Raw genomic sequence first — 57671 nt, forward strand, 5'->3', positions numbered from 1 at the left:
ATTGTTTTTTTATAGATAGAGTTGCATAATGGCTTCAAAGACGATAAATTTCAGCGATTGTTTTACCACTACTTTTATGGGTAAAGGCATAGATTATATTAATCAATTGTAATTTTTTATAACCAAAATGGGGGTTGATGATGTGACAACAATGAAATTAAGTGACGGTACAAGTCTTTATTTTGAAGATGTAGGTAATGGTGAAGCGGTCATTTTTATTCATGGTGTATGGATGAGTGGGCGATTCTTTGAGAAGCAGATAGAATACTTCAAGAGTGATTATCGTGTGTTAATCCCAGATTTAAGAGGACATGGGCAATCAGAGAAAGTCCATCATGGTCATACCATTGCACAATATGCCGAAGATATTAGACAATTTATTACCTATTTACAACTAGAGAATGTTACCCTTGTTGGCTGGTCGATGGGGGCATTTGTCATATGGGAGTACTTAAAGCAATTTGGTGATAAACATATTAAATCGACAGTAATTGTAGACGAACTTGCCTCCGATTTTAAATGGCCTGATTTCCCAATAGGTGCCTTTGATATGGAGACTTTAACTAGTTTTATGAGAGAAGTGCAAAGAGACCAAAAAAACTTTTTAAAAGGATTTATTCCACTCATGTTTAAAAAAGAATTAAGTCCGAGCGAGTTAGATTGGATGCTTGAAGAAACGACAAGATTACCTGCTTCCGTAGCAAGTGCCATTCTGTTTGATCAATCAGTCGTTGATTATCGCAGCACCTTACCCGATTACGACATTCCCACACTTCTTTGCTTTGGTAAGGAGGAAAAGTTGATACCAGTAGCGGCAGGCAAGCATCTTTTAAATGCTTTACCAAATGCAAAGTTGCATATATTTGATAATAGTTGCCATTGCCCTTTTCTAGAGGAAACCGATGCCTTTAACAAAGTCGTAGATAACTATATAAAAAGTTTATAAAGATGATAACTAGCTTTCCCTCACAGGAAGGCTAGTTTATTCTTATAAAATTTTATAGGTGAATGTCTTTGTTTTATATTTGAAAGGGTTTTCATGCTTTAGTGGCGAATATTGTTATGAACATTTTATAAGAGAAAAGGAGTCAGAGGATGGAACATATTCAATTAGATATCACTGATTATATTGCTACAATAAAATTAAATCGTCCTGATGCGTTAAACGCATTTAATTACGAAACGTTAATTGCATTACAACAGCAAGTAGAAAATGTTCGAGCAAATCCAGAGGTGAGAGTGGTTATTTTAACTGGGACAGGCAATCGTGCATTTAGTGTGGGTGCAGATCTTAAAGAAAGAAGAAATCTTACCGATGAGGAAGTACGGCGAAACCTTTATAAAATGGGTGATGTTTTTAATATGATTGCAGAGTTACCTCAGCCGACGATTGCAGCTATTAATGGCTTTGCGTTTGGTGGCGGCTTAGAGCTTGCGCTATGTTGTGATTTTAGGTTTGCGGCGGATGCAGCTAAAGTAGGCTTAACAGAAACCGGTCTAGCGATAATTCCTGGAGCAGGAGGAACGCAAAGGCTTCCTCGATTAATTGGTGAAACAAAAGCAATGGAATTAATACTCACAGCGAAGAGGTTAACAGCGATAGAAGCAGAGCAATACGGTATCGTAAATGAGGTGTGTAATGAAGATACATTGTTAGATACAGTCATACAATTTGCACGTAAAATGCTTAATAACGGTCCAATTGCACTTAAACAAGCAAAGTTTGCTGTAAAACAAGGAATGAATACCGACTTACATACAGGATTACATATAGAAAGAAAAGCTTATGAAGTGTTACTACCTACAAAAGATAGAGTGGAAGCATTACAGGCCTTTGCAGAGAAAAGAAAGCCGAATTTCCAAGGAAACTAATTGTTTTAAAAACCCTTTAACAACAATTTATTCGTTAGTTGTTAAAGGGTTTTCTTGTGGAGATAATAGCGGTTGAAAAAACGAAATCTATTTACTTCAGTATCAGACATAGAAGCAGGAAAACCTAGCATACACCCTATAAAACAATATTTTCATTTGAGCAATAAGGTGATAGTAATAGATCCTTGCTTTGGATGGTGAGGTTATTTTCTCTTTTATCATATCCTTTGAGGTTACCATTTTATAATCAGTCCATTGGTTAAGGGTGAAAGGATGATGAGTAGGTTTGCGTTTAAATTCAATGTAAATGTCTTCATTAGTGGAAACAATCATTGGCTTATGGACTTTCCTTTTCCTCTTAACAATGGTCTAACCCTTGTTGTATCTACTCTGCATTCGGGTTCCATTTAACTATAATAATGGGGATTTCTTAGACAAACAATTTCATTTAAGATATGCGTTTTGATTATCCTATGTATCAGAAAATGCATAAAAGTCAAGTCTTGTAAAAGAACGTGTGTTCCCTTATGTTTGTATCAAAAGTTTTTATAAATGGATTATATATTCGTTTGAAAGTAGGTAGATATACAATGAAGCTTGACACACCAAAAATCCCTGAAGATTTAAAGGAAAAGAGATTTACAGATATTTTTTACGAAGAAGATCCGGAATTTGAAATGTGTATGGTTACCGATTCAGAATTTGCCAACGAAGTACTTGATCGAGTCCGACTATATAAAACAGTGATTAGGAATTGTAATTTCTCAAATACGGATTTCAGGCGAATGGATCTTACTGATGTACGCTTTGAGAATTGTAATTTATCCAATGCTAATTTGGGTAATGCCTCTATGAATCGAGTCGAGTTTATTAATTGTAAGTTACTTGGGAGCAGATTAACAGAGTCTTATATCGGTAATACAAGATTTAGGGAATCAACTCTTAATATGGTTACGTTCGGTGACTCAAAACTTGAAAAAGTGATTTTTGATAATGCTGCGTTAAAAAGCGCTGACATTTTTGCCTGTAAACTGAAAAAAGTAGAATTTCTTTCATGCAATCTTAATGGCGCGATCTTTGGAGAGACACCATTAAAAGGAATTGATATAAGCTCATCCAATTTTGATTCTCTAACTGTTTCAATAGACAACTTAAAAGGGTGTATAGTATCAACGTCTCAAGCGATACAATTTGCTTCGTTATTAGGTCTAAAAATCCGACAGTATTGAGCCCTTTTAACTTCGTCCTTTGATTTTAAGTCATTTAAAATCACTTATGAAGGCTTTAGTTTTTAGTTTAATACCCATTCTAGACTAACTTACATATATCTGATTGGAAGTCTGTTTTAATATTTACAATAGGTCTTTTTTTATGGTTAGTCCCTTATGAATTGATCTCATTTCTATATGACATTCGTATAGAAAATTCAAAAGCAAAGAGGTTCTTTTATGTAATAGTCACCTTAATTAACGTTTCCAGATTGTTGGCCAGACACCAAATAAAGTTTGACAATTTAAAACAATGACTGATCATTTATAAAAGTTTATTGACTTTATATCCTATTAGCATAATCTAATAGGATTTCTTAACTAATACCCCTTTTTTATAATTCAAAAAACAATTGAACATTTGTTTTGTAAATAATATAATGTTAATAACTTAATAAAGAAAGGGATATGAGGATGGATTCTTTCGATTACAAAATAATTGAGGCTCTAATGACAAACGGTAGGGTTACATGGGCTGAATTATCTTCTCAAATTGGATTATCTGCTCCAGCAATTGCAGATCGTGTTAATCGTTTATTTAGCAATCAGGTAATTAAAGAGCTTGGGGCTATGGTAAATAGTGAAAGTGTAGGGACAGAGTGTACTGCATTTGTAACAGTTTCATTAGAAAGACCAAAATACAGGGAAGGTTTTCTACAACTTGTCACAAATTTAGATGAAGTGCAAGAATGTCATCATATTGCAGGGGAAGACGATTATTTATTGAAAATTCGTTGTCGAAATACAAAGGATTTAGACAGAGTAATAAGTTATGAAATTAAAAGTCTTGTTGGCGTACTTAGAACAAAAACCGCAATTGTAATGGATACAACAAAAGAAACTTTTCGTATCCCACTGCAAAAAGATAAATTTAATAAAACAGGTGAAGATTAAATGTTCGGGGAAATGTTAATTAAGGGACTTATTATAGGAGTGAGTATTGCTGCTCCAGTTGGACCGATTGGAATTTTATGTATTCGTCGAACAATTGAGCATGGTAGATTCGTTGGTTTTGTCTCTGGTTTAGGAGCCGCAACAGCTGATGCATTATATGGTTTAATTGCTGGCTTTGGTTTGGCTATTATTACCAATTTCTTAATTGAGCAGCAGTTTTGGCTTCAGCTTATTGGTAGTACTTTCTTATGTTACTTGGGAGTGAAAATATTCTTTTCAAGACCTTCTAATAAATCAGCTAAAGCAAAAGGCAACAAACCTTTTACAGCTTACGCATCTACCTTTTTTTTAACTATAACTAACCCAGTAACTATTTTATCATTCATTGCCATTTTTTCCGGCCTCGGAATTACAAATAATTACACAACTACACTTAGTTTAATTTTAGTGTTAGGAGTATTTTTGGGTTCAGCATTATGGTGGCTATTGCTAAGTAACATTGCAGGAATAGTAACGAACCGTATGAAAAGTTTTTCTTTAAGTTTCGTTAATCGCATTTCGGGATTAATATTATTATTGTTTGGTTTATATGGCTTTATGGTTTGGGTGGGTTAACCTTCCATAAGGAGCTTATGAAAACAGTTTTTAAAAAGGAAAAAAGCTACCATTTTACAATCTTTATTCAAAACGTTAGCTTTTTGTATCTTGTACGAAATTATAAAGCTACAAAAGTCCAAAAAGGTGTACCATCTAACACTCTTTATATTTATAGAAAAGACATACATTTAGTAGTAGCAAAATGTTTTATTTTTGTGTTTTAATTTTTACAATATAATATTCATTTAATTTGTATAATATTAATAATTAATAACAATAGGCTTCTGTGAAATAGAGCACCTAAATATATATATCTATATTTTTAATTTTCTTTACACAAATAGCTATTAGTAATCCAATAATGGACCCAATAATACAAATTAAGGTATTAATATATTGGGGGAAGTCACCAAATATATAATAAGTCCCTCTATCCTCAATACACATTTTGACGGCTGTATACATTAGAAAACCAGCACCTAAATAAACTATGAATCGGTATCTTTCTACTAGTGATAATAAAAAGTGGCTTCCAAACAGAATGATAGGTATTGATATTAATATTCCATAAAAAATAGGTATAATCCCCTCTGTTACACTCGTTAAAGCTATTACATTGTCTATTGACATTGCAAAATCAGAAATGATAATAACTTTTAGTACATCCCAAAAACTAGAGTTTTTTTTATAATGGTTATCATGTAATTCATTCTTTTGTATAATAAGATAAAGCGATTCTCATTAAAATAAAACCACCAATCATCTGTATAAAGGGGAGAATTAAAAGGTTTATTATTATTGTAGAAGATATAATCCGAAGTAGTAGGCCCCCACCATACCATACAATATTACTTTCTTTTGCTGATTAAAGAGAGATAAAACCATAAGAAATTAAGCTGTATGGCCAAAATCGAAGTGAAAAATACAGCTACTGGACATTTATTTGTAACTCTTTCGTAGTTTCTAGAAATTAAAATAGAATGAGTAGATTTAAGGAGGGAAAAAAACATGAAAAAATTATGCAATTTATTGGCAATTAGTTTATTATGAGTATGTAAGGTATTTGACCCTGTACCAAAAGAATCAGTGCTAGCAGATGGTCATAGTGTTAGTGGCTCATACGGCAGGAGAACTATACCTTATATGTGCCATCATCTTATGAAGGGAGTGATTAAGTTCCGTTAATGGTGATGTTGCATGACTGCACGCAAGCTGTTAGTCAATTTGCGACATGTCAAAAATGAATGCGCTTTCATAAGGGGGTTTTCTCGTTTTATCCTAATAAAAGTGCTTCTGCTAATAACAATAATTATTGGAATTGGTTTGAAGAGAGATGGCGGGCCTAGTATCTTTGCAGGAAAGATTTGCGCCAATATTTTGCGATATAACAAAGTCTATAGGGTTATCAGCTGGGGAAGGGATGCTATTTTAGAAGCAACTGATCCAGAAGTGTTTTGTTGGTACGGGTTTAGAGTATAAAGCAGCGAAGAATACCGGTAATTGGAATCACTTCGAACAAAACAGAGTGGAGAGCGATTTTTAACCAAATGAAACAGAAAAAATCAGTGCCTGTCGGTTAAACTTACAAGGTTGAAAAATATAAGACTACTGAAAATAGGGTCTTATGCTGAAGGTAACTATTCAAAAGTTTTTGTAGGGAGCTCGTTGCTGATGGGGTGGGGGGAGTAACAATAAAAGTGGTTGACAAGTGGATGTATAAAGGCACGTATCGAGGCATCCTTTCATTTGATACAACGAGTGTACAAGAAGGTTACCACATAGCGAAAACCCAGGTGTGCCTTAAGTATTGACTAGCGATGTTGGATTAGTACTATGAATTCATATACAACGGTTACGGCGTCTAATATAGGACAAGCTACTATCCAACAAGATTCCTAAGTAGAGTCTTTGATTCCAAGCCGTTATTAACTGTAGATGATTACTACAGAAAAAGTACAAATTCGCTTAAAAGCGAACACAACTGCAGGATTCAATGCTATTTATGTAGAATTGTATGGTGGGGAAAAGGATATCCATAAGCCGATCCATTTTAACTAATAATGGAAGTGGAATATCCTCAATTAATTGAAAATTTTAAATAATTAATTATGTTTAGTATTAGTTCCAATTTCATGGAATACATTCTATTTTTTAGTGTCAGATAACATAAATTTTTGGAAAATAATAAAAAGTTCTTGTCTCCTTAGTATTATATGTATATAATTTAATGAACCAAAGCACAAAAGCATAAAAGCGATAAAGTAAAGGGGATGAATGAATAGTGAAAAAGAAAAAAATGTGGAAATCATTATCGACAGCTGGATTATTAAGTGCATTGATATTGGCAGGGTGCGGAAACTCTGAAGAAACAACGAATGAAGCAAGTGGAGAAAGCGGTGAGAAAAGCTATCAAGTCGGTATTACGCAAATCGCTGAACATCCAAGTTTAGATGCAGCATCTGTTGGCTTTCAACAAGCATTGAAGGATGAGGGATTAGAAGTAGAATTTGATACACAAATTGCCCAAGGGGATCAAAATAATAATCAATCGATTGCGAACAACTTTGTAAGTGATCAGGTGGACTTAATCTTTGCCAACTCTACACCAAGTGCACTAGGTGCATTAAATGCAACAAAGGATATCCCAATTGTGTTTACTTCAGTAACAGATGCGGTTGGGGGTGGACTTGTTGATTCCATGGAAGCACCTGGCGGAAATATTACAGGCACATTAGATAATCACCCGGACGCTATACCGAACACAGTAGAATTCATAGACAAATATTTTGATATAGAAACAATTGGTGTTGTTTATAATTCTGGTGAAGCCAACTCTGTATCGCAAATTGAGACAGTGAAAGAAGTAATAGAAGGAACGGGATTGAAATTAGCTGAAGCAACTGTTTCAACATCAGCTGAAGTAAAACAAGCGACAGAATCATTAGTTGGTAAAGCAGATGTCCTTTATATCATTACAGATAATACAGTAGTTACAGCTCTAGAGTCAGTCGTTCAAGTGGCAACAGATAAGAAAATTCCACTTTTTGTTGGTGAATTAGATTCTGTCGCTCGTGGCGGATTTGCTGCATACGGGTTTGATTATAATGATATCGGTTATGAAGCAGGTGTGATGGCAGCAGAAATATTAAAAGGTGAGAAAGAAGCAGGCGAAATGGATGTACAATATCCACAAAACTTAAAGCTTGTTATAAATAAAAAAGCGGCTGAAGCAATGGGTGTTGAACTAAATCCTGAATGGGAAGAATCTGCGGAATTTATTGAATAATGACAGCTATCTTAATCAGCACGACAGATGAAAGGGAGAGAGCATAATGCCTTCAGCAATATTTGGCTCCATTGAAGCAGGTGCAATTTATGCATTAATGGCGTTAGGTGTATATTTATCTTTTAGAGTATTAGATTTTCCTGATTTAACTGTTGATGGTAGTTTTGTGACTGGTGGAGCAGTTGCTGCCGTTTTAATTGTAGGTGGAACGAATCCATTCTTAGCAACTATTTTAGCTTTCGTTGCCGGTTTCCTAGCTGGCAGCGTGACAGGGTTACTTCATACAAAAGGAAAGATCAATCCTTTATTATCAGGGATTATCATGATGATTGCTTTGTACTCTATTAATCTACGCATTATGGGTAAGTCGAATATCCCGCTATTATCAGAGGAAACCGTCATTACAAAACTAACTGATTTTTGGCAAGGATTAGGTTTAGATAGTGCTTTATCTTTCATTGGCTTTGTGCCAAAAACATGGGCAATCTTAATTCTTATGCTCATATTGGCTCTTTTTGTCAAAGTCATTATTGATTGGTTCTTGAAAACAGATATTGGTCTGGCCATTCGAGCAACAGGTAATAATGAAACAATGATTCGTAGCTTTTCAGCGAATACAGATACATTGAAAATATTAGGTCTAGGTTTATCGAACGGTTTGGTAGCTTTATCAGGTGGGTTAGTGGCACAATACAATGGTTTCAGTGATGTTGGCATGGGTATTGGGATGATTGTTATCGGACTAGCCTCTGTTATTATCGGTGAAGCGATTTTTGGCGCAAAAACAATTTTTCGAGCAACGTTAGCTGTTATCGGTGGGGCGATTCTGTATCGTATTATAGTTACATTAGCGCTACGCGTGGAGTTCTTAGAAACGGGAGATATGAAATTGATTACGGCATTGATTGTCGTCTTCGCGCTTGTACTACCGAAGATTCTTGAGAAGCAAAAAGAGAGACAACGAAAGAAAAAGCGAATGCTTCAAGCAGGAATGGAATAAGTAGAAGAGAGGGGTGACGACATGCTTGAATTAAATCAGATTCATAAAATCTTCAATGAAGGCACACCAGATGAGAAGATTGCGCTAACACAGATGAATCTCGATCTTCATCAAGGCGATTTTATGACGGTCATTGGTAGTAATGGGGCAGGAAAATCGACTTTAATGAACATTATATCAGGGAAGTTAATACCGGATATCGGTCGAGTAATTATTGATGGAAAAAATGTATCGAATGTAAAGGAAAATAAACGGGCACGTCTAATAGGGCGTGTATTCCAAGACCCCATGGCAGGGACTGCACCGGCGATGACAATCGAAGAGAACTTAGCTATTGCCTACACAAGAACGAGATCACGCAGCTTGCATATAGGCGTTTCGAAAAAAAGAAAAGCGTTTTTTCAAGAAAAACTAGAGATGCTTCATTTAGGTTTGGAAAACAGGCTGCAAGCAAAAGTGGGTTTGTTATCAGGTGGTGAGAGGCAGGCATTGTCTCTTTTAATGGCAACCTTCACAGAACCTAAAATCCTTTTATTGGATGAGCATACGGCCGCTTTAGATCCATCCCGGGCAGAATTAATTACGAATTTAACGAAAGAAATTGTTGCTAAATATCAATTAACGACATTAATGGTAACTCATAATATGCAGCAAGCGATTGACCTAGGCAATCGGTTAATTATGATGGATAAAGGACAGATTATTTTCTCTGCGGATGAGAAGCAAAAATCGCAGCTTACAGTTGAGAAATTATTACATGAGTTTCAACAAATTCGTGGTGAAAAAATGAACAGTGACCGTGCAATCCTTGCATAAATGAAGATTCTAGTGTGAGAAAGAGTCCGTTAGTGGACTCTTTTTTGTTGGTTTTTATGTTTCTTCAATAGAATGTTAATCAATCCGATACCACGGTGGCTTTTATTTAATGATTTAGCCTTGGTGAAGGAATGTTGCGGTTGATCAAATCTTGTAATGACACTTGATCTAAGATGAAGGCAATTTCTTCACGCAGAAGTGCCCATAATGGCTGAAGGACGCACCCTTGATCTTCTAATGGACAGTATTCATAAGCAGTGATACTGACACAACTCATTGGTGCAAGAGGGCCTTCTAGCTGACGAATGACTTCTCCTATATTAATCTCATGACTTTCTTTCTTTAACATATAGCCCCCATAGACACCTCGTTTACTTTTTACATAACCATGGCTTTTTAAAAGAAGCAGAATTTGTTCTAAATATTGAATAGGTACTAATGTTTTTGCTGAAATGTCTTTGATGGTTATAAGATCTCCTTCATTTTTCCCAAGAACAATTAATGAGCGCAGCGCATATTCCCCTTTACTCGATATTTTCAAAGTACAGCCTCCTGTCAAACATCTTATAAAAGGTTATTAGTGCTTCTATAGAAATATAACCTAGGCTTCTACTCATTTTCTTGCATTTTACTCACGAAAGTACAAGCCTGTCATATTGTATTTTAGAAAGTTGATAAAATCGATCAACTATTCATAGATTGCATACAAAGGAGCGATTGACACCGTGACATTTCAAGAAAAGATTCGCCAAGCTTTACAAGAAAAAGAAGTGCCTTTCGATAAGGCGATTCGTTCATTAAATATTCGTTCAAAAGAGTTGGAGCCTTATATTAAACAACCACAAGGGAGGTTAGAGTATGGAAGAAACGTCATTTATCGCAATCAGGAGGTTGAGGTCATTGTCGTGTATCTTCCGCCATTTGCTAAAACGCTTGTCCATGATCATGGTTTTTCAAAAGGAGAAGTGCATATTGTTCAGGGAAGCTTGCTGAATCTCATTTATAATAAAGATTTATCGGTTAATAAAATCGAGTCATATCAGGCAGAGGAGTTTTTTCATGTAGAGGGGGACACCATTCATCTCATGTTTAATCCTACGCCATTTGAGGTCATTAGTTTTCATGTTTATTCACCGCCATTAACGCATAACCAGACTTATCCTGCTGAAGGGAGAGGATAAGCTTGTTTATTGAAAGTTTGAAGGATGGCAGAAATGTTTGGTTGAATGGTAACAGAATTGATATTACCGAAGATGTAAATTTTAGAGGTACGTTGACGACGATTGAATCATTGTTTTCACAATTAACGAACCCAAAGTTACAGCAATTAATCGGATATTTTGATGATGATTTTCAGCAATGGGTGCATAAGGCTTTTTATTTACCGAGAGATGTCACTGAATTACAGCAAAGGCGCACGGCTTTTGAGGCATGGGCGAAAGATACGAACGGCATGATGAGTCGACTTTCCGATTATGCCCGTTCGCGAGTGACCGGCTGGTATGCAAATAGAGGCGTATATCGTGAATTAGATCCGCATTTCCCAGGAAAAATAGAGGCTTATTATCATACTGCCAAAAGAGAAAATCGTTTCATTGCCATTGTTCAAAGAGATCCGCAAATCAACCGAAGTGCTAATGAGCATTTAAATACGGATAAGTTAGGTTTATTGAGAATTACAAAGAAGACAAAAGAAGGCGTATATATTAGTGGGGCTAAGATGATTGGCACTTCCGCACCTTATGCCCATGATATTATTGTTTATCCCTTAGCACCTTTAGATGAAGCGAAGAAAGATTTAGCCCATATGCTGATTGTGCCCGCAAATGCTAAGGGTTTGCATATGGTTTGTCGTGAGTCTTTTGCAGAAGCGTCGCAAGTTGAACATTTCCTTAGTGCACAATACGATGAAATGGATGCTGTACTGATTTTTGATGATGTCTTTGTGCCGTGGGAGAGAGTTTTACTGCATGATAACCCTAGTGCTTTAGCACAAATAAAAGTTGATTCTATTTCTAATAGCTTAGCGTATCATCAAGCCATTGTTCGCCTGCAAACGAAGTTATCTTTTATGGCAGCAGTGGCAAATGCCATGGCCCATGTGATCGGAGCAGATGGCTATTTACATGTACAAGAAAAGCTAGGGGAACTTATTATCCAAATGCGCACAATTGAAGGGTTAATCATTGCTGCTGAACAAAATGGAAAGTTAGAGAAAGACATTTATATTCCTGATTTTAATTATATTCAAACGGCGAGAGTACTTGGTACAAAATATTACCCAAATGCAGTTGAAATCATACAATTAATAGGTGCTGGCGGATTGATACAATTACCTTCGTCCATGGCGGATCTATCGGGTGAAATCAGTCAGTTGACACAAAAATATTATAAAGGGAAGAATGCTACTGCAGAAGAACGGACGAAGCTATTTAAATTAGCTTGGGATTTAATAGGCTCACCTTTTGGTTCTCGTCATGAATTATACGAGCGCTTTTATTCTGGGGATCCGATGCTGCAAACAGCGGATATGTGGCGGAAATATGATAAGAGGGAGTGGGCGAGACAGCTAGCCCCATTTTGGAAAAACAGTTGATAGAAGAAGAGTGAACGATAAAAATAGCCACCTGATTAAAGGTGACTATGGCAAATCATCTCACAACCTAATTCTTTAACAATAATTTCATGAATTTTCTTTTACCTACTGAAACAATCATATTATGCTTAATCGCAATTGTTTCCATATCAGCGGTAATTTTTTCACCTTCTATTCTAATTGCGCCACCAACAATCATTCTTTTAGCCTCAGATTTTGAAGAAAGTAAGCCTGTATCCACTAACAATTGCACAAGAGTGATAGAAGTTGGGCCAGACCATGTCATTGTCGGCAGATCTTCTGGTAATGCTCCTTTTTGAAAAATCGTAATAAATTGTTGTTCTGCTTTTTCAGCTGCCTCTTCATCATGGTACATTTGGACAATTCGCTTTGCCAATTGCATTTTTACATCTCGCGGATGAAGGGTTTTCTTATCTAGCCCTTCTTCTATCTCAGTTATTTCTTCCGGTGTGAGAGTGGTAATAAGTGTAAAGTACTTCTTCATGAGTTCATCCGGAATAGACATCGCTTTCCCGTACATTTCGTTTGCTGGTTCATTAATGCCGATATAATTATTCTTGGACTTTGACATTTTCTCCACACCATCTAAACCTTCAAGTAGCGGCATCAGTAGCGCAATTTGCTTCGGTTTCCCAAATTTCTCTTGAAAATGTCTACCCATTAGGACATTAAAGTGTTGATCAGTACCTCCTAATTCAATATCGCATTCAAGCACAACAGAATCGTAGCCTTGCATAACTGGGTAGAAGAATTCATGTAAGGAAATCGGTTTCCCGTAAGCGATTCTTTCTTCAAAATCATCACGTTCCATTAAACGGGCAATGGTAATTTTCCCTGCTAATTGAATGACATCATCAAACTTGAGCTGAGAGAGCCATGTTGAATTATAATGTAATTCGACTTTTTCCATATCGAGTACTTTACCGAATTGCTCAAAGTAAGTTTGGGCGTTATGCTTCACTTCTTCATCGGTTAACGGTTTTCTGGCGATGGCCTTACCTGTCGGATCACCAATCTTACCAGTAAAATCCCCAATTAATAATTGAATCGTATGACCATTGTCTTGAAATTGCTTTAACTTTTTTAATACAACCGTATGACCTAAATGAACGTCAGGAGCTGAAGGGTCTAAGCCAAGTTTAATCTTTAACGGTTTATTTAATAAAATCGACTTTGCTAACTTCTCTTCTAATTCTTCGGTAGGTATAATTTCTTGTACACCTTGTTTGTATAACTTTAATTGTCTTTGTACTTCGTTTAATTGCTTGCTTGATAATTTTTCTTTCACGATTATTCACATCCTTAAAAAATAATAAAAAAACCACATCCCTCATAAAAAGGGACGTGGATTACACGCGTTACCACCCTAATTGAGAAGTAAAATACTTCTCCACCTCAACAGTTAACGAACGTAGCCGTCCATTGCAAGCAGCAATGAAAGTTCAAGAAGTTGTACTTCGCTTCATCCTATATACCGACTCTCAGCTATTCGTCAGCTCTCTGTGATAGGGAGGAGGTTGCTACTAAGACTTCTATCATCACATTTTCTTTATTAAAATTTATTGTCTTTAATAAGCTTGTAAAGAGTTGCTGCTAATTGCTTTTGATCGTCCGTTTTTAAACCTTTAACAATGGCGATTTCTCCCTCATGAAATTCGGGGTATAACTCTTCAATGACCTCTTTACCCTTAGGTGTAATCACAACAAAGGTGTTTCTTCGGTCTCTTGGGTCGGTTTCCCTTCTGCATAATGACTTATTTTCTAATGTGCGCATAATATTACTGATTGTTGCTTTTGATACACCTGCAGAAAGGGCAAGCTCTTTTGTTTCCATTTTTCCATATATCCATAAATCATATAGAATCGAAAAGGATGTCCAAGAAATTTTATGCTTGGCTAACACTTCTTGCTCTAGCTTATTTTTAATGCCTTGGCCAATGCGATAGAGGCTAGTGACTACGGCGATTGCATTCGGCTCTATCGTTGTTTTTTTACTTATCTTTTGAATGATTGTTGACTCTTCAGTGTGCAAATAGCCATCTTCGTCTAATTGATGAATAGGATCAACCCCTTTATTTTCAGAATCATTAGCTATGAAACGATTCTACAAAAAAAGAAACAGGATTGCAACCCTAAAAATTAAGGGTAATACAAAACTGTTTGATAAATAATCATATCTTCGCCAATATTGCGATATGTATGAGCCTTGTTGGCGGAGAAGCGGATGGAATTACCAGGTTGAATGGTGTATTGTTGGTCATTAATTTCAAGTTGCAGTGTACCAGTAATCACCGTTACATACTCTTCCACCCCTTCATTATGTTTTTCTGATAGATGTTCATAACCTGTCTCGATCTCGACAGTGAAAATTTCAAACTTTTTTCGTGGGTCAAATGGGAAGACCGGGTATACGCGATATTTCCCACTATACTCCATAATGGGACTGATATCATGGCGATTGACCACATGAATAGGAGACTGCTGTTCCTGAATTAAAGATGAGAAGGAAACTTGTAATCCTGTGGCAATTTTCCATAGTGTTGTGACTGTAGGGTTGGATTCTCCTCGTTCTATTTGCCCGAGCATGGCTTTACTTACATGAGTTAAGTTTGCAGTAGTATCTAGACTTAAACCTCTTGCTTTACGTAGATTTTTTAAGTTAACGCCGATATTTTTTTGAATATTATCCATAATTCCTCCAAAAACAATTGTTTAATATAACGTACGAATGTATAATATATTGTACAACTAACTAATCAGATTATTTATTCAATATTATACTATTTTTTGGGATGAAGGGTAGGGAGAAATATTGGCGGAGCTATTGTTACAATCAAGAGAAGTACCATTTCGAAAAGGGCTGCAGGCTGGTGTAAGTATTGCGATTGGTTATGCACCCGTTGCACTTACTTTTGGCTTATTAGCAAAGACGACAGGGTTAACTTTTATAGAGACTGTCCTTATGAGTATGGTGGTTTTTGCAGGTGCATCACAATATATGGCACTTAGCTTAATTAGTTTAGGAACGAGTATTTTCGAAATTATTTTTACAACTTTTATTGTTAATATTCGCCATTTTCTGATGAGTACAGCGCTTAATGAAAAAGCAGAAGATGACAGCTTAATAAAAAAGGCACTTTATTCATTCGGCATTACAGATGAATCTTTTTCGGTTATCGCCACAAAAGACGGCGTTCAAAAAACTGGCTTTATCTTAGGTGTGAATATCATTGGTTATATGAGCTGGGTTACCTTTACCGCTCTTGGCTTCGTCGTTGGTGCAAGCTTGCCACACGTGTTACAAGAAAGTATGGCAGTTGCGCTTTATGCGATGTTTATTGGTCTACTTGTTCCTTCGATGAAAGGGAGTCTTAAAGTTGTTTATCTTGCTGCTGTTGCTGCCGCTTTAAACACTATCTTTACCTTTACAGGTGCACTCTCAACAGGCTGGTCAATTGTTATAGCAACTTTAATGTCTTCCGTTCTTATTGAGGTTATAGAAGGAATAAAGAGGGGGAATAGACAAAATGAGCAATGAAGTACTTTGGTTAATTATTGGCATGGGTCTAGTTACATATCTTCCAAGGGTTGCGCCATTTTTACTTTTTAAAGGAAAAGAGCTGCCTGTCTTTGTGCAATCAGTTTTAAAAAATGTTCCTTATGCGACACTTGGTGCCCTTATTTTCCCTGGGATTTTGCTTATTGGAGAAAGCATCTGGTACGGCTTACTTGGTGCGGCAATTGCGTTTATCGTTGCTTATATTGGCGCGAATGTAGTCTTTGTTGTCCTTAGTGCGATTATTGTTTTGTCAGGTTATTCCTTATTCATCAGTTAGTTCTTTCTTTCCTCCTTTTTGCAGTTCTAAATATGGAAAAGTATACTAAACTAAGTATGAAGGGTTGTACTTTTTCCATTGAGATTAAAGGAGGGAACAAATTGACAAGAAAAATTGGTCTTTATGGCATTCTTGGCTACTTTTTATATGGTTTATTCTTTTATTGGTATTTATTCCATTTTGCAAATACAGATTTACCGTTCGAATATCAAGGGACAGTTGCTGATCCTGCCACTTTTTTAAATGGTAGAGAACTTGTATTAACTGAGGAATATTCAAAAATACGTAATCTTTTATTTTTCTTGTCTACACCATTTGAATGGATATTTTATTTATCAATTCTTTTATTGGGGTTATCTGGAGCCTTTAAAAAATGGGCCGAGCAATCTTCTAAATACAAATTTGTGCAAACGTCGATTTATGTTGCTTGGTTATCACTATTCGCTTTTATCGCTACGACACCACTCAGCTATATTAGTTATCATTTTTCGAAGCAGTACAATATTTCTACGCAAAGCTTTGCTAGCTGGATGAAAGATGAACTTATTGATTTTTGGGTGAACTTTGGCATGATGGTGCTAATCGTTTATGTATTATATCTGCTTATTAATAAAAGCAGGAAGCGGTGGTGGCTATATGCTTGGATGTTAACCGTTCCCTTTTCTTTGTTTTTAATGTTCCTTCAACCAGTGGTCATTGATCCGTTATATAATGATTTTTATCCTTTAAAAAATAAGGAATTAGAGAGTAAAATATTGACGCTTGCTCATGAAGCAAACATCCCGGCTGACCATGTGTTTGAAGTCGATATGGCGGAGAAAACTAATGCTTTGAACGCTTATGTGACTGGTATTGGATCAAATTCCCGGATTGTTCTCTGGGACACAACTTTAAATAGATTAGATGATGACGGTATTTTATTTATTATGGCACATGAAATGGCGCACTATGTTGAGAAGCATATTTATATTGGCATAGGTGGATATTTATTATTATCCTTAGTTGGATTGTATTTAACTTATCGCATAATGGAGTTGGCGGTAACGAAGTATGGAGATGCTTTGAAGATTCCAGCAGTAAATGATATCCGTTCCTTACCATTATTTCTGATGATTATTTCCATGCTTCTGTTCATTTCAAGTCCATTGTCCAATTTGGTTTCACGTTATCAAGAAACAAGAGCGGACCATTATGCGGTTGAATTAACAAAAGATCCAGAAGCGGGGATTGAAACTTTTCAAGAGCTTACCCGAGCTGGCCTTAGTCAAGTGAATCCACCATTGCTTGTGAAGGTATTTCGCTATGGGCATCCGACAATGCTGGATCGAATCATTGACTTAGAAGAATATCAAATAAAACATCGCGATGATGAATAGATAAAAATGGGGTACCCTATGCACACAACTTGTTGCAATTTGCGACGCGTTGTGTGCATATTTATTTGCTTTTAATCGCTTACCTTGACTCTTAGTATAATTTTTTTTAATAAAAAAATCCTCCATTGGTCGTGGAGGATGATAAGTTATGAGCCATATTCTTTTTGCAGTTGAATATATTCATTTGATAGTGTAATGAACATTTTTTTATTTTTGCAGTCTAATGCTTCATCTAATTTTGCTTTTATGGTTTGCAATTTCCTGGTTAGGATAGCGTCGCTAATGACCATGTCGACATATAAGTCTAAAACAAATGCTTCTTTCATTCTTTTGCGTTTCATGGCGCTTGCTTTCATTAATTCGGCGTATGATTTTTCTTTCATAAAAATCACCCCAATGGCTTTTTATTAGTATATGTAAAGAATTGTATTTATTCAACTTATTTTTTGAATTTTTAAAATATATGTAAACGTCATTTGTTTTATTTTCAAATAAATTGTCATTTTAATAGGAAAAAAGACTGGTTATCATCATCTCTTTCTGGTAAAATAGAGCTAATTTTATAAATATTTAGTTTATTTTCCGAAAAAAGAAGGGGTGTACCGTTTATGGCCGACAAGGAAACAATGATTGAAGAGTATGAAATTAATACAGAAACAATGATGATTATGCCAATTGAATATGGTAGTAAGATTTATTCGTATATTTATGAAATCGAAGGTGAAGCGGTTTCGCCTTTTAAACCGCTTGAAATTATTAAGAAAAGTTGTCGTTTCTTTGGTGCTAGCTACGAAGGGAGAAAAGAGGGGACAAGACAACTGACGGGTATTACACATAAAGCACCTATTACGATTGATCCCACTAACCTGATTTATTTTTTCCCCACAGCTTCTGCAACAAACCCCAATTGTATTTGGATATCTAATGAGCATGTACTCCATTATGGTCCGCATGAGGGAGGACAAACAGAAGTGATTTTTAGAAATAGGCAAACGCATATTATCCCTGTTTCACATAACATATTTCAAAATCAGATTTTAAGAACCATTCTGTTAAAAGATACGTTATCGAGCAGAATTGAAGAAACGGAACGGAAATCGCTTTATTTTCTAAAAAGGAAAAAAGCAGAGAAGGTTTCAGAAAATATTCACTTCCTTCGCAGATTATGAATGGATATTATTTGCTAATTTGCGATGAAGTATAACGTTTGAATAAATAAAACTCCAGTAATTCATGGACTTTATTTCGTATACGAGGGTTAAAATAATTATGCTGCTCTTCATATCCTTTATAAAGAAACATGAACATTGTAAATGCTTCATCGCGCTTAATTTCTTGCACACTCAATTTTTCTTTATTCATATAGTGCTTCACGCTTTTTAATTCCTTCTGGATTACCCTCATAGTTTCATCAACTAAATTCACATAAGGTTGCTTTAACTTAAACGGACTGGCATCAATCACTTTTAAATCCCTATTAAGTATCGTAAGCACCATTGGCAAATAAATCGCTTGTTCCATAATATTCCGGTCTCGCTCAGGAATTCTTGTCATCGTAAACCTTCTCCTTTTTTAAATATAGAACGTTTGTTCTTATTATATTCTACTCTCATTAAAATATTCATGCAACAGTATCCATTAATTGTTATTTCGTTTTTAACTTGAAAGAGAGGTGCCAATTGCGCACAATAGAAGTGGATAAATAAAGGGGAATATGACTTACGTCACGAATAAAAGTGAGAAGAACCTATAGAGGAGTGAAGAGGATGAATGCAAAGAAACGAATCAAGCCGGAGGATCAATATCAACTAAAGTCGGTAACTGATCCACAATTAAGTAAGAATGGCTATGATTGTGTTTATATAGAAACGACCATGTGTGAAGAAGAAAATACATATCGCTCTCATTTGTTTTACATTAATACAAATCAACTTGAAGAACCGCAACAGTTAACATACGGAAAAGGGAGAAATTTGACACCAAGATGGTCACCAGATGGGTCACAAATCGCATTTGTTTCTAATCGTAATAATGAGGTAAATCAAATATTTATATTATCAATGAACGGAGGCGAAGCAAAACAACTAACAAATGAACCGAATGGGGCGACCAATCCTATATGGTCACCGGATGGTAAAAAAATTGCCTTTCAATCAACTGTCAAGCAAGCGAACCTTACAGAAAAAGACACGGATAAACCACAGCCGGTTGAAGTAGAAAGGATGAAATATAAGTCAGACAGCAAAGGGTTATGGTCTTTTGATTATCAACATATTGGAGTGATTGATATTGCTTCAGGAGAGCGTGAATGGCTTACAACAGGGGAGCAGGATTATTATCTTCAATGCTGGTCTCCAGACAATCGATCAATTGCATTATTAGCCGATTTGGCAACAGATAAAGATCATTCATTCAAAAATGATGTATACATATTAGATGTTGAAAGTAAGCAGATGGAGAATATGACAAAAGGTGTGGCTAGCTTCTCTCATGTTTCATGGTCACCTGATGGCAAATGGTTAGGGTTAATCGGGTCGAAGTTGACCTATAAGAATGCTTCTTTGTCCAGGATATGGACATTAGATGTATCCACGCGGGAATTGACTTGTTTAACAGAAGAATGGGATGTTCAAGTCGGTGATTATGTTGTTGCTGATTTCCATCAGTCGGCAAATACTTCACATATTTTATGGGCTGAGGATAGCTTGAGCTTTTATTTTCTAGCATCTGACCATGGCAATACAGTACTGTATTTTGGCACAGTTGAGGGAGCGATGTATCCGGCATTATTAGAAGAAAGGCATCATATCTATGGTGTTTCTACAGGGGGAACGATAGATAAGGCGGTAGTAGCGATTAGTACACCTACTAATCCGGGAGATTTATATTTGTTGAGCGTGACTAGTGGAGAAAAAACAAGGCTGACAAATATTAATCAAGCTTTCTTTGAGGAGACGGCTGTTGCTGATGCAGAGGTCCTTCAATATCATTCTATAGATGGATGGGAATTACAAGGTTGGTTAATAAAGCCGATCAATCATGAGACAAGCGAAAAATATCCTCTCATTGTAGAGATTCATGGGGGCCCACATGCGATGTATGCCAATACATATGTCCATGAGTTTCAAGTGTTGGCCGCAGAGGGATATGCGGTGTTATATACAAATCCACGAGGCAGTCATGGCTATGGACAAGCTTTTGTAGATGCTGTAAGAGGAGATTATGGCGGTAAAGATTATGAAGATATCATGACTGCTGTCGATTACGTTCTCGAATATGATGAGAAAATTGACCATGAGAGGTTAGGGGTAACAGGCGGTAGCTACGGTGGCTTTATGACAAATTGGATTGTCGGCCATACAAACCGTTTTAAGGCAGCTGTTACTCAGCGCTCCATATCTAACTGGATTAGCTTTTATGGTGTAAGTGATATCGGTTATTATTTCACTGACTGGCAAATAAAGGGGCAGTTAAATGATATCAACAAATTATGGAAGCATTCACCATTAGCATTTGTAGAACAAGTAGAAACCCCACTATTAATTTTACATAGTGAAAATGATTTAAGATGTCCGATTGAACAGGCAGAGCAATTTTACATTGCATTAAAGCATCATAACAAACAAGCGAAGTTTATTCGTTTTCCACAAGCTAATCATGAACTCTCTAGAAGTGGTCACCCAAATTTAAGAATGAAGAGACTTCATTATATAAAAAATTGGTTTAATCAATATATATAAAGATAATTACCCCGAAAGTGTGATCACTTTCGGGGTATTTGGTAATATTTCATAAGTGAAACTTTTTTCATGCTATATCAGTCATATATAAAGGGACAGAAATATCTTTAAAAAGATGTAAAGATAATAAAGAAATGATTTAGAAAAAAGGCTGCAACGTGTATAATTCTAGTATATCTTTTAAAAGAGTTACTGTTCTGTTTATTCCAAAAGTAACAGTATCGGTATAATCTGATATAATTTACAAATAGAAAGAAAAGATAATAGGATGAAAGGATACATTTAAAATGAGATCTGAAAAACATCAAGGAAAGAAGAAAAGGAAATTTGGCAAAATAATAAGAAATTTATTTATCATATTTTTGCTTGTTGTTGTTGCAGTAGTAGGATATTCTTACTACCAATTTAAACAAGGTCTACAAACTTCTAAAGCAGATAATGATTCAAGTGTACCGGAGCAAGTGTACGAATTTAATGGCGAAAAAGATCAATACGGTGGAACGAATATATTACTCTTAGGTAGTGACTCAAGAGGAGAAGAAAATGCACGTGCAGATACAATTATGGTTGCACATTATCAACCGGATTCAGGCACTTATAAAATGATCTCTTTTATGCGCGATATGTATGTCGATATTCCAGGACATGGTCAAAATCGTATTAATGCTGCACTTGCTTATGGCGGACCAGAATTATTAAGGCAAACGATTAAAGAGAACTTTAATATCGACTCACAATATTATGCGATTCTGGATTTTGAGGGGTTTGAAAAGGTGATTGATGTGGCTTTTCCAAACGGTGTTGAAATCAATGTAGAGAAAGAGATGTCTCAAAAAATCGGGGTAACATTAAAGCCGGGGTTACAGAAATTGGATGGCGAGCATCTTTTAGGATATGTTAGATTCAGAAATGATGCAGTTGGTGATTTCGGACGTGTTGAAAGACAACAAAACGCGATTAAAGCAGTAGTGAATCAATTTACCAGTTTAAATACGATAGCTAAACTACCTAAACTAGTAGGAGTTGTTACACCTTACGTCAACACAAATATGAAAACAAGTGACATCTTATATATGGGTAAAGATGTATTAATGAATGGTAGTCCACAAGTAGAATCATTAAGAATTCCAGCAGACGGCACTTACCAAAATGTTAGAATTAGCGGAATGGCTGTTTTACAAGTTGATCTAGAAGCAAACAAACAAGAGTTACAGCAATTTTTAACTAACTAAAAAAGAAATATCTATGTTTTTTCGAGCGAGAGAAGGAGAGTATGGATGGATTTAGAGAGTATCAGACAGTGGCTTACACTAGAAAATATATTAGCTCTAATTGAAGAATATCGTTCATTTGGTCCTCTTCCAGGGATTTTACTACCTTTAATAGAGGCATTTTTACCTTTTCTCCCGCTTTTTTTATTCGTGATGGCTAATGCGAATGCGTTCGGATTATGGGGCGGATTTTTATATTCTTGGATTGGCTCAGTTGCAGGTGCTTTACTCGTTTTTTTCATCATTAGAAAATATGGTCAAGCGCGATTCTTAAGTGTAATTAAAAACCATGATAAAGTAAAAAAATTAATGGCATGGGTAGAAAAGCATGGTTTTGCCCCTTTATTCTTATTACTATGCTTCCCGTTTACACCATCGGCGATTGTAAACATTGTGGCTGGTTTATCGAGAATAAGTATTGCGCAATATGCATTGGCAGTCATAGCAGGAAAAATGGTGATGATTTTTACAGTGAGTTTTGTTGGGCATGATATTGCATCACTGATTACAAAGCCGACGAGAACGGCCATTGTTATCCTCATCATTGCTATTCTTTGGTATGTAGGCAAAAGAATAGAAATCAAACTAAATACAAGTGTAGAAAAAACGAAAAAATAGATAGGTTAGGAAGACCCAGCATATTTGCTGGGCTTTTTTTTTGAATGAGAACAGAAAAATATTATAGCGCTAAAATGGATTTACGAGACAGCATCTATTAAGCATTAAGTAGAATTCCCTGTATTTACTTTAAACACAAAAAGAAGAAAAATGTGAGAGATGTGCTAAAATAGGAACAAAGATTCTATAGGTCGATTCACATTGAAAGTGAAGGTGAAAATACATGACAGTAAAGATGTTAATTGGTCGGTCTCAGACGGGAAAAACCGAGAAGATGATCGGTGAGATTAAGCAACTTATGCAAGACAATCCTGAAGGCTCACCAATTATTTATATTGTTCCAGAACAGATGACGTTTCAATCTGAATATAAATTAGCTAGTTCTAAAGGTTTGGGAGGAATGATTAGAACACAAGTTTTTTCTATCACGAGATTGGCATGGCGAGTACTGCAAGAGACCGGTGGAATTAGCCGTTATCATTTAAGCAGTATTGGTACAAACATGCTCATCCGCAAGATTATTGAGGAACAAAAGGATGAGCTGAAAATTTTTCAAAATGCAGCTGATAAAAATGGGTTTATACAACAGATGGAAAGAATGTTAACTGAGTTTAAACGCTATTGCGTGAACCCTACTGAAATAGAAATGCGAATAACGCAATTACAACACGATGACAATGAGAAGAAAGTGTTAGCAGAGAAACTGCATGATTTAGAATTGATTTATTCGAAGTTTGAAGCAGGTATAGTTGATAAATATCTAGATTCGGAAGACTATTTACAATTACTTGCTGAAAAAGCAAATGAATCGGCTTATTTGCAAGAGGCAACAGTTTATATTGACGGTTTTCATAGTTTTACACCACAGGAATACCGCGTGATTGAAGCACTTATCCGTCATTGTCCAAATATAACAATTGCCCTCACGCTAGATCAGCCGTTTGATCACGAAACACCAAATGCCCTCCATTTATTTAGGCAAACAGGTGAGACGTATCAAACAATTCGGGAGATAGCTAAGCAACAAAAACATCAAGTCGAATATGAGTTACTTTCTCAAGTTCCGCCAAACAGACATGAATCATTGAGACATTTAGAATTGAATTTTGAAGTGCGTCCAACTGTCCCATTTAGTGGAGAGGCACCGGTTGTGATTGCCCATGCAATGAATCGCAGAGCAGAAATTGAGGGGATTGCTCGGAAGATTCGTACCCTTGTTCGTGATGAAGGCTTAAGGTATAAGGATATAGCCATACTTATGAGAAACGGTCATGAATATCATGATTTAATTACAACCGTGTTTAATGATTATGAGATTCCTTTATTTATTGATAGAAAGAAGTCGATGTTACATCATCCTGTTGTTGAATTTATTCGCTCCAGTTTAGATGTGTTAATGAGTAATTGGCGATATGAACCTGTTTTCCGTACGATAAAAACTGAGATGCTTTTCCCACTTAACTACTCGTCGCCAATATTACGTGAGAAGATGGACCGTTTAGAAAATTACGTTTTATCTTATGGTATACAAGGTAGTAAATGGACAAAGAAAGAGCGTTGGACATATCGGAGAATTCGTGGTCTTGAGATGACAAACACAGGGCAAACAGATGCAGAAAGAGACATAGAAGAAGAAGTCAATCAATTAAGAGATATGGTAGCTGCACCACTATTGAGACTTTCAAGACGAATGAAAAAAGCGGAAACTGGCAGGGAATATGCAGAAGCCCTTTATTTATATTTAGAGGAAACAGATATCCCAGCCAAAATAGAAAAACTCCAAATAGAGACGGAAGAAAGAGGAGAGCTTGTCAGATCTAGAGAACATAACCAAGCATGGAATGCAGTGGTTGAGCTATTGGATGAATATGTAGAAATGCTTGGTAGTGAGCAGATGACGACAGAGCGCTTTGCGACAATCTTGGATGCAGGTATTGAAGCATTACAATTTAGTATTGTCCCACCTGCAATGGATCAAGTGATTGCTGCTGATATGGAAAGATCACGAGTGGCTGATATGAAAGCTGCCTTTATTATTGGGTTAAATGAAGGAGTTCTACCAGCGAAGTTTAAAGAAGAAGGGGTATTAGCAGATGATGATCGCGAGCAGTTATTGTCACTAGGAATGAAAGTAGCCCCTTTAACGAAAACGAGATTGTTAGATGAAGAGTTTTTGGCGTATAAGGCATTTGTTACACCGTCAGATTATTTATTTGTTAGCTATCCAATGGCAAACGAAGAAGGGAAGGCACTCATTCCCTCTCCATTTATAAAAAGAATACAAGATCAATTTGTACAAGTAAAAGAAGAGTATTTGATGTCAGATCCAGCAGAACTAAATGAAGAAGGACAAATAGACTATATTAGTCATATCAATACAGCATTAACGTTTTTAACATCACAATTACAATTACAGAAACGCAATTATGCCATTTATGACATGTGGTGGGATACGTATAATATTTATTTACAAAAACCGGGCTGGCAAGAGGTCACAAATAAGGTTTTAGCAAGTTTATATTATGAAAATAAGACAGAACCACTAGATGAAGAGATTAGTAAAGCATTATATGGTGAAACGATTCGTGCAAGTGTATCAAGAATGGAACTCTTTCATAGCTGTCCGTTCTCACATTATGCCCAATATGGTTTGCGTTTGAGAGAACGGCAAGTCTTTCGATTAGAGGCACCTGATATTGGTGAATTATTTCATGCCGCTCTGAAATATATAACCGAAACGGTTATGCATAAGAACTTGCAATGGTCAGATATGACAAGGGAACAATGCGAAATACTTGCAAAAGAAGCAGTTGAACTACTTGCACCTAAATTACAGCATGAAATCCTCCTTAGCTCGAATCGATACTTCTATATTAAGCGAAAACTGGAGCAAATCATTAGCCGTGCTTCCTTTATTATGGGAGAACACGCAAAAGCAAGTGGATTCACACCTGTCGGTTTAGAGATGAGCTTTGGACCTTCTGGCGATTGGCCTTCTTTATCTTTCCCATTGAAAAATGGAAGTCAGATGGAACTGGTTGGGCGCATTGACCGTGTTGATCAAGCGAAAGATGAAAAGGCAGGATCTTATTTACGCATTATTGATTATAAGTCAAGTGAGAAAGATGTGAATATTAACGAGGTATATTACGGATTATCGTTACAAATGTTAACCTATTTGGATATTGTCATTGCCCATTCAGAGGAACTCATCGGTATGAAAGCTGATCCAGCGGGTGTACTGTATTTTCATGTTCATAATCCAATGATTAACTCAGGTAAAATGCTTGGTCTAGACGAGATAGAAAAAGAAATCTTGAAAAAGTTCAAGATGAAGGGATTATTATTAGGAGAAGAAAATGTTGTCCGTTTAATGGACAAGTCTTTAACAACAGGCGATTCGCCTATTATTTCTGCTGGCTTTAATAAAGATGGTTCTCTATCAAAGCGATCCAAGGTTGCTGATAAAGCGGAATTTAATTATTTGCGACAATTCGTCAGAAATAAATATATTAAAACTGGTAACCAAATGACGGGTGGTCAAGTGGAGATTGCACCATATAAACTGAAAGAACGGACGCCTTGTACATTTTGTTCTTTTAAATCGATCTGTCAATTCGATGAGTCATTAGAAACGAATACATTTAGATTATTAGATGAAAAACCGAGAGATGAAGTGTTATCACGAATAAGAGAGGAGGCAGAACAGGATGTCTAAATCTATCATTCCAACAAAACCAGAGGGTCTTACTTGGACAGACGATCAATGGAAAGCAATCCATGCGACAAATCAAGATATTCTCGTAGCCGCAGCAGCAGGATCGGGGAAAACCGCTGTACTAGTTGAAAGAATCATTACAAAAATATTAAACACTGACAATCCGATGAATGTCGATGAACTCCTAGTTGTCACATTTACGAATGCTTCAGCAGCGGAAATGCGTCATAGAATTGGAGAAGCGCTAGAGAAGGCCATTCAAGCTGATCCACATTCCTATCATTTACGTAAACAATTAACTTTGCTCAATAAAGCATCCATCTCAACGTTGCATTCTTTCTGTTTAGAGGTAATAAAGAAATATTATTATTTAATCAATATAGACCCAGGATTTAGAATTGCAGATGAGACAGAAGCTCAATTATTAAGAGATGAAGTTTTAGATGATTTATTTGAAGATGCATATGGTAAAGAAGATAACGAAGCATTTTATCACTTAGTGGATACATTCACAAACGATCGCAGTGATGTGGCACTCCAAGATATGATTAGACAAATTTATGATTTTGCTCGAGCAAATCCGTCAATGGATGATTATTTGGACAAGATGATTGAAATGTACAATGTGACTCCTACTGCAAATATGGAAGATATTCCATTTGTCGGTTATCTCCTCTCGGATGTTCGCCTGCAATTACAAGGAGTGAGAAGTCTATTAGCCCACGGACTTGAGTTAACAAAGCAACCTGGGGGACCAGCGCCAAGAGCGGACAACTTTATCGCAGATATCCAACTAGTCGATATCTTAATTCAAGCGGCGGAGCATTCCTGGGAGACATTGTATGAGGCCATGCAGTCTTATAAATTTAAAACTTTAAAGGCTTGTAAAGGGGAAGAGTTTGAGCCAGAACTCATAGAAGAGTCGAAGAAAGTGCGAGATCAAGCGAAAGATGTCTTAAAGAAACTGAAAGAAGAGCTTTTCAGCCGGAAAGCCGAGTCTTTTTTAAGAGATATGTTAGAAATGAAGCCACATATTGCAGGATTAGCACAATTAGTAAGAGCATTTGCAGAGCGGTTTGCAGCAGTTAAAACAGAAAAAGGATTAGTAGACTTCGCTGATTTAGAGCATTATTGTTTGGATATTCTGGGCGTTGTTGATCAATCTGATCAATTCATGCCTACTGATGCTGCCCTTGCTTATAAAAAACAATTTAAAGAAGTGCTAGTCGATGAATACCAAGATACGAATATGGTACAAGAGGCAATTCTTCAACTAGTCACGAATGATAATGAGTTAGACGGAAACCTCTTTATGGTTGGAGATGTAAAACAATCGATTTATCGTTTCCGTTTAGCAGAACCGAACTTATTTTTAAACAAATATAATCGTTTCACGACTGACGGTGAAGCGACAGGCTTACGCATTGATTTGGCGAGAAATTTTCGCAGTAGAAAAGAAGTCCTACACGGAACGAATTTTATCTTTAAACAAATTATGGGAGAGAATGTAGGGGAGATTGTTTATGATGAAGCAGCTGAACTTGTTCCTGGAGCTGCTTATCCAGAAGAAGTGAAGCATCCGATTGAGTTAACGATGATTGATCTTGAAGATGAAGAAAATTCGGACCAACCTGATTCGTTCGAGGAAGAAGAGCTTGCGCAATCACAGTTAGAAGCAAGACTAATTGCGAAGAAAATTAAAGAATTAATGGCTAGCCATAAACAAGTGTACAATGCAAAGCTTAAGCAAGAGCAACCGATGAAGTATCGAGATGTTGTGATTTTATTGCGTTCAATGACATGGGCTCCACAAATGATAGAGGAATTAAAACAGCAAGGGATTCCTGTTTATGCTGATCTTTCACAAGGTTATTTTGATGCTACGGAAGTTTCCATTATGATGTCACTCTTAAAAGTGATAGATAATCCCTATCAAGATATTCCATTAGCCGCTGTATTGCGTTCACCAATTGTTGGTCTAACAGAGAATCAATTAGCGACCATTAGAGTTCCGCATCAAAATGGTGCTTTTTATGAAGCGGTTCAACAATTTTGTTCTGAAGTTCAAACAGGAGATAAAGTTGACATTGCTGACAAGCTAAAGGCGTTTCTATTACAGTTAGAAAATTGGCGGCAAAAAGCCAGACAAGGGTCTTTATCTGATTTGATTTGGCAATTATATCGAGAAACTCGATTTTACGATTTTGCAGGAGGCATGCCTGGTGGAAAGCAACGCCAAGCTAATTTGCGCGCCTTATATGATCGGGCAAGACAATATGAAGCTACATCATTTAGAGGATTGTTTAGATTTTTGCGCTTTATTGAAAGAATGAGAGACAGAGGAGACGATTTAGGGGCTGCTCGTGCCTTAGGAGAACAGGAAGACGTCGTACGTATCATGACCATTCATAAAAGTAAAGGTTTAGAGTTTCCATTTGTCTTTATGCCAGGGCTAGCGCGTAATTTTAATACCATGGATTTGAAGAAGTCTTTCTTGCTAGATAAGGATTTGGGTTTAGCGTATAAATATGTGAATGCAACGAAGCGGATTTCTCTAACTTCATTACCACAGCTTGCCTTCAAACGTAAGAAAAAAATGGAGATGCTTGCTGAGGAAATGCGCGTGCTATATGTTGCTTTAACAAGAGCGAAGGAAAAGCTTTTCTTGATTGCTTCGCCGAAAAATATGGCTAAGAAGATGAAGGATTGGCAAAGGGTTTCTAGGAAGTCAGACTGGCTACTTGATGATTTTACACGTGCTCAAAGTACAAGCTATCTAGATTGGATTGCACCTGCTATTATCCGACATCAAGATAGCGCTACTTTAGATACTAGTTTGAACCCGGTAGTAGCAGAAATTCATAAGCATCCATCTAGTTGGAAAGTTCAAATTGTCGCAAAAGAAGAAGCAAAGACGAATATTGATGAAAATCAAATGGAATCCGACCATCTTTTAGAAAAAGTACAACAGGGAGAAAGGATCGATAAAAAATCTCGTTATTATGAAACGATTAAGCATCGTCTAGAATGGTCATATGCTTATCAATCAGCAATGAAATCAAGATCGAAACAGTCAGTCTCTGAAATAAAAAGGCAAAAAGAAATCTTTTCTCAAGAGGAAAGTGGACAAGAATTAGTTAAAGGTTTTCAGAAGCCCATTTTAAATCGACCGTTATTCATGCAAGAAAAGTCCATCACACCTGCTGAAAGAGGAACGGCCTTGCATACAGTGATGCAACACTTAGATTTACATGATACAGCAAATGAACAGCATATAATGGAAAAAGTAGAACATTTAGTGAAAAAAGAGCTGTTAACAGCTGAACAAGCTACGGTTATTGACCCAGCTTTGATTGTTGCCTTCCTTGAAAGTGACCTAGCTGAACGTATGAGAAAAGCAACGACTTTGCAAAGAGAAGTGCCGTTTAACCTTGCTTTGCCAGCTAGTGAAGTTTACTCCCATTGGGACCAGGAAGAAGATACGGTATTAGTACAAGGGATTATTGACTGTTTGTTTGAGGATCATAAGGGCCTTGTGATTGTGGATTACAAATCAGATCGGATTACTGATCGTTATAGAGGCGGAATAGATGAAGCAGCGCCGATTTTAATTGACAGATACCGAGTTCAAATTGATCTATATACGAAAGCGGTCGAACAGATTACAAAAAGGAAAGTCGCAGAAAAGTACCTTTATTTCTTTGATGGCGGTTATTTCGTGCAAATATAAAAAGAGGGCTGATGCCCTCTTTTTATCATATTCTTATAAGTTGCCTACAGTTGGCTGATCCAATAAGTTTGCATCTAATACATTACTTGCGCTGAGCCCATTGTTTGTCATAATAAACCCACCAGTGTTCAATGTTCCAGAACCAGTAGTAGATTTAGAGTTACTTTTTGGTGAGATATAAAGTGAATCGCCGAATTGAACAATTCCACCTGAAACATTGATTATCTGGACAGGGCCAATAATTGCCGGCATAATAAACACCCTTTATTCTTCGTTTTTCACAAATTGCCTAAAATGTTTCACACGAGATTCCATACTAATATCTTTCGTATTACCAATATGAAGGACAGAGCTTGATGACACGCCTAAAATATCTATATTCTTCACTTTAATAATTGGTTTATGTTGAATATAGCAAGTTTGGATATTTTCTGTTATTTTCGGAATAAGAAGTTCCTCGCTATAGAGAGGATAAGCGCTGTAACTACCTTCACTATCATAAAAGATTTCAGCGTCTCGCTGCAGTGCCAATGCTCTGGAATATCCTTGGATATAAGATGTATCACCGATTTCAAAAATGGAGGAGAAGCCAAATGTGTCCACCTTAATCTGGTCTACAACAGATGTTCTTTTAAACATAGAATTACTCCGGTGTTAGTGGTACAAATGGACCAATAATTAGTGATTCAGGTGGTGTATCAAAGGTGGAGGCAAGCTGGATGGTTTCTGCATCACCGACAATAAAAATGGATGAACTAGACACACCAATAATGCGCACGTCTCCCACACATAATTCGCGGTTATACACTTGGAAATTCATTCTTTTTTCATCTCCTTCATATTCTCCGGTAAATGACTAAGAAAGGCATAGACACCATTTCGTATTTCCATTTTTAATGCTTCAATCACTTTTGCTTTCTCTTCTTCTTTGTCTAGATTGCGATTAGACTGCTGTTTCAAATAGTATTCTACACGACTAGAAAGCTGTTTTTTAATATCCTCTTTAATAAATTCTACATAGGAGCTATCATTTGGCATTGCTAATTTTGCTTCTGCTTCTTCAACAATTTGTGGGAGCTCCCCTTCTATAAATGTTAATAATGCTGTTTCTATTTCCATATTTCTTTTAAACAAATTTTTTGGAGAATAAGGTGTTTGTAATTCTTTTTGATCGACAGAGAAATCATCGATATCCTGCAAATCTGATGGATTTAAGCCGATGTTTAATGTCCCTTCCAATGTCTCCACTTTTAATTGGTCAAACTTGTATTCAATCCTGTCGATATGAATAGGCTGGCGATCATTTTGTGCCATTTCATCTTTCATTTTTTTCATTGAAGATTCAAGCTTTTGAATCCGTTGTTCTTGCATTTGTACATATGCTTGTAGTTGTTGAAAATACGTGTAAAGATCATGACTCATCATCAATCGCCGCCTTTCCAATCTTGTTATGGTTTCGATGGAGCAGTTAAGGGAACGAGAGGTGTCCCTACTGTCGTCCCTTGAGCAATTGGCGTTTCTTCATATTCAGGTGCAGGTTCAGTAAACTCTCCTGTATTATACAAATGGGAAGATGGCTTAATAATACCTGCACTGCCAATTTGAAATACAGAAGAGTTTGAGACGCCGCCGATTTTAATTAACTGAATTGAAATAGATTGTTGAATATAATAGTTATTCATCGCTCATCACCTTAAAGTTATGCATTAAAGTAATTACCTTGGTCGACGCTATCGTTATCATATGTGTTGGTTGTGCTATTGTAGTTTACAACATCCAACCCATCACCCGTATTAAACGAACCTGCGCCAGAAAATGTTTTGGCATTAGATAGAGGCATCACTTTATAAATATCACCAATGTTAAAAACGGAACTACTGCCTATAGAAATCACTTGAACAGCTCCAACAATTGCTGGCATATAAACACCCTTTACTTACACTAAAGTTTTAAAAACGGGCGAATGCCCTAATCATCTATTTATCATTATCCTATGTGCCTAGTGTAATAGTGTGAAGAAACTTTATGATGAGTGGTAAAAAATATAGATGTAAGACTGTTGAAATGCTAAAATAGTTATAATCAGAAAATTTTAATTATTTTTACGAGGAGTGATTTACTATGAAGGTACCATTAATATTAACTGAATTTCTAGATCGTGCAGTAAAGCTATATGGAGATAAAGAGGCCATTTATGGCGATACACTCACACTTACATATAATCAATTAAACAATAGGGTAAATCAATTATCACATGGGCTGAAAAGCATCGGTGTACAAAAGGGAGACCGCGTCGCTTATTTAGCGCCAAATACTGTCGAAATGCTTGAAGGGTTTTATGGGGTATATCAATTAAATGCAATAATGGTTCCTCTTAATATTCGTCTGCAGCCTAATGATTACGTTTTCATTTTAAACCATAGTGAATCAAAAGTACTTTTCGTTGATCAAGAACTGTATAGATTGATACAACCAATAAAGGATCAGTTAGTAACAGTAGAAACCATTATTGTTCATGATAAGAATGATGAAACAAATGAAATTGGTTATGACACTTGGTTAGCATCTTTTCCTGAAGAAAGCTTTCTTAGAGAAGAAATAGACGAAGAGGATGTATGCTCTTTGTTATATACGAGTGGAACAACAGGAGACCCAAAAGGTGTGATGCTTACTCACCGCAATAACTACTTACATGCGTTAAGTACGATGCATCATTTGCGTGTGAGTGATCAAGATACACTTATTCATGTGCTGCCAATGTTTCATGTTAACGGCTGGGGTTCTCCATTTTATTATACAGCGAATGGAGCAAAACAAATATGTTTACGTAAAACGACACCCGAAGTCATCTTTCAAGCAATTGAAAGATATAAAGTATCTATCGTACATATGGCTCCGACCGTATTGAATAGTTTAATGCAATACTATGATCAGCATCAGACAAAGTTCTCGCATGCTATTCGCGTAGTGATCGCAGGTTCTGCCCCACCACCAGCGTTTGTTTCTAAAGTGGAGGCTGAGATGGGCTGGAAGTTTATCCAAGTATATGGGATGACCGAATCTTCACCACTAAGCACGATATCTCAAATCAGATCTCATATCCAAATAAATGAAAAAGAAACGTATCGAATGAAGGCAAAAGCCGGTTATCAAATGATTGGTTCTCAAGTGAAAGTTGTGGATGAATATGGTGCAACAGTCGCAAATAATGGCAAAGACATTGGTGAAGTGGTTGTGCGTAGTCATGGGGTAATGAAAGGTTACTGGAAAAATGAAAAAGCAACAGCAGAAACGATTCGTGATGGCTGGCTACATACAGGGGATATGGGAACGGTTGATCCATACGGCAACATAGACATTGTTGATCGGAAGAAAGATATTATCATTTCAGGTGGTGAAAATATATCTTCGATTGAAATTGAAGGTGTATTATATGAACATCCTGCAATCCTCGAAGCAGCTGTTATTGCCGTACCACATGAGAAATGGGGAGAAACCCCACATGCCTTTATTGTTTTAAAGGAAGGCATGGAAGCAGTGAACGAAGAAGATATTATTGCTTTTACTCGTGAAAATATGGCACATTTTAAAGCGATTACGAGCGTAACATTTACAAAAGAACTACCAAAAACAGCTTCAGGGAAAATCCAAAAAATTCATTTGCGTAACGATTATTGGGCTACAAGTGGGAAAGATGGTAGATATGTCAATTGAAAATTTGCTTTAAGCGAGCGCGCATGTTTTTTGTTTTATTTTAATAAAGAGAAGTATGAGCATATCTTTTAAGGCAAAGATATGCTTCTTTTCATGTTAGGTAATGTACGTTAAGAAACTCTTTTTCTTTTGGTCTGCAAAAAAGTAGTAAGAGAAAATGATTAAATTCATAGTAGATAATATGCTATATTAAGGTAGTGTGTTGATGAATATTGGTATTAAAGGAAGAAATAGGTTGTGATTAACTCCTTTTTAGGTGGCTATACTTTTATGCTCTAACCAGTTTGTAGTAGAAATAGGTGACCAATTGACAAATACCAGCCCGGCAATTGGAATAGGTTAGGGAGAAGAAGAGGAGGTAATAGGACGACTTAGAAACAGTAAAAACAATTTCTTAGGAGGAATTTATGCAGTCGCTTAATGAAAACAGAAGGATCCATTCCATCGATGCGATGAGGGGATTCGCTTTATTCGGTATTTTAGTAGTCAATTTTTTATCTTTCCATTCACCATATACGCATATAGATCCATTTAGTTATTGGGATACAGCAGGGGATAGTACGGTCTTTCCTATTATTGATGTATTTTTTCAAGCAAGTTTTTATCCGTTATTTTCTTTATTATTTGGCTACGGTGTCATGATTTTAAAAGAAAGGGCAGAATTAAAAGGTGTCCATAGTCCATTATTACTCGCAAGAAGATTTCTATTTTTATTAATCATCGGATTATGTCACGCCTTATTCATTTGGCATGGAGATATTTTAGTTACCTATGCTATCGCAGGGTTTGCTCTTATTTTATTCATAGAACTGTCAGGGAAACTGTTAATCTTACTTGGTTTACTCATTTATATCATTCCTAATCTACTATTAGTTGGGATATTATTTCTTACGTTATTCATAGAACCAGATCTTTCGGCAATGATGACGACATCTGTTGGTGACATTGTTCAGGTATATCAATCAGGTACATGGCTAGAAATCGTGCGCCAGAATATAGATGACTGGTTAATGAATACTAATTTGGCCACATTGCCCATTTTAATGATTAGTATTTTACCATTGTTTTTAATTGGAGCAGGGCTACGAAAGCTTCAAGTTATTGAAAAACTTGAACAAAGACGGATGACAGCGATTGTTCTTATGATTGTATTTCTTATTACTGGGTACCTTATTAAGCTATTACCATATTTCATTAGTCCTAATTTAGCATTGCAATATGTACAAGATATCTTTGGTGGCCCACTCGTAGCGATTGGGTATAGCCTACTCATTCTTACGCTCGTTAATAGCAAAATAGGTATCATCACAAAACCTTTACAAATAGTCGGGCGCTTGTCTATGACGAATTATTTAATCCAGTCAATTGTGGCTACATTTTTATTTTATAGCTATGGATTTGGACTGTATGGCAATGTATCACTCCTGACGGGGACAATGATTGCGATTTTATTATACGTATGTCAAATTGTACTCAGCATGATATGGATGAAATATTTTGTATATGGCCCATTTGAATGGTGTTGGAGATGGTTCACTTATTGGCAAAAGCCGTCTACATTTAAAAGAATCTGAAAGTAAGAGTCATCTATTATTCACAATCATTTGCTAACATTTCAGTTAATTTACGCTATACTTATTTAAAAGGGGTGAAAGAGTGTGAAGTACATTACATATGAATACAATAATAAACAAGCTTACGGCGTACTTGTGAAAGATGAAAAAATGGTTTTACCTTTGCAGGAGGCTGCACAAAACAAAGGGGTATCGTTGCCAGAAGAATTAGTGGATGCCATCGGACATGAAAAATGGAGCGATACATTCATACGGCAATTAATAAGCGATGAAAATGAATCTGCCCAGTTGATTGCCTTAGAAGACGTTCAATTAAAAGCACCAATTCCAAGGCCGAAAAAGAATGTTTTCTGTGTAGGAAAAAACTATGCAGAACATGCAATTGAAATGGGAAGTGCAGCAGATATTCCTAAAGAAATGATTGTCTTTACGAAATCACCTACAACAGTAGCTGCTCCAGATGAGGAAATCCCTCATTATCAACAACTAACAGAAATGTTAGATTATGAAGGAGAAGTAGGCGTTATTATCGGCAAAAAAGGCAAAGGGATAGAAGAAGCCGAAGCGTTAGATTATGTGTTTGGTTATACAATTATTAATGATATAACAGCAAGAGATATTCAATCTAAACATAAGCAATACTTTTTAGGGAAAAGCCTAGATCAATCATGTCCGATAGGTCCGTGGATTGTAGGGAAAGAAGAGTTAACAAATCCTAATGATTTGAGTATTACCACTAAAGTCAATGGAGAAGTAAGACAAGATTCTCACACTTCAAAATTTATCTTTCCTATCGAGAAGATTATTCACATCCTTTCAAAAGGGATGACGTTAGAACCAGGAGATATTATTGCCACAGGTACACCTGCTGGCGTTGGTAATGGCTTTAAACCACCACGCTTTCTAAAGCCTGGTGATCATATTGAAATTACGGTTGAAGGTGTAGGGCAGCTATCTAATACAATAATGAGTATTAATTAATCATTATTGTAAAGAATGGTAGTAATCTTTAGGCTTTATCTATTTGATTATGGTATGATGTAAACGAATTATTTCTCTTAGTAAGAGAATAAGAAACTTAAGGGGGTTCTAATGTGACACATGCACATTTAACAACATGGATCGTTGCCTTTATTTTATTCTTTGTTGCCTTATCATTGCAGAAAAATGGCAAAGATAAAGTGGTACATATGATTCTAAGATTATTTTACTTATTAATCATTGCCACAGGCGTAGGCATGCTTTTCTCAATTAATATTGATATTATGTATGTATTAAAAGCACTTGTTGGCTTATGGATCATCGCTATGTGGGAAATGATCTTAATTCGTAGTAAAAAAGGCGAAAAGCCAACCATCTTATGGGTACAATTAATTGTCGCTTTTTTACTTGTTCTATATTTAGGCTTAAGTTTGCCATTAGGATTTACACCTTTTATGTAGGTGAAAAGAATCTGTGAAAGCTGCTGGTTTTAGCAGCTTTCTTTTTTTCGTGTCTTTAACTCGCCTTTTATGGTATTTTTAATCTAATCATACTATATTTGTTTTAATGTTTTAGGTATTTAGCACTTATTTGAGCGAAGGAGCCACTATTGGCACAGGTTCCATTATTTAGGGATTGACTAACGTTGTACAGATAAAAATCTCTACGAAATTGATTATAAAGTAAAAGCGATGGACGGTTATTGAATTAAATGAGAATGAGCCGATAAAAGAATTATAGAGTGTGAGAGGAAAGAGCTTTTCATTATTGTCAAAATAATAAACGTCAGGATCATGAAAAATTGAAATGAAATCTAAAGTATCAAACGTTAACGAATGTAAAAGTGGCTTTACTCTTGCAAAGAGGATACACGAAATGGCAGCTATACTATCAGGAATTGACAAAATGTACATATGTAGCTTGTAAAACCAGGTGCCATCGTTTATTTAAGTAACAAAGGAGGAACCGATGATGGTCGATTCGTTTATTCAACAATTAACTGTCAATGATAGTAATCGAACAAAACAACTAATGATAGAGTGGCAAAACTTAAAACAGTGCTATCATGCTTTGTTCCAAAATAACACAGAATCTATCTTTACTATTGATGTTGAGGGTCGATTTACAAGTGTCAATTCAGCTTTTGAGGAAAATTCAGGCTATCCAGCAAAGGAACTGATTGGTCTGCCATTTACTCGTTTATTTGATCATCGCCAGCTTCCGGTTATCACAGCTTTTTTTGACCGTGCAAAAATGGGGGAAACACAGAAATTACAAGCAGATATCATTGGGAAACTTGGTAAGAAAGACTTTTTTGATATTAAACTCATCCCAGTTATTCGAGATGAAAAGGTAAGTTGTATATATGGGATAGCTAAAAATGTTACAGAACTAAAGAAAATCGAAAATAAATTAACCGAATTATCGTACTATGATCATTTAACGGGACTCCCAAATAAACATAGATTTACTGAACAATTAATCTCGTCAATGAAAAGAGCGAAAAAAAATCAGCAATCGTTTGCTTTACTATCTTTTGATATCGATCGTTTTAAAATAATTAACGAAAGTGTTGGTTATTTAATAGGCGATCAGATCATTAAGCAACTGGCTAATCGGGTCAATCAGGCATTACCAACAGATAGCTTTTTAGGCAGCTTTGGTGGAGACAGCTTTTTATGCTTATTACCTGAGAATATACAGACAGAAGAAATAATAAGACTCACACAGACTTTGCTTGAGGTTATCGATCGTCCCTTTGTTATTCAGCAGCAAGAGATTCATGTTACAGCAAGTTTCGGCATTAGTTTATACCCAAATGATGGGATGGATTCTGAGCAGCTAATGAAAAATGCTGACATAGCCATGCATCTTTCAAAAAAGAAAGGTGGTAATCAGTTAACTTTTTTTTCTGAAGAAATGAATGATGAAGTGTTAAAACGATTCGAGATGGAAGGCTATTTAAGAAAAGCGATAAAAAATCAGCAGTTCACACTTCATTACCAGCCCCTCGTTTGCTTAGAAAGTGGGGAGCTTTTTGGTAGTGAAGCATTAATAAGATGGCACCATCCCAATATTGGAAATGTCTCTCCGGCACAATTTATCCCTCTAGCAGAGGAAACAGGACTCATTAACGATATTGGCCAATGGGTATTAAATGAAGCATGCAAGCAGAATAAATTATGGCATGATCAAGGTTTTACACATTTACAAATATCGGTTAATGTTGCTGCACGCCAATTTCAACAAAAGCATTTTGTTGAGGTTGTTAAAGATGCCCTGCTACAATCGGGCCTTCCACCAAGGTATTTAATTCTAGAATTAACAGAAAGTACGATGCTAAAAAATAAAAAACATAGTATTGCAGTTATGACAGAGTTGCAAAGAATGGGCATTCGAGTATCAATTGATGATTTCGGTACAGGCTATTCCTCATTAAGTTATTTGAGGGATTTTCCAATTGATACATTAAAGATTGATCGTTCTTTTATACATAATTTACGTATGAATACATCTGACGCTGCGATTGTGAAGGCAATCATTACCATGGGGAAGGGTTTGCAGATAAAAGTGCTAGCAGAGGGTGTAGAAACTGAAGAGCAAATGAAAGTGTTAAAAAAACTGGATTGCCACTTTGCTCAAGGATATTTTTTTCAAAAGCCATTAGGTAATCAAGAATTTGAAAAAGGGTTGCAGCAACACTTATCATAACAATGGAAAAAAGACTGTAGACGAGTTTGTAGAAAAGAGTGTCTACAGTCTTTTTGGATGCCTATATTTATCCAGAAGAAGATATTTTTTCAATGACCATTCTTTTTCCGCTATTTAAAGTAAATTCGAAACGATCCGTCTCTTTTTCATAATAAAAGAAATGATGCTGTACGCTACAAATATGCTCTTGATTATCAAAGATCATAAAATTAACACCGCTTTTTCTTGTTTCATCACCGAAAAATGTCAACTGATTATAGCAGTATATACAATCAAAAATGGAGAAATCAATACTGTTTAAACTAGTGATGAATTGTACAAAGGCATCGTCATTTACTTCTTCTAATAATGATTCTAATGAGAAAACGAGATGTTTTTTAATTCTTATCTGATCTTGATCCTTTAAATGAAGCAGATCACTACCGCAATGGATTTGACCATTGAGTGATAATACGCCTTTTCGCCACCTTTTCAGTCTAAATACCTCAATTTCTTGTTGCCGGTATTCTTCTAATGAAGATGCATCATCTGTTTCTTTATCAAAAAATACCCACTGATTATTAATAAATTCAACATTCCCCTCCATATAGGCTCTTGATTGTTGATCTATTAAATTGAGTCGTTGTTGTCTTTTCATCATAAACCTCCAGTAAAAGTCTTTCACTCTATTTTTTGGCAATCTCCTGTTGTTTTATAACCTTTATCTAGGACAATTAACCATTTATTTTAGTTCGCATAGAATAAATCCATGCATGATGTTCCGGGCAATTCCATTCGTTGACATCATTACTTATCCGCTTAAATATTGCTGCATCTATGATGCTCGTAGAAAGGGTGAAGAAGCCATGTGTGGAATCACGGGCTGGGTTGACTTCAATACAAATATGCAAAATGAACGTCCGACACTAGAAAAAATGACGAATACTTTATCTAAAAGGGGTCCTGATGATACGAATATATTTACTTCTGGGCCAGCCGGATTTGGTCATAAGCGATTAGTCGTTGTTGATCCCGTTGGCGGGAAGCAACCAATGACAATTGAAAAGAATCAAAATCGCTATACAATTTGTTACAATGGCGAACTTTATAATACAGAAGATTTAAGAAAAGATCTCCTTATAAAAGGATATTCGTTTAAGGGTCATTCTGATACAGAGGTTCTACTAACTTCTTACATTGAATGGGGAAAAAATTGCCTTCAATATTTAAATGGGATATTCGCCTTTGCGATTTGGGATGAAAACGGTCAAGAACTTTTTATTGGTAGAGATCGATTAGGGGTTAAGCCGCTTTTTTATAGAGAGACAGTAAAGGGGTTACTGTTCGGTTCAGAAATAAAAGCGATCTTAGCACATCCAGAAGTAAAAACAGAAGTAGATAGAGAGGGGTTAGCAGAGGTATTCGGACTTGGACCATCTAGATCGCCAGGGTCAGGTGTTTTTCGTGGAGTGAAAGAGTTACGACCAGCACATGCACTAACCCTTTCACAACAAGGGTTAAAGATTTGGCGATATTGGAATGTAGAAAGTAAAAAACATGAAGATTCTTTAGGAGAGACAGCTGAAAAAGTCCGCAATCTAGTGACAGACGCAGTCACTCGACAGCTTGTATCGGATGTTCCTTTATGTACGCTTTTATCTGGTGGATTGGATTCAAGTGCGATTACAGCTATTGCAGCCACTGCATATCAAAAAGAAGGCAAACCACCATTAAAAACTTATAGTATTGATTACGAAGGCAATGATCAATTCTTTAAGGCCAACGATTTTCAACCAAATGCTGATGGCTTTTATATTAAGAAAATGTCAGACACTTTCCATACCATTCATCAGAATTGCATTATCTCACAGGAGGAGCTTGCCGCTCATTTAGTTGAAGCGGTTCATGTAAGAGATTTACCGGGTATGGCAGATATCGATTCTTCTCTGCTTTGGTTTTGTCGTGAAATTAAAAAAGAGCATGTGGTTAGTTTGTCAGGTGAATGTGCGGATGAGATTTTTGGAGGCTATCCATGGTTTCATCGTTCGGATGATCTTAGTCGAACTGGCTTCCCTTGGATGCGATCAATCGATGAAAGACAGCGCCTCCTGAAAGAAGATTGGAGAAAGAAATTAAACTTAAAAGATTATAGTATGGATAAATTTAATCAAGCGATTGCTGAAACCCCACTTTTAGAAGGAGAAACATCAGAAGAAGCAAGAAGACGACAATTATTCTATATAAACATGCTCAGCTTTATGACAACATTATTAGATCGTAAAGATAGAATGAGTATGGGAGCTAGTTTAGAAGTACGGGTTCCATTCGCAGATCATCGCTTAGTCGAATATGTATGGAATATCCCATGGGATATGAAAATGCATGGCAATCGAGAAAAAGGAATTTTAAGGAAGGCGTTGGAAGGTGTATTGCCAAACGAGGTACTATACCGTAAAAAAAGTCCTTATCCGAAAACCCATAACCCTGCATATATTAGCATCGTGACAAAAATGTTGAATGAAGTGTTAGAAGATTCATCCTCTGTTCTTTTTGAATTATTCGATGAAAAGAATTTACGAGAAATCGTGGCTACTGAAGGCTCTGCTTTTCAAGTGCCATGGTTTGGGCAATTAATGACTGGACCGCAGCTTCTCGCTCATCTAGCACAAATTCATTATTGGTTTAAAGATTATAATATTAATATTATTGATTAAAAAAAGAGGTGTTCCTTTTAATGGGGCACCTCTTTTGTCTACGATATAAATAGGGGTTTCAACTGCCATTTATTAGTATTATACAAAAGAAATGTTACGATTTTAAATATTTTGTTCACTTCTGTTTGACGAAGTAACAACAAACCGCTAATCTATAAGGGTTAACGTTTATGTAAAATAGAGACAAACTATCATTAAGGAGGAGAAAGATGAAAAAGGTCATCACTCTCATCTTAATTCCGCTATTACTTGTGTCAATGGTGCCAAGTGTATTAGCAGAAGAAAAACGAAGCTTACAGGATGAACTTATTTATTATGTTATGATTGATCGCTTTAGCAATGTAGATAGTAAGAATGATTACCATGTGGATGTGAAGGACCTTGAGGCGTTTCATGGTGGTGATTTTGTTGGTATTATTGAAAGACTTGATCATATTGAAGATTTAGGTATGACAACGATTGCTTTGAGCCCGATATTTGCAAACACCGATAAAGGATATCACGGCTATTGGGTTGAAGACTTTTATGAAACAGAAGAACATTTCGGAACACTGGAAGAATTTAAACGATTAGTAGAAGAAGCACACAAAAGAGACATCAATGTTATCATTGATTTTCCACTTAATTATGTGTCAGCTACTCACCCATGGGTAGGCGACCCTACTAAATCAGATTGGTTGAAGGAATCTGATGAGATCTCAACACCAGATATGTTGACAAAAGATTGGTTAGCTGGTTTGCCACAAATTAATTATAAGAACGAAGAAGCAGCAAAATATATTATCGACGCGGCTAAATGGTGGATAACAGAAACAGGTGTAGATGGTTATCGTTTAGAAGGCATTCAGTTAATGGATCCAGTATTTCTTGAAAATTTTGTAGAAAGTGTAAAAGAAACAGATAACGAGTTTTTTATTTTAGGTGAAGTATGGTCAACAGACCGACAAGAAATCGCCAAATATGAAAAGACAGGAATAGATAGCTTAACAGATTATGCTTCAACAACTAATATAAGGGAAGCATTTGTAAAACCGGATTTGTCAATGACAGATACTATTAGTGACATTGATAGCAACATTGATACATATGAAGCACCAAATATGGTTACAAGACTAATTGATAGTCAAGATATGATTCGCTTTACAAATCAGCCAATCGCATTAAATGAACATCCAGGACCAAGGTGGAGAACAGCGTTAACGTATTTGTTTACAACCCCTGGGATTCCAATGTTATATTACGGTAGTGAAATTGCGTTAATTGGGAATGAAACACCTGATAACCGCAGACAAATGGATTTTCGTACGGATCCTGAGTTAATTGAGTTCATCGGACAGCTGACAACAGCAAGAGAAAAATTACCTTCTATTGCACAAGGAGATTTTACTCTTTTGCATGAAAGTGAAGGTTTTACAGTTTTCAAGAGACAATTTAAGGAAGAAACTTCAGTTGTAGCCATCAATAATACAAGTGGTACAAAAGATTTAGTATTAACAGGTGAAGAGTTAGAGAATGATAAAGAGTTACGTGGATTATTAGCTGGTGGGTTAGTAAGAAGCAATGATCAAAATGAATATCATCTCGTCCTAGATCGAGAAGAAGCTGAAATTTATGTTCTTACTGAAAAGCAAGGGTTTAACTTTGTTTATGGAGCAACATTGTTATCCGTTTTACTCGCCTTCTTTGCCTTTTTATTCTTTGCTCGAAGAAGAGGTAGAAATCGTACAGAAGAATAGTGAAAAGAGGATGCCGAATCTGTTGCGGCATCTTTTTTTTGTAGCAGTAATAGCTGAAATTTGATCGGTTATGTGTATTTCAATGAACTGTACTATTCTCATGGCTTACACTACTTTTAGTGGGGCAGAGGGGAAAGGGATTATTAAGAATCCCTTTTAGTCTTGTCCACTTTACCTTCGTATTCCCTAGCCATTGACAATTTTTCCACCGTTTATATGCAACATTTGTCCACTCATATAACTAGAATCGTCGCTAGCTAAGAAGACATAAGCTGGAGCGAGTTCAAAGGGCTGTCCAGCTCGTTTCATTGGGACGTCTTTACCAAAGGATGAAACTTCCTCAGCAGAGAAAGTGGAAGGAATCAACGGTGTCCAAATCGGACCAGGAGCAACACCATTCACTCTAATCTCTTTGGAAGCTAATTGCATTGAAAGTGACCGAGTAAAAGAGACAATGGCCCCTTTAGTTGAGGAATAATCAACTAATAATTCATTACCTGCATAAGCGGTGACAGAAGCGGTATTAATAATCGTGCTGCCAGCTCCTAGATGCGGAAGGGTGGCTTTTGTTAAATGAAACATAGCATAAATATTTGTTTGGAAAGTTTTTTCAAGTTGTTGACCACTAATGTCCTCGATGTTTTTTTGTGGATGCTGTTCACCAGCGTTATTAACAAGAATATCTATTTTCCCAAATTTATTTAGCGCTTGTTTTACGACTTCCTGGCAAAAAGTTTCTGAAGAAAGGTCTCCGCTAATTAAAAGACATGTTTTCCCAACTTGTTCGACTAATGTTTTTGTTTCTTTTGCATCTTCATGCTCGTTTAAATAAGGAACAATGACGTCTGCCCCTTCCTTAGCAAAGTAAATAGCTGTAGATTTACCTATACCGCTATCACCACCAGTAATAATGGCTACTTTACCTTCTAGTTTTCCAGCAGGTTGATAATCTTCATTCACATAGATCGGCTTAGGGATCATTTCCTCTTCCGTTCCTGGCTGGTGATTTTGGTGTTGGGCAATGAAGTTTTTTGGCAATTGTTTTTTGTCCATCATAATCCCTCCTTGCTGTTGCTTTTCCCTTTTTATTATGTTGAAAACCTTTCATTGTTATGAGGTTAAAATTTGCTACAAAAAAAAGAGACTAGGATATAAGTTTCCCTGCCTCTTTTCTGGTATGTAATTATCGATAATTTGAAAATTGAACATCGATTGTTAAATCCGCTTCTCTGACTAGTGAGATGATATGTTGAAGATCATCTCTATTTTTTCCTGTGACGCGGATTTGATCATCTTGCATTTGGCTCTTAACTTTCACACCACTATTTTTAATTAATGTATTGATTTTCTTAGCGTTATCTTTATCGATTCCTTGAACTAGGCTTGCTCTTTGTCTAACTGTGCCACCTGAAGCAGGCTCAATCTTGCCATAATCTAAATTCTTAATCGGAATCCCGCGTTTAATCATTTTACTAATTAGCACATCTTTCAGTTGCTCTAGTTTGTATTCATCATCAGAAATGAGCACAAGCTCTTCTTTTTCTAAAGTAATCTTACTTTTGCTTCCTTTAAAGTCATAGCGGGTCTGTATTTCTTTCATTGCAATTTGTATTGCGTTAGTGACTTCAGCAAAATCTACTTTTGATACAATATCAAATGAACTTTCTTTAGCCATAAAATAATTGTCCTCCTCATGAAAAGAGTTTCACTTTATGTTCTTATTATAGTAGAATATAGCAATGCAAACAACTTTAGGAGGATATAAATGGCTTTAATAGATGAGATCGGCAAAATTACAGAGTTATTAGTTTCGAGAGAAGCGGCATTTGGTTATTTCTTAACAGATGGTGAAGAGGACGTTCTCCTTCATAAGAATGAGGTGAAAGGAGAAATTACAGAAGGACAAACAATTTCTGTATTTATTTATGTTGATTCTGAAGGTAGAAAGACAGCAACAATGACTTTACCTGAGGTTACTGTTGGCGTTTATGGCTGGGCGAAGGTAGTAGATGTTAATCCAGAGCTCGGTGTATTTATTGATATTGGGATTAGTAAAGATATGTTACTGGGAAAAGAGGATTTACCTGTTCATGAGCGGGTATGGCCGACTGTGGATGATACTTTATACGTTACATTGAGGGTTAATCGAAACGGTAGAATTTATGTGAAACTTGCTACAGATCAAGTGATAGCTAGTATTTCACATAAGGCTGGAAGGGAAGAACTGAATAAAGATATCCACGGATTTATTTATCGTACGGCAAAAGTCGGAAGCTGGATATACACAGCAGATGGCCTAAAAGGCTTCATCCATGAAACAGAAAGACGTCAAGAACCAAGACTTGGGGAAAAAGTGAACGGTAGAATCATTGATGTCAAACAAGATGGTTCGATTAATGTCTCCCTCAATCCAAGAAAACAAGAAGCATTACTTGATGACAGTGAAATCATTCTCAATTATTTGCAATCACGTAATGGAGCTATGCCATACAGTGATAAAAGCGCACCAGAGGATATAAAAGATAGATTTCAACTAAGTAAAGCTTCGTTTAAACGAGCACTTGGTCGATTGATGAAAGATGGTAAGATCTATCAAAAAGAAGGTTGGACTTATATAAAAGAGAATGAGTCAAAATAAATGAAAGCAGGAAGGCGTTAGAGCCATCCTGCTTTTTTGTATGGGGTTTCACAATAATAATGAAATCGAGCAAGAGGTAAGCTGTACAGTTGATATTAATAGTAAGAACGAGCACTTGGTGCCGGTAGAAGTCTTGGCTAATAAAGAGGGAATATAAGAAGAGTAAAAGAGAGAAACAAAGCTATGAGCGTTAAAGAGAATTATGGTGGCTAAAAAGTAAAAAAGACATTTGCTAATAAGAGTGCAGATTCGCAGCTAAAAGAAATCAACCACTGTACACACAAAGCAGTTTAACCTTACAATATGTTTATTGATACAAAAACCTTGAAAAATGTCCAAAAGTCCCTTTTCGGGAATGTGAACTAAAGAAGTCCTAAAATACTTGAGATATCTTAGGACTTTATCTTTCTCATTTGTAAACTTTTGCTCAATCAAAGATGATCTGTTTTCTTTGAAAAGCTTTTTCGTCCTTCTTGCTTATTCTTGGTTTCTTCCATATTTTTTTCATGGCGTAATGCATTGTTATCTTTTGCTTTTTTGTCATTATCAGTTGTATGAGACATAAAATAAACTCCCTTCCATTCTTCATCTGTACACGCTTAGTGTTTGAAAGAATGGAAGGAAGTATGTATAAGTGCATTAACCTTTAAGTTTATTTAAAAAGAAAATGGCAATTGTCCCGGCACCGGCATGAGATCCGACTGCTGAACCAATTGGAGAAATATAAAAGTGTTCAACCCCAAATTCTTTTTGAATCATCTCTTTCACTTCTAGGGCAGTCGCTTCATCATCACCATGACTAATAGCAACCATTTGTCTATCAAGGGCCACGCCTCTTTCCCTCATGATATCAATGATTCGTTTAAAGAGCTTTTTACGACCGCGATGCTTTTCAATTGGTACCAGTTTTCCATCTTCAACATTTAATAATGGTTTAATATTGAGTAGCCCACCTAAAAATGCTGATGCTTTAGAAACTCTACCGCCCTTAGCTAAATACTCTAGATCATTTACCGTAAATAAATGCTCCATATGTTCGCAATTGAATTTTGCATTGCTAACAATTTCATCTTTGGACAGTTGTTCTTTTGCCTCTTTTGCCGCATTCAGTACAACTAATCCATGACCTAAAGAGGCACATTTACTATCTATGATGGTTAAGTTAAAGTCTGGGTAGGCTTCTTTTACTTGATCTAACACCATAACGGCAGTGGAATATGTACCTGAAAGTGCGGAAGAAAAGGCAATATAGATACCATCTTCCTTGTTTTTCGCCATATTCGTAAAGATCTCTTCAAATAAAAGGGGAGAAGCTTGGGAGGTCTTAGGTACCTTACCTTCGCGGATGGCATCATAAATATTCTTGGAATCGATTGTCAACAGGTCATCGTATTCCTCTCCATTTAAATGAACTTTCAATGGAATAAGTGTGACATCGTTTTCTTCAAAGAAACTTAACGGTAAGTCACATGCGCTGTCAGCGAGAATTTTAACTGACATTATTTCACCTGCTTTCAACTTATAGATGATACTAGTTTATAGAAACTTAGGAAAAAAAACAATGGAATGCATTGAAAAACCTAAACTTGGGTAAAGAAAAGATAGAGAGATGATAAAGGAGGTCAATATGAATTGGATTGAAACAAGAAAAATCATCATTATTGTTGTGGGGGCAATTTTAAATGCGCTAGCGATGAATTTTTTCCTTATACCCGCTAATGTATATGCAAGCGGCTTTACTGGGGTAGCTCAACTTCTTTCGAGTATATTAAATGGTGCGGTTTCTACTGGTATACTTTTATTTATTTTAAATGTACCAATTGCTATCTTTGCTTGGAAGCGCGTGGGTAAACTTTTTACCTTATATAGCCTTTTAAGTGTTGTGATTACAACTGTTTCTATGGAGATTATCCCTGTCATAAGTGTATCAAAAGATATTCTATTAAATGCTGTGTTTGGAGGAGTCATTGCAGCTGTTGGTGTCGGTATCACATTGAAGTGGGGTGCTTCCACAGGTGGTATGGATATTATCGCTATGTATCTCTCTAAGGCTAAGGATCGACCAGTAGGTACATACTTTTTTTCATTAAATGCTGTTATTATTATTACAGCTGGCTTTCTTTTCGGATGGGAAAAAGCACTTTATACATTAGTGACTTTATATGCATCCACTCGAGTTATCGATGCGATTCATACAAGGCATGAAAAGCTTACAGCGATGATTATTACTAATAAGCAAGATGAAATGAAGAAAGCCATTCATAAAAAACTGGTTAGAGGTATTACAATGATTCCGGCAAGAGGAGCATTTTCCAATGAACATCGGGAAATGCTAATGATTGTAGTATCAAGATATGAATTATTTGACTTACAAAGAACCATTCAGGAAGTAGATCCTCACGCATTCACTAATATTGTAAATACAACTGATGTCTATGGTGTTTTTAGAAGAGATTAATGAAAGGGGGCAGTTATGCTACATTTACTGCTTAGTGCCATACTTGCAACGAATTTTCTTCCACAGCAGTCTGAAATGGAAGCAAACAAGCATATGGATATTCAATTTGAGGTTCAAGCCGTTTCGGAAGAAAAATTGGTCCTTACTTTTACCGTTCATAATCAAACAAATGAATTGGTCAAAATGCAATTTAACACATCACAAAAGTATGATTATGAGGTATTGGATGAACACGGAAAAGTAGTATATAGATATTCAGATGGTAAGGCCTTTTTACAAATGATTCAAACAGAGAATCTTTCCCTAGGAGAAAAAAAGGAATGGAAGGCTACTTGGGATTATCAAACTGCAAATGAAGGTACCATTAACCCAGGCAGTTATAAGGTTCAGGCGACATTTTTAGGCCAGGTAATAGAGCCAGAAGGAATGGAAATAAACCAGACTTCACAAACCACTTTTACGTATGGTAAAGATCAGCTTTTTAACAATATTACAGTAGAAGGCAAGGATGGTGCGTATCATATTAAGGGGCATTATAAGGGGCAATTGCCGGTTATTTATTCTGTAGAAGATGGCCATTTTTTACTCGTTAAAGAAAAGCCTGTTCAAGTGAATAAAGATGGTGATTTTAATATTACTGTAAAAGTGAATGAAGAGGATTTACCGAAAAGTGGTTCGCTGATTGCTTATCTTTCTGAAAAAGGAAGTAAAGGAAAGCCGATTAAACTGCAAAGTTTTTAAGATTGAAAAAGAGCTAACGAGAGAAAGGTTAGCTCTTTTTCTTTAAAATTTTATATTCCACCGAGGGAAGAATCATTCACATTCTTTAACTTTTCAGCTTCTGCTTCCGAGTATGTTGAATGGTAGGGTATACGTGCATCATGCTGAGTGACACTATCGGCACCTTGCTTAATAAAGCGCTTCGATTTATTACGTTTGCCCATTTATAATCTCCCCTTACTGAAGAATATTGAAGTAGCTAATTGCTACGACATCCTTTATTTTGTACCATTTGTACCTTTTTTAAAAAGGGTAGATTTTGGATTAGAGTGTTTTTAAATTCAAATAGTCATTTAAGAAGATACCGATCCCATCTTCTTCATTTGTTAAGGTGACTTCATTAGCCGTTGTTTTAACTGCGTCAATACCATTACCCATAGCAACACCAATGCCCGCAAAATCAAGCATTTCTAGATCATTATCCTCATCCCCGAAAGCAATTACTCGCTCTTTAGGAATATTTAAATAATCACAAGCTTGTTGAATGCCAATTGCTTTGTTTAATCCAGCTTTTACGATTTCGATAATATGGAAAGGCTCACCCCAGCTACGTTGATGAATAACTTCAGCATGCACATCATCCAAATGGCGCTGAATTTGTGTTAAATGCTCTTGGTCTGTATGAATTAGCATACTTGTTGGTGAGGCAGGCAGGAAGTTTCTTAAATCTCCTGTAGTGACTTTAGGATTACCGAGACTAAACATATTCATCAGTTTTTCATCATGATAATGGTAATATACGTCATCCAGCACTTCAGCAATAATATTATTGAACTTGAAATCTTGACTAGCATCAATAATGTCTCTTGTTACTTTCATATCAAGAGGCGTATGGCGTATTCCCCATTTAGGGTTTGTTGGATGATGTATAAAGGCACCATTGAAATTAACGATTGGTGTGGTCATTTGCATTTCCTTATAATACATTTCACTTGAACGATAAGGCCTGCCTGTAGCAATCATGACCTCATGTCCGTCTTCACGTGCTTTAAATAGGACTTCTTTTGTTTTTTGTGAGATGGTTTTATTATCTTTTAATAAAGTGCCATCTAAATCAAGAACGATTAAATGTTTTTGTGTCATAATATCTCCTTCAGTTTTTTTATAGGGAAAAATCATTAAAATAATAAGCATTAAAGTATGGTAAGGCGCAAATAAATGTTAAACTTGAAGACAGTTAATATTTTCAAGTGGTATTTATTATCTAAGTTTACACTATATTACCAATGTATACGGTCATTTGTAAAAGAAATAACCTCTTTTATAAGATGTTTACATTTTCTTATAGTTTTTAACATAGGAGGAGACATAGTGGTTATTATTGAACATCAACAGTTAAAAGGTATTCCTGCTTTGCATATCGTGAAAGATGAGTTTAAATACGAATCATTACCTCTCATATTTTTCATACATGGCTTTACTAGTGCGAAAGAGCATAACCTACATTATGCTTACTTACTTGCTGAAAAAGGATTTCGTGTAATATTACCAGAAGTGAATGAACATGGTGAAAGAGGTCATGGATTACCAGAGTCTGAAATGCAATTGAAATTTTGGGACATGATTATTCAAACAATTAAAGAATTGCCGCAAATAAAAGAAGAGTTAGTAGCTAAAGGATTAGTTGATGAGGACCGTATTGGTATGGCAGGTACTTCGATGGGTGGAATTATTACACTCGGTGCCTTAACACAATATAAATGGTTGAAGGTAGCAGTCAGTTTAATGGGTATGCCATATTATGAGAAGTTTGCTGGGATGCAAATTGAAACAATGCGCAAGAAAGTAAAGGATTTCCCTTTATCTGATACTCAAGTTGAGGCTGTTTTAGATGATATTACAAAGTATGATTTAAGTAAACAAGAGGAAGTTTTATCAGGACGTCCATTGCTATTTTGGCATGGTAAAAAAGATACAACTGTACCATTTGCACCAACTTATGACTTTTTTCAAACAATACAACCTTTATATAAGACCCATCCAGACAGGTTACATTTTATTGTTGATGAAAATGCAGGGCATAAGGTAAGCAGAGAAGGTTTATTAGCAACAGTTGAATGGTTTCAACGATTCTTGTAAGAAAAAGTGATAGTTAAACAGCTATTCCTTTTTCATTGAAGACTTTTTTGTTATGATAGCTATAATATATGAAATGAGGAGTTGTGTTTGATGGACCAAGATTTAAAAGAAAGTATTATGGGCGCACTTGAACTTGTAGTTGACCCTGAATTAGGAGTAGATATTATTAATTTAGGACTCGTCTATGATGTTACTATGGATGATGAAGGAAATACGGAAGTTGAAATGACTTTAACTTCCATGGGTTGTCCTTTAGCTGGCACAATTGTTGACCAGGTCAAAACAGCACTTGCTGATATTCCAGAAGTAAAAAGCACAGAAGTAAATATAGTATGGAGTCCGCCTTGGACGAAAGATAAAATGTCTAGATATGCAAAGATTGCATTAGGCGTACGTGATTAATTCAAGTAGCAGAAAAAACAGCAAAGCATTGCTTGCTGTTTTTTTGTATGAATGAAGATGGAAATATATACCTAATCTATTCCTTAGTTAAAAGTGAGGCGCTTAAAATATAGGGAGAGAACGGTATTTAGTACGCTTATGGGCATATGCCGATAAAAGATTTCATGTTATATTGGAATAAAATCATTTTACATTTTATTTATAGAAAAAGTTATTGACGTAATCGATAAGACGGAGTTGATTTACATGAAACAAACTCATATTAAGGATTCACTTAATCGGCCATTACGAGATTTACGTATTTCCGTAATTGACCGATGCAATTTTAGGTGTCAATATTGTATGCCAGCAGAAATTTTTGGACCAGATTTTGTTTTTCTACCAAAAAATGAATTGTTATCTTACGAAGAAATTGAAAGGTTAGCACGGATTTTTGTTGGTTTAGGTGTAGAAAAAATCAGGTTAACGGGTGGAGAACCTTTACTACGGAGAGAATTGCCTTTATTAGTGGAGAAACTCTCTCAAATTGAAGGTTTAGAGGATATCGGGTTAACTACTAATGGTGTATTATTGCCTAAGTTTGCTCCTCAATTAAAAGCCGCCGGGTTAAAACGGGTGAATATTAGCTTAGATAGTCTGAAAGATGAATTGTTCGGTGAAATTAATGGACGCAATGTTGGGACAGGCCCGGTGATAAAGGGGATACACGCAGCAAAAGAAGCGGGACTCGGTGTCAAAATTAATATGGTCGTGAAAAAGGGCTTAAATGATGAAGAAGTCCTACCCATGGCGAAGTTCTGTAAAGAACATTCATTACAGTTAAGATATATTGAGTATATGGATGTTGGTGATACAAACGGTTGGAAAATGGATGATGTAGTAACGAAGAAAGAAATATTCCAGCAATTAAAGGCACATTATGATCTTGAGCCAGTGGATCCGGAATACTTTGGCGAAGTTGCTAAAAGGTATCGCTATACTGGTACTGATATAGATGTAGGATTCATTACCTCCGTATCTGAATCTTTTTGTTCTAGTTGTACCCGTTCAAGATTATCTGCTAATGGGCAGTTATATACATGTTTATTTAATGGTGAAGGGCATGATATAAAATCATTTATCCGTTCAAATGTCTCTGATGATGATATCGTCACGTATGTTACTGACATATGGAACCACCGGGATGATCGTTATTCTGATGTCAGAACAGATGAAACGAGAAAAAATCGCAAAAAACTTGAAATGTCTTATATTGGCGGATAAAGATTATTTAGGGGATGGAAACAGATGCTAGAGAAGAGGAAGCCGATTCAAGTTGCTGAAGCAATTGAAAAAGTAATGAAATATAAACAAAAGGGCGCCATTGAATATGTCTCAATTAAAGAAAGTCATGGTAGATATTTAGGAAAAGATTTAACTGCAACGAGTGACGTACCACATTTTAATCGTTCCCCATATGATGGCTTTGCAGTGAGGTCTATAGATACGAAGGATGCTTCTTTACAAAATGAGGTCGTTTTTGAAGTAGTTGATCATATTGGAGCGGGCTATGTATCATCAAAAGAAATCGGACCAATGCAAGCTGTTCGTATTATGACGGGGGCAAAGATCCCTGATACCTGTGATTGTGTCGTTATGCTTGAGGTAGCGAGAGCGTTTGAGGATGGGGACCAATCGTATATGTCTATTAAGCGTAGCTTTAACGCTGGTGACAATGTTTCTTTTCAAGGGGAAGATGCAAAAAAAGGTGAGGTACTCGTTGAAAAGGGGACAAAAATCAATCCTGGTATCCAAGCCATTCTAGCGACATTTGGGTATGCTGAAGTACCTGTAGCTAAAAGTCCGGTTATTGGGTTATTTGCAACCGGAACGGAATTATTAGAAGTGGAAGAGGAACTAGAGGATGGAAAAATAAGAAATAGTAATAGTACGATGCTCATAGCGCAAATTGAGCGCGTGGGTGCTGAAGTGAAATATTTTGGTAAACTACCAGATGAATTTGATACATGTTATGAAGCGATTGCGACTGCGATTGATGATGTAGACATTCTCATCACAACTGGTGGTGTATCTGTAGGAGACTATGATTATCTCCCTGCGATATACGAGAAGCTTCAGGCAGAAGTTCTGTTTAATAAAGTCGCCATGAGACCAGGCAGTGTTACGACAGTAGCGCAGTTAAATGGAAAATTATTATTTGGCCTCTCTGGGAATCCTTCTGCTTGTTATGTTGGCTTCGAATTATTTACAAGACCAATCATTCGCTATATGTTAGGTTGTCGGTCTCCACATTTAAGAAAAGAAACGGCGGTCTTACAACAGGATTTTCCAAAAGCAAATCCTTTTACAAGATTCGTTAGAGCGGACGTGTATGTCACAAATGGCTCATTGATGGTGCGACCTAGCGGTGTTGATAAATCAAATATTGTCATGAGTTTGGCAAGAGCGAATGCATTTATGGCATTGCCAGGTGGGACGAGAGGCTATGGTATTGGAGATATCGTTGATGTTTTCATGCTTGAAGATTTTGTAGGTAGCAATTGGCCATGGTAACCCCTAAGATTTTGCAAGTGGTTGGTTATCAAAATAGTGGTAAGACGACATTTGTAACTCAACTTGTGCAAGCTTTAACAGAAAAAGACTTTAATGTTGCAACGATTAAACATCATGGTCACGGAGAACCTGATGTAGTAACAAATAAAGATAGTAGTAGGCATATCGTATCAGGAGCATCTACCACCATTGTCGAAGGTGAAGGTATGTTATTGATGCAAGCAAAAAAGCATATTTGGACACTTGAAGAGCAGATACAAATACTAACATTTATGAAACCCGATGTTATTATTATTGAAGGACATAAAAAAGCAAACTACCCTAAAGTTCTATTACTTAGGGATGAAAACGATCAATGCCTTATAGAGCAACTGTCAAACATCAAATATACAGTTGCAAAAGAGGAAAACAACGAATGGGTCATAAAGGAAATAGTGAATAAACTTATTCGTTAATGAAGAACATCCATTAGTTCATTTAGATACTCCCCTAAAGGTAGGCTTGGTCTACTTCTAGGGGAGTATTTTATTTTGCACATTCAAGTGCATCAAAATGGTGATAAACGAACGGAAATTCAATTTCTAAAAAAATTAGCAAATAAAATTTTTAAAATAAATTTATCATTTTTGGTTTAATTGACTTTTATTAGGGTAGGGGTTTAAATAGAAGTCTGAAAAATACATAAAATCTAAATTTTTATTTTATTTGTTAAAAAAACTTACAAAAACCTATTGCATTTCTTTTCAGAAATTTCTATAATAGTAGTTAAATATTTAATAAATATAAATTAAAATTTATAAATATACAAAATTAAAGGGTGACGAGATGAAAGCATCAATTATTGGTACAACAGGATATGGTGGGGCAGAACTGTTGAGAATATTAAAAAACCACCCCGAATTTGAAATCTCTTCTATACATTCCACTAGAGATAATTTAGCCATTTCTGATGAATATCCACATTTAATCGGAATCATGAACGATCAATTACAAAAGATAGAGCCTGAGAAAATTAGTGAGAGTGCAGATATTGTGTTTTTAGCAACCCCTTCTGGTGTATCAGGTGAATTAGCGGCACAATTTGTGAATAAAAATATTAAAATAGTAGATTTATCAGGAGATTTAAGGTTACCAGCATCAGAATATAAACAATGGTATAAGAAAGAACCTACTTCAGATGAGGTAATTAATCAGGCGGTATATGGATTGACTGAGTGGAATCGAGACATTGTGAAGGACTCTCACCTGATTTCAAATCCTGGTTGTTATCCGACTGCTACATTATTAGGTTTAGCCCCTGTAGTTGTTGAGCAATTAATAGAAAAAGATCAAATCATCATAGATGCTAAATCAGGCATCTCGGGCGCAGGTCGTTCTCTTTCAAGGACTTCAAGTTTCGCTGAAGCGAATGAGAACTTCACAGCATATAAAGTGAATCAACATCAACATACACCTGAAATTGAACAACAATTAAAGGTGTGGAATAAGGAAATGGAAGCGATCACCTTTACCACACAGTTACTACCGATTACGAGAGGCATAATGGCTACCTGTTATGTGAAACTGAAAGAAAATTATTCGACTAAACAGTTAGTGGAATTATACGAACATACATACCAGCAAAGTCCGTTTGTACGTGTTCGACCGGTCGGAAATTATCCATCGGTAAAAGAGGTAGCCGGTTCTAATTATTGTGATATTGGTTTACATATTGACGAGCGTACAGGGCGTATGACCATTATCTCTGTGATTGATAATTTAATGAAAGGGGCAGCTGGTCAGGCTGTGCAAAATGCAAATTTAATGTTTGGAATGGAAGAAACGACAGGGCTTGAAATGACCCCGTTATACCCATAAGGAGGAACAACAAACAATGGAAGTGACTAAAAACAGCCTTATTACATATATACAAGATGGGTCTATTACAACACCAAAGGGTTTTATGGCTGATGGTATTTATGCAGGGCTTAGTAAAGGGAAAAAGGATGTTGGCATGATTGTTAGTGAACAACCAGCGAGCAGTGCAGGTGTTTATACAACAAGTTCCTTTAAAGCTGCTCCTTTATTAGTAACACAAGAAAGTATTGCTACCATCGGGAAGCTTCAAGCGATTGTCGTAAATAGTGCTTGTGCAAATGCTTGTACAGGGAAGCAAGGACTAGAAGACGCTTATAAGATGAGGAAGCTGACTGCTGAGCAATTTAACTTGACTGAGCACTTAGTCGGTGTTGCATCTACTGGAGTCATTGGCGAATTTTTAGATATGGAAAAAATCGAAAAAGGGATAAAGTCCACAAAGCCACAAGCAACAAAAGAACATGCAAATCGTTTTGCAACAGCGATTTTAACAACTGATTTAATTGATAAGCAGACTTGCTATTCAGCTGATATAGCGGGTGGAACGGTTCATATGGCAGGAGCAGCCAAAGGGTCAGGTATGATCCACCCTAATATGGCAACAATGCTTGGTTTTGTGACAACGGATGCACAGGTAAGCCCAAGTGATCTACAAATGGCACTTAAAGAAATCACAAACGAGACTTTTAACCAGATTACAGTCGATGGGGATACATCTACAAATGATATGGTACTTGTTATGGCAAACGGGATGAGCGAAACGGAATTACTGAGTCCAGCTCATACAGATTGGCCCATTTTTATCGCATTGTTAAAACAAACATGTGAAGAATTGGCTAAATCAATTGCTAGAGA

General features: G+C 36.2%; 57 protein-coding genes and 1 other annotated feature (1 of these 58 only partly in view). Of the genes, 37 read left to right on the plus strand and 20 right to left on the minus strand.

What is annotated here, in order from left to right:
• The first annotated feature begins 142 nt into the window (after positions 1–142).
• The 5 genes from H9655_RS13295 (at position 143) to H9655_RS13315 (ending at position 4649) form a co-directional block, all read left to right on the plus strand.
• Positions 143–946, plus strand: a complete 804-nt coding sequence (locus tag H9655_RS13295; protein ID WP_191814774.1) for an alpha/beta fold hydrolase — start codon at positions 143–145, stop codon at positions 944–946.
• A gap of 149 nt (positions 947–1095) precedes the next feature.
• The gene (locus H9655_RS13300) at positions 1096–1872 is read left to right on the plus strand and encodes an enoyl-CoA hydratase-related protein (RefSeq protein WP_191814776.1); all 777 of its coding nucleotides are present in this window, start codon (positions 1096–1098) and stop codon (positions 1870–1872) included.
• A gap of 590 nt (positions 1873–2462) precedes the next feature.
• A complete protein-coding gene (locus H9655_RS13305; RefSeq protein WP_191815034.1) occupies positions 2463–3101 on the plus strand; it encodes a pentapeptide repeat-containing protein in 639 nt (212 codons plus the stop codon).
• Between the two features lie 453 nt (positions 3102–3554).
• The gene (locus H9655_RS13310) at positions 3555–4034 is read left to right on the plus strand and encodes an Lrp/AsnC family transcriptional regulator (RefSeq protein ID WP_191814778.1); all 480 of its coding nucleotides are present in this window, start codon (positions 3555–3557) and stop codon (positions 4032–4034) included.
• On the plus strand, positions 4035–4649 hold the full coding sequence (locus tag H9655_RS13315; RefSeq protein ID WP_191814780.1) for a LysE family translocator: 615 nt from the start codon (positions 4035–4037) through the stop codon (positions 4647–4649).
• A gap of 282 nt (positions 4650–4931) precedes the next feature.
• Here the strand turns inward: H9655_RS13315 and H9655_RS22915 are convergent, their stop codons facing one another.
• Positions 4932–5354: a TerC family protein gene (locus tag H9655_RS22915; RefSeq protein WP_191815036.1), complete on the minus strand. Its 423-nt coding sequence runs from the start codon at positions 5352–5354 to the stop codon at positions 4932–4934.
• A gap of 1212 nt (positions 5355–6566) precedes the next feature.
• Between H9655_RS22915 and H9655_RS22745 the strand changes: the two genes are divergently transcribed.
• The 4 genes from H9655_RS22745 to H9655_RS13335 all read left to right on the plus strand — a co-directional run bounded on the left by H9655_RS22745 (position 6567) and on the right by H9655_RS13335 (position 9733).
• Positions 6567–6689 carry a hypothetical protein gene (locus tag H9655_RS22745; RefSeq protein ID WP_263600755.1) on the plus strand — a complete coding sequence of 41 codons (123 nt, stop codon included), beginning with the start codon at positions 6567–6569 and terminating at the stop codon, positions 6687–6689.
• 238 nt (positions 6690–6927) lie between these two features.
• Positions 6928–7917, plus strand: coding sequence for an ABC transporter substrate-binding protein (locus H9655_RS13325; protein WP_191815038.1), 990 nt, complete (start codon positions 6928–6930; stop codon positions 7915–7917).
• 46 nt (positions 7918–7963) lie between these two features.
• A complete protein-coding gene (locus H9655_RS13330) occupies positions 7964–8917 on the plus strand; it encodes an ABC transporter permease (protein ID WP_191814782.1) in 954 nt (317 codons plus the stop codon).
• Positions 8918–8938: 21 nt separating this feature from the next.
• Positions 8939–9733 (plus strand): ABC transporter ATP-binding protein, encoded by a 795-nt coding sequence (locus tag H9655_RS13335; protein WP_191814784.1) that lies wholly within the window; start codon positions 8939–8941, stop codon positions 9731–9733.
• A 106-nt stretch (positions 9734–9839) separates the two neighbouring features.
• Here the strand turns inward: H9655_RS13335 and H9655_RS13340 are convergent, their stop codons facing one another.
• Positions 9840–10274: an RrF2 family transcriptional regulator gene (locus H9655_RS13340; protein ID WP_191814787.1), complete on the minus strand. Its 435-nt coding sequence runs from the start codon at positions 10272–10274 to the stop codon at positions 9840–9842.
• 184 nt (positions 10275–10458) lie between these two features.
• Here H9655_RS13340 and H9655_RS13345 point away from each other — a divergent pair, with 184 nt between their 5' ends.
• Both H9655_RS13345 and H9655_RS13350 read left to right on the plus strand, forming a co-directional pair.
• Positions 10459–10914, plus strand: a complete 456-nt coding sequence (locus tag H9655_RS13345) for a cysteine dioxygenase (RefSeq protein ID WP_191814789.1) — start codon at positions 10459–10461, stop codon at positions 10912–10914.
• 2 nt (positions 10915–10916) lie between these two features.
• Positions 10917–12329 carry a 4-hydroxyphenylacetate 3-hydroxylase family protein gene (locus tag H9655_RS13350; protein WP_225230633.1) on the plus strand — a complete coding sequence of 471 codons (1413 nt, stop codon included), beginning with the start codon at positions 10917–10919 and terminating at the stop codon, positions 12327–12329.
• A gap of 67 nt (positions 12330–12396) precedes the next feature.
• On the opposite strand, the gene tyrS is transcribed toward H9655_RS13350, so the two are convergent.
• The 3 genes from tyrS to H9655_RS13365 form a co-directional block, all read right to left on the minus strand.
• Positions 12397–13638 (minus strand): tyrosine--tRNA ligase, encoded by a 1242-nt coding sequence (tyrS, locus tag H9655_RS13355; protein ID WP_404826098.1) that lies wholly within the window; start codon positions 13636–13638, stop codon positions 12397–12399.
• A 47-nt stretch (positions 13639–13685) separates the two neighbouring features.
• Positions 13686–13898: a binding site (T-box leader), on the minus strand.
• A gap of 4 nt (positions 13899–13902) precedes the next feature.
• Positions 13903–14382, minus strand: coding sequence for a MarR family winged helix-turn-helix transcriptional regulator (locus H9655_RS13360; RefSeq protein ID WP_225230634.1), 480 nt, complete (start codon positions 14380–14382; stop codon positions 13903–13905).
• Between the two features lie 107 nt (positions 14383–14489).
• Positions 14490–15041, minus strand: coding sequence for a helix-turn-helix domain-containing protein (locus H9655_RS13365; protein WP_191814791.1), 552 nt, complete (start codon positions 15039–15041; stop codon positions 14490–14492).
• 121 nt (positions 15042–15162) lie between these two features.
• Between H9655_RS13365 and H9655_RS13370 the strand changes: the two genes are divergently transcribed.
• The 3 genes from H9655_RS13370 to H9655_RS13380 all read left to right on the plus strand — a co-directional run bounded on the left by H9655_RS13370 (position 15163) and on the right by H9655_RS13380 (position 17562).
• On the plus strand, positions 15163–15888 hold the full coding sequence (locus H9655_RS13370; protein ID WP_191814794.1) for an AzlC family ABC transporter permease: 726 nt from the start codon (positions 15163–15165) through the stop codon (positions 15886–15888).
• Positions 15878–16186 (plus strand): AzlD domain-containing protein, encoded by a 309-nt coding sequence (locus H9655_RS13375; protein ID WP_191814796.1) that lies wholly within the window; start codon positions 15878–15880, stop codon positions 16184–16186. Before H9655_RS13370 ends, H9655_RS13375 begins: the two co-directional genes overlap by 11 nt.
• 101 nt (positions 16187–16287) lie before the next feature.
• Positions 16288–17562, plus strand: a complete 1275-nt coding sequence (locus H9655_RS13380; RefSeq protein ID WP_191814798.1) for a M48 family metallopeptidase — start codon at positions 16288–16290, stop codon at positions 17560–17562.
• 146 nt (positions 17563–17708) lie between these two features.
• Here H9655_RS13380 and H9655_RS13385 read toward each other — a convergent pair whose 3' ends face one another.
• Positions 17709–17945, minus strand: a complete 237-nt coding sequence (locus H9655_RS13385; RefSeq protein ID WP_191814800.1) for an IDEAL domain-containing protein — start codon at positions 17943–17945, stop codon at positions 17709–17711.
• Between the two features lie 225 nt (positions 17946–18170).
• Here H9655_RS13385 and H9655_RS13390 point away from each other — a divergent pair, with 225 nt between their 5' ends.
• Positions 18171–18731, plus strand: a complete 561-nt coding sequence (locus tag H9655_RS13390; RefSeq protein ID WP_191814802.1) for a competence protein ComK — start codon at positions 18171–18173, stop codon at positions 18729–18731.
• A gap of 7 nt (positions 18732–18738) precedes the next feature.
• On the opposite strand, the gene H9655_RS13395 is transcribed toward H9655_RS13390, so the two are convergent.
• Positions 18739–19116, minus strand: coding sequence for a hypothetical protein (locus tag H9655_RS13395; protein WP_191814803.1), 378 nt, complete (start codon positions 19114–19116; stop codon positions 18739–18741).
• A gap of 212 nt (positions 19117–19328) precedes the next feature.
• Between H9655_RS13395 and H9655_RS13400 the strand changes: the two genes are divergently transcribed.
• From H9655_RS13400 to addA, 5 genes are all read left to right on the plus strand, one after another.
• Positions 19329–21302: a S9 family peptidase gene (locus H9655_RS13400; protein ID WP_191814805.1), complete on the plus strand. Its 1974-nt coding sequence runs from the start codon at positions 19329–19331 to the stop codon at positions 21300–21302.
• 287 nt (positions 21303–21589) lie between these two features.
• Positions 21590–22534 (plus strand): LCP family protein, encoded by a 945-nt coding sequence (locus tag H9655_RS13405; protein WP_191814807.1) that lies wholly within the window; start codon positions 21590–21592, stop codon positions 22532–22534.
• A gap of 45 nt (positions 22535–22579) precedes the next feature.
• On the plus strand, positions 22580–23191 hold the full coding sequence (locus tag H9655_RS13410) for a TVP38/TMEM64 family protein (RefSeq protein WP_191814809.1): 612 nt from the start codon (positions 22580–22582) through the stop codon (positions 23189–23191).
• A 223-nt stretch (positions 23192–23414) separates the two neighbouring features.
• Positions 23415–26909 (plus strand): helicase-exonuclease AddAB subunit AddB, encoded by a 3495-nt coding sequence (gene addB, locus H9655_RS13415; protein ID WP_191814811.1) that lies wholly within the window; start codon positions 23415–23417, stop codon positions 26907–26909.
• Positions 26902–30639, plus strand: coding sequence for a helicase-exonuclease AddAB subunit AddA (gene addA, locus H9655_RS13420; protein WP_191814813.1), 3738 nt, complete (start codon positions 26902–26904; stop codon positions 30637–30639). Before addB ends, addA begins: the two co-directional genes overlap by 8 nt.
• A gap of 33 nt (positions 30640–30672) precedes the next feature.
• On the opposite strand, the gene H9655_RS13425 is transcribed toward addA, so the two are convergent.
• From H9655_RS13425 to H9655_RS13450, 6 genes are read right to left on the minus strand one after another with little or no spacing between them, the layout of a single operon-like run.
• Entirely contained in the window at positions 30673–30891 is a 219-nt protein-coding gene (locus tag H9655_RS13425) for a spore germination protein (RefSeq protein WP_095369854.1), read from the minus strand.
• 12 nt (positions 30892–30903) lie between these two features.
• The gene (locus H9655_RS13430) at positions 30904–31278 is read right to left on the minus strand and encodes a spore germination protein GerPE (RefSeq protein ID WP_191814815.1); all 375 of its coding nucleotides are present in this window, start codon (positions 31276–31278) and stop codon (positions 30904–30906) included.
• 4 nt (positions 31279–31282) lie between these two features.
• A complete protein-coding gene (locus H9655_RS13435) occupies positions 31283–31459 on the minus strand; it encodes a spore gernimation protein GerPD (RefSeq protein ID WP_191814817.1) in 177 nt (58 codons plus the stop codon).
• Positions 31456–32061: a spore germination protein GerPC gene (gene gerPC, locus H9655_RS13440; RefSeq protein WP_191815046.1), complete on the minus strand. Its 606-nt coding sequence runs from the start codon at positions 32059–32061 to the stop codon at positions 31456–31458. Before gerPC ends, H9655_RS13435 begins: the two co-directional genes overlap by 4 nt.
• 26 nt (positions 32062–32087) lie before the next feature.
• Positions 32088–32321 carry a spore germination protein GerPB gene (locus tag H9655_RS13445; protein WP_191814820.1) on the minus strand — a complete coding sequence of 78 codons (234 nt, stop codon included), beginning with the start codon at positions 32319–32321 and terminating at the stop codon, positions 32088–32090.
• Between the two features lie 17 nt (positions 32322–32338).
• The gene (locus H9655_RS13450) at positions 32339–32560 is read right to left on the minus strand and encodes a spore germination protein (protein WP_095369849.1); all 222 of its coding nucleotides are present in this window, start codon (positions 32558–32560) and stop codon (positions 32339–32341) included.
• A gap of 200 nt (positions 32561–32760) precedes the next feature.
• Here H9655_RS13450 and H9655_RS13455 point away from each other — a divergent pair, with 200 nt between their 5' ends.
• The 5 genes from H9655_RS13455 (at position 32761) to H9655_RS13475 (ending at position 39620) form a co-directional block, all read left to right on the plus strand.
• Positions 32761–34353: a long-chain-fatty-acid--CoA ligase gene (locus tag H9655_RS13455; protein ID WP_191814822.1), complete on the plus strand. Its 1593-nt coding sequence runs from the start codon at positions 32761–32763 to the stop codon at positions 34351–34353.
• Positions 34354–34760: 407 nt separating this feature from the next.
• Positions 34761–35927 carry a DUF418 domain-containing protein gene (locus H9655_RS13460; protein ID WP_191814824.1) on the plus strand — a complete coding sequence of 389 codons (1167 nt, stop codon included), beginning with the start codon at positions 34761–34763 and terminating at the stop codon, positions 35925–35927.
• Between the two features lie 84 nt (positions 35928–36011).
• On the plus strand, positions 36012–36908 hold the full coding sequence (locus H9655_RS13465) for a fumarylacetoacetate hydrolase family protein (protein ID WP_318245486.1): 897 nt from the start codon (positions 36012–36014) through the stop codon (positions 36906–36908).
• A 113-nt stretch (positions 36909–37021) separates the two neighbouring features.
• Positions 37022–37369, plus strand: a complete 348-nt coding sequence (locus H9655_RS13470) for a YisL family protein (RefSeq protein ID WP_191814826.1) — start codon at positions 37022–37024, stop codon at positions 37367–37369.
• Between the two features lie 511 nt (positions 37370–37880).
• A complete protein-coding gene (locus H9655_RS13475; RefSeq protein ID WP_191814829.1) occupies positions 37881–39620 on the plus strand; it encodes a putative bifunctional diguanylate cyclase/phosphodiesterase in 1740 nt (579 codons plus the stop codon).
• Between the two features lie 67 nt (positions 39621–39687).
• On the opposite strand, the gene H9655_RS13480 is transcribed toward H9655_RS13475, so the two are convergent.
• Positions 39688–40257: a DUF2777 domain-containing protein gene (locus H9655_RS13480; protein ID WP_191814831.1), complete on the minus strand. Its 570-nt coding sequence runs from the start codon at positions 40255–40257 to the stop codon at positions 39688–39690.
• A gap of 208 nt (positions 40258–40465) precedes the next feature.
• On the opposite strand from H9655_RS13480, the gene asnB reads away from it, so the two are divergent.
• Positions 40466–42313, plus strand: coding sequence for an asparagine synthase (glutamine-hydrolyzing) (gene asnB, locus H9655_RS13485; RefSeq protein WP_191815050.1), 1848 nt, complete (start codon positions 40466–40468; stop codon positions 42311–42313).
• 209 nt (positions 42314–42522) lie between these two features.
• Complete coding sequence (locus H9655_RS13490; RefSeq protein ID WP_191814833.1) at positions 42523–44049, plus strand: alpha-amylase family glycosyl hydrolase; 1527 nt, start codon at positions 42523–42525, stop codon at positions 44047–44049.
• 186 nt (positions 44050–44235) lie between these two features.
• Here the strand turns inward: H9655_RS13490 and H9655_RS13495 are convergent, their stop codons facing one another.
• Together H9655_RS13495 and H9655_RS13500 are read right to left on the minus strand one after the other, a co-directional pair.
• Positions 44236–45102 carry an SDR family oxidoreductase gene (locus H9655_RS13495; RefSeq protein ID WP_404826099.1) on the minus strand — a complete coding sequence of 289 codons (867 nt, stop codon included), beginning with the start codon at positions 45100–45102 and terminating at the stop codon, positions 44236–44238.
• 130 nt (positions 45103–45232) lie between these two features.
• Positions 45233–45724, minus strand: coding sequence for a YajQ family cyclic di-GMP-binding protein (locus tag H9655_RS13500; protein WP_191814837.1), 492 nt, complete (start codon positions 45722–45724; stop codon positions 45233–45235).
• Positions 45725–45814: 90 nt separating this feature from the next.
• Between H9655_RS13500 and H9655_RS13505 the strand changes: the two genes are divergently transcribed.
• Positions 45815–46687 (plus strand): CvfB family protein, encoded by an 873-nt coding sequence (locus H9655_RS13505; protein ID WP_191814839.1) that lies wholly within the window; start codon positions 45815–45817, stop codon positions 46685–46687.
• Positions 46688–47118: 431 nt separating this feature from the next.
• Here the strand turns inward: H9655_RS13505 and H9655_RS13510 are convergent, their stop codons facing one another.
• Positions 47119–47250, minus strand: a complete 132-nt coding sequence (locus H9655_RS13510) for a DUF3941 domain-containing protein (protein WP_191814842.1) — start codon at positions 47248–47250, stop codon at positions 47119–47121.
• Positions 47251–47326: 76 nt separating this feature from the next.
• The gene (locus H9655_RS13515) at positions 47327–48187 is read right to left on the minus strand and encodes a DegV family protein (RefSeq protein WP_191814844.1); all 861 of its coding nucleotides are present in this window, start codon (positions 48185–48187) and stop codon (positions 47327–47329) included.
• Positions 48188–48314: 127 nt separating this feature from the next.
• Here H9655_RS13515 and H9655_RS13520 point away from each other — a divergent pair, with 127 nt between their 5' ends.
• Positions 48315–49145, plus strand: a complete 831-nt coding sequence (locus H9655_RS13520) for a YitT family protein (protein WP_191814846.1) — start codon at positions 48315–48317, stop codon at positions 49143–49145.
• Between the two features lie 15 nt (positions 49146–49160).
• Entirely contained in the window at positions 49161–49886 is a 726-nt protein-coding gene (locus tag H9655_RS13525; protein WP_191814848.1) for a BsuPI-related putative proteinase inhibitor, read from the plus strand.
• A gap of 50 nt (positions 49887–49936) precedes the next feature.
• On the opposite strand, the gene H9655_RS13530 is transcribed toward H9655_RS13525, so the two are convergent.
• The gene (locus H9655_RS13530; protein ID WP_191814850.1) at positions 49937–50089 is read right to left on the minus strand and encodes a hypothetical protein; all 153 of its coding nucleotides are present in this window, start codon (positions 50087–50089) and stop codon (positions 49937–49939) included.
• 100 nt (positions 50090–50189) lie between these two features.
• Positions 50190–51008: a Cof-type HAD-IIB family hydrolase gene (locus H9655_RS13535; RefSeq protein WP_191814852.1), complete on the minus strand. Its 819-nt coding sequence runs from the start codon at positions 51006–51008 to the stop codon at positions 50190–50192.
• Positions 51009–51236: 228 nt separating this feature from the next.
• On the opposite strand from H9655_RS13535, the gene H9655_RS13540 reads away from it, so the two are divergent.
• The 7 genes from H9655_RS13540 to argJ form a co-directional block, all read left to right on the plus strand.
• Positions 51237–52004 (plus strand): prolyl oligopeptidase family serine peptidase, encoded by a 768-nt coding sequence (locus H9655_RS13540; protein WP_191814854.1) that lies wholly within the window; start codon positions 51237–51239, stop codon positions 52002–52004.
• A 90-nt stretch (positions 52005–52094) separates the two neighbouring features.
• On the plus strand, positions 52095–52406 hold the full coding sequence (locus tag H9655_RS13545; protein WP_191814856.1) for a metal-sulfur cluster assembly factor: 312 nt from the start codon (positions 52095–52097) through the stop codon (positions 52404–52406).
• A 246-nt stretch (positions 52407–52652) separates the two neighbouring features.
• A complete protein-coding gene (gene moaA, locus H9655_RS13550; protein ID WP_191814858.1) occupies positions 52653–53669 on the plus strand; it encodes a GTP 3',8-cyclase MoaA in 1017 nt (338 codons plus the stop codon).
• Positions 53670–53693: 24 nt separating this feature from the next.
• Positions 53694–54959: a molybdopterin molybdotransferase MoeA gene (locus H9655_RS13555; protein WP_191814860.1), complete on the plus strand. Its 1266-nt coding sequence runs from the start codon at positions 53694–53696 to the stop codon at positions 54957–54959.
• Positions 54953–55414, plus strand: coding sequence for a molybdopterin-guanine dinucleotide biosynthesis protein B (gene mobB / locus H9655_RS13560; RefSeq protein ID WP_191814862.1), 462 nt, complete (start codon positions 54953–54955; stop codon positions 55412–55414). Before H9655_RS13555 ends, mobB begins: the two co-directional genes overlap by 7 nt.
• 370 nt (positions 55415–55784) lie before the next feature.
• Positions 55785–56816, plus strand: a complete 1032-nt coding sequence (gene argC, locus H9655_RS13565; RefSeq protein WP_191814864.1) for an N-acetyl-gamma-glutamyl-phosphate reductase — start codon at positions 55785–55787, stop codon at positions 56814–56816.
• Between the two features lie 16 nt (positions 56817–56832).
• A protein-coding gene (gene argJ, locus H9655_RS13570) for a bifunctional ornithine acetyltransferase/N-acetylglutamate synthase (RefSeq protein WP_225230635.1) crosses the window boundary here: on the plus strand, positions 56833–57671 show its 5' portion. Its footprint extends 391 nt past the window's final position; the window shows 839 of its 1230 coding nt (coding positions 1–839); the start codon lies at positions 56833–56835; its stop codon lies off the right edge, out of view.

Source organism: Cytobacillus stercorigallinarum, from assembly GCF_014836495.1.
GTDB lineage: Bacteria > Bacillota > Bacilli > Bacillales > Cytobacillaceae > Cytobacillus > Cytobacillus stercorigallinarum.

Bases quoted from the DNA above. Each gene is read 5' to 3' on its own strand.
- H9655_RS13300 (WP_191814776.1), top strand. From the start codon at position 1,096: ATGGAACATATTCAATTAGATATCACTGATTATATTGCTACAATAAAA.
- H9655_RS13305 (WP_191815034.1), top strand. From the start codon at position 2,463: ATGAAGCTTGACACACCAAAAATCCCTGAAGATTTAAAGGAAAAGAGA.
- H9655_RS13310 (WP_191814778.1), top strand. From the start codon at position 3,555: ATGGATTCTTTCGATTACAAAATAATTGAGGCTCTAATGACAAACGGT.
- H9655_RS13315 (WP_191814780.1), top strand. From the start codon at position 4,035: ATGTTCGGGGAAATGTTAATTAAGGGACTTATTATAGGAGTGAGTATT.
- H9655_RS22745 (WP_263600755.1), top strand. From the start codon at position 6,567: ATGATTACTACAGAAAAAGTACAAATTCGCTTAAAAGCGAACACAACT.
- H9655_RS13325 (WP_191815038.1), top strand. From the start codon at position 6,928: ATGTGGAAATCATTATCGACAGCTGGATTATTAAGTGCATTGATATTG.
- H9655_RS13330 (WP_191814782.1), top strand. From the start codon at position 7,964: ATGCCTTCAGCAATATTTGGCTCCATTGAAGCAGGTGCAATTTATGCA.
- H9655_RS13335 (WP_191814784.1), top strand. From the start codon at position 8,939: ATGCTTGAATTAAATCAGATTCATAAAATCTTCAATGAAGGCACACCA.
- H9655_RS13365 (WP_191814791.1), bottom strand. From the start codon at position 15,041: ATGGATAATATTCAAAAAAATATCGGCGTTAACTTAAAAAATCTACGT.
- H9655_RS13375 (WP_191814796.1), top strand. From the start codon at position 15,878: ATGAGCAATGAAGTACTTTGGTTAATTATTGGCATGGGTCTAGTTACA.
- H9655_RS13385 (WP_191814800.1), bottom strand. From the start codon at position 17,945: ATGAAAGAAAAATCATACGCCGAATTAATGAAAGCAAGCGCCATGAAA.
- H9655_RS13390 (WP_191814802.1), top strand. From the start codon at position 18,171: ATGGCCGACAAGGAAACAATGATTGAAGAGTATGAAATTAATACAGAA.
- H9655_RS13395 (WP_191814803.1), bottom strand. From the start codon at position 19,116: ATGACAAGAATTCCTGAGCGAGACCGGAATATTATGGAACAAGCGATT.
- H9655_RS13400 (WP_191814805.1), top strand. From the start codon at position 19,329: ATGAATGCAAAGAAACGAATCAAGCCGGAGGATCAATATCAACTAAAG.
- H9655_RS13405 (WP_191814807.1), top strand. From the start codon at position 21,590: ATGAGATCTGAAAAACATCAAGGAAAGAAGAAAAGGAAATTTGGCAAA.
- H9655_RS13410 (WP_191814809.1), top strand. From the start codon at position 22,580: ATGGATTTAGAGAGTATCAGACAGTGGCTTACACTAGAAAATATATTA.
- addB (WP_191814811.1), top strand. From the start codon at position 23,415: ATGACAGTAAAGATGTTAATTGGTCGGTCTCAGACGGGAAAAACCGAG.
- addA (WP_191814813.1), top strand. From the start codon at position 26,902: ATGTCTAAATCTATCATTCCAACAAAACCAGAGGGTCTTACTTGGACA.
- H9655_RS13425 (WP_095369854.1), bottom strand. From the start codon at position 30,891: ATGCCGGCAATTATTGGCCCTGTCCAGATAATCAATGTTTCAGGTGGA.
- H9655_RS13430 (WP_191814815.1), bottom strand. From the start codon at position 31,278: ATGTTTAAAAGAACATCTGTTGTAGACCAGATTAAGGTGGACACATTT.
- H9655_RS13435 (WP_191814817.1), bottom strand. From the start codon at position 31,459: ATGAATTTCCAAGTGTATAACCGCGAATTATGTGTGGGAGACGTGCGC.
- gerPC (WP_191815046.1), bottom strand. From the start codon at position 32,061: ATGAGTCATGATCTTTACACGTATTTTCAACAACTACAAGCATATGTA.
- H9655_RS13445 (WP_191814820.1), bottom strand. From the start codon at position 32,321: ATGAATAACTATTATATTCAACAATCTATTTCAATTCAGTTAATTAAA.
- H9655_RS13450 (WP_095369849.1), bottom strand. From the start codon at position 32,560: ATGCCAGCAATTGTTGGAGCTGTTCAAGTGATTTCTATAGGCAGTAGT.
- H9655_RS13455 (WP_191814822.1), top strand. From the start codon at position 32,761: ATGAAGGTACCATTAATATTAACTGAATTTCTAGATCGTGCAGTAAAG.
- H9655_RS13460 (WP_191814824.1), top strand. From the start codon at position 34,761: ATGCAGTCGCTTAATGAAAACAGAAGGATCCATTCCATCGATGCGATG.
- H9655_RS13475 (WP_191814829.1), top strand. From the start codon at position 37,881: ATGGTCGATTCGTTTATTCAACAATTAACTGTCAATGATAGTAATCGA.
- H9655_RS13480 (WP_191814831.1), bottom strand. From the start codon at position 40,257: ATGAAAAGACAACAACGACTCAATTTAATAGATCAACAATCAAGAGCC.
- asnB (WP_191815050.1), top strand. From the start codon at position 40,466: ATGTGTGGAATCACGGGCTGGGTTGACTTCAATACAAATATGCAAAAT.
- H9655_RS13490 (WP_191814833.1), top strand. From the start codon at position 42,523: ATGAAAAAGGTCATCACTCTCATCTTAATTCCGCTATTACTTGTGTCA.
- H9655_RS13495 (WP_404826099.1), bottom strand. From the start codon at position 45,102: ATGGACAAAAAACAATTGCCAAAAAACTTCATTGCCCAACACCAAAAT.
- H9655_RS13500 (WP_191814837.1), bottom strand. From the start codon at position 45,724: ATGGCTAAAGAAAGTTCATTTGATATTGTATCAAAAGTAGATTTTGCT.
- H9655_RS13505 (WP_191814839.1), top strand. From the start codon at position 45,815: ATGGCTTTAATAGATGAGATCGGCAAAATTACAGAGTTATTAGTTTCG.
- H9655_RS13510 (WP_191814842.1), bottom strand. From the start codon at position 47,250: ATGTCTCATACAACTGATAATGACAAAAAAGCAAAAGATAACAATGCA.
- H9655_RS13515 (WP_191814844.1), bottom strand. From the start codon at position 48,187: ATGTCAGTTAAAATTCTCGCTGACAGCGCATGTGACTTACCGTTAAGT.
- H9655_RS13520 (WP_191814846.1), top strand. From the start codon at position 48,315: ATGAATTGGATTGAAACAAGAAAAATCATCATTATTGTTGTGGGGGCA.
- H9655_RS13525 (WP_191814848.1), top strand. From the start codon at position 49,161: ATGCTACATTTACTGCTTAGTGCCATACTTGCAACGAATTTTCTTCCA.
- H9655_RS13530 (WP_191814850.1), bottom strand. From the start codon at position 50,089: ATGGGCAAACGTAATAAATCGAAGCGCTTTATTAAGCAAGGTGCCGAT.
- H9655_RS13535 (WP_191814852.1), bottom strand. From the start codon at position 51,008: ATGACACAAAAACATTTAATCGTTCTTGATTTAGATGGCACTTTATTA.
- H9655_RS13545 (WP_191814856.1), top strand. From the start codon at position 52,095: ATGGACCAAGATTTAAAAGAAAGTATTATGGGCGCACTTGAACTTGTA.
- moaA (WP_191814858.1), top strand. From the start codon at position 52,653: ATGAAACAAACTCATATTAAGGATTCACTTAATCGGCCATTACGAGAT.
- H9655_RS13555 (WP_191814860.1), top strand. From the start codon at position 53,694: ATGCTAGAGAAGAGGAAGCCGATTCAAGTTGCTGAAGCAATTGAAAAA.
- mobB (WP_191814862.1), top strand. From the start codon at position 54,953: ATGGTAACCCCTAAGATTTTGCAAGTGGTTGGTTATCAAAATAGTGGT.
- argC (WP_191814864.1), top strand. From the start codon at position 55,785: ATGAAAGCATCAATTATTGGTACAACAGGATATGGTGGGGCAGAACTG.